The sequence below is a fragment of the Gilliamella sp. B3892 genome (assembly GCF_026536305.1).
In the GTDB taxonomy this organism is placed as follows: Bacteria; Pseudomonadota; Gammaproteobacteria; order Enterobacterales; family Orbaceae; genus Gilliamella.
In genome coordinates, this window is record NZ_JAFNOK010000013.1 from 1 (window position 1) to 55,695 (window position 55,695).

55 protein-coding genes and 2 tRNA genes are annotated in these 55,695 nt (G+C 36.3%); 41 read left to right on the plus strand and 16 right to left on the minus strand.

The annotated features are described in order from the left end of the window. Positions 1 to 75 precede the first annotated feature (75 nt). The 13 genes from J3U74_RS10915 to J3U74_RS10975 are packed head-to-tail and all read left to right on the plus strand — an operon-like array spanning position 76 to position 11,979. On the plus strand, positions 76 to 420 hold the full coding sequence (locus J3U74_RS10915; RefSeq protein WP_267338050.1) for a hypothetical protein: 345 nt from the start codon (positions 76 to 78) through the stop codon (positions 418 to 420). A 1-nt stretch (position 421) separates the two neighbouring features. After that, entirely contained in the window at positions 422 to 790 is a 369-nt protein-coding gene (locus J3U74_RS10920) for a hypothetical protein (RefSeq protein WP_267328546.1), read from the plus strand. Then, positions 787 to 1,158, plus strand: coding sequence for a hypothetical protein (locus tag J3U74_RS10925; protein WP_267338049.1), 372 nt, complete (start codon positions 787 to 789; stop codon positions 1,156 to 1,158). The genes J3U74_RS10920 and J3U74_RS10925 overlap by 4 nt, the downstream gene beginning before the upstream one ends. Positions 1,159 to 1,218: 60 nt before the next feature. After that, positions 1,219 to 1,722 (plus strand): hypothetical protein, encoded by a 504-nt coding sequence (locus J3U74_RS10930; protein ID WP_267338048.1) that lies wholly within the window; start codon positions 1,219 to 1,221, stop codon positions 1,720 to 1,722. Between the two features lie 11 nt (positions 1,723 to 1,733). Beyond that, positions 1,734 to 2,381 carry a DUF6246 family protein gene (locus J3U74_RS10935; RefSeq protein WP_267338047.1) on the plus strand — a complete coding sequence of 216 codons (648 nt, stop codon included), beginning with the start codon at positions 1,734 to 1,736 and terminating at the stop codon, positions 2,379 to 2,381. A gap of 20 nt (positions 2,382 to 2,401) precedes the next feature. Continuing rightward, positions 2,402 to 5,509 (plus strand): tape measure protein, encoded by a 3,108-nt coding sequence (locus tag J3U74_RS10940; RefSeq protein ID WP_267338046.1) that lies wholly within the window; start codon positions 2,402 to 2,404, stop codon positions 5,507 to 5,509. Between the two features lie 53 nt (positions 5,510 to 5,562). Beyond that, positions 5,563 to 6,012 carry a hypothetical protein gene (locus J3U74_RS10945; protein ID WP_267328543.1) on the plus strand — a complete coding sequence of 150 codons (450 nt, stop codon included), beginning with the start codon at positions 5,563 to 5,565 and terminating at the stop codon, positions 6,010 to 6,012. Positions 6,013 to 6,071: 59 nt separating this feature from the next. Further along, a complete protein-coding gene (locus J3U74_RS10950; RefSeq protein ID WP_267338045.1) occupies positions 6,072 to 6,548 on the plus strand; it encodes a hypothetical protein in 477 nt (158 codons plus the stop codon). 2 nt (positions 6,549 to 6,550) lie between these two features. Further along, complete coding sequence (locus J3U74_RS10955) at positions 6,551 to 7,063, plus strand: hypothetical protein (protein WP_267338044.1); 513 nt, start codon at positions 6,551 to 6,553, stop codon at positions 7,061 to 7,063. Then, positions 7,056 to 7,475 carry an NlpC/P60 family protein gene (locus J3U74_RS10960; RefSeq protein WP_267338043.1) on the plus strand — a complete coding sequence of 140 codons (420 nt, stop codon included), beginning with the start codon at positions 7,056 to 7,058 and terminating at the stop codon, positions 7,473 to 7,475. The genes J3U74_RS10955 and J3U74_RS10960 overlap by 8 nt, the downstream gene beginning before the upstream one ends. Further along, positions 7,459 to 10,014: a host specificity factor TipJ family phage tail protein gene (locus J3U74_RS10965; RefSeq protein ID WP_267338042.1), complete on the plus strand. Its 2,556-nt coding sequence runs from the start codon at positions 7,459 to 7,461 to the stop codon at positions 10,012 to 10,014. Before J3U74_RS10960 ends, J3U74_RS10965 begins: the two co-directional genes overlap by 17 nt. After that, a complete protein-coding gene (locus J3U74_RS10970) occupies positions 10,011 to 11,405 on the plus strand; it encodes a hypothetical protein (protein ID WP_267338041.1) in 1,395 nt (464 codons plus the stop codon). The genes J3U74_RS10965 and J3U74_RS10970 overlap by 4 nt, the downstream gene beginning before the upstream one ends. Position 11,406: 1 nt before the next feature. Next, positions 11,407 to 11,979 (plus strand): tail fiber assembly protein, encoded by a 573-nt coding sequence (locus J3U74_RS10975; RefSeq protein WP_267328905.1) that lies wholly within the window; start codon positions 11,407 to 11,409, stop codon positions 11,977 to 11,979. Between the two features lie 147 nt (positions 11,980 to 12,126). Here the strand turns inward: J3U74_RS10975 and J3U74_RS10980 are convergent. Further along, positions 12,127 to 12,203: transfer RNA gene (locus J3U74_RS10980), tRNA-Val, on the minus strand. Positions 12,204 to 12,496: 293 nt separating this feature from the next. Here J3U74_RS10980 and recQ point away from each other — a divergent pair. The 7 genes from recQ to ruvB all read left to right on the plus strand — a co-directional run bounded on the left by recQ (position 12,497) and on the right by ruvB (position 21,820). Further along, complete coding sequence (gene recQ / locus J3U74_RS10985; RefSeq protein WP_267329222.1) at positions 12,497 to 14,326, plus strand: DNA helicase RecQ; 1,830 nt, start codon at positions 12,497 to 12,499, stop codon at positions 14,324 to 14,326. Between the two features lie 112 nt (positions 14,327 to 14,438). Next, positions 14,439 to 15,656: a hypothetical protein gene (locus J3U74_RS10990; RefSeq protein ID WP_366518675.1), complete on the plus strand. Its 1,218-nt coding sequence runs from the start codon at positions 14,439 to 14,441 to the stop codon at positions 15,654 to 15,656. 173 nt (positions 15,657 to 15,829) lie between these two features. Continuing rightward, a complete protein-coding gene (locus J3U74_RS10995; RefSeq protein WP_366518677.1) occupies positions 15,830 to 17,005 on the plus strand; it encodes a M20 family metallopeptidase in 1,176 nt (391 codons plus the stop codon). Between the two features lie 465 nt (positions 17,006 to 17,470). Beyond that, on the plus strand, positions 17,471 to 19,561 hold the full coding sequence (gene dnaX / locus J3U74_RS11000; RefSeq protein ID WP_267329220.1) for a DNA polymerase III subunit gamma/tau: 2,091 nt from the start codon (positions 17,471 to 17,473) through the stop codon (positions 19,559 to 19,561). 33 nt (positions 19,562 to 19,594) lie between these two features. Then, positions 19,595 to 19,933 (plus strand): YbaB/EbfC family nucleoid-associated protein, encoded by a 339-nt coding sequence (locus J3U74_RS11005; RefSeq protein ID WP_220217463.1) that lies wholly within the window; start codon positions 19,595 to 19,597, stop codon positions 19,931 to 19,933. A 260-nt stretch (positions 19,934 to 20,193) separates the two neighbouring features. Continuing rightward, positions 20,194 to 20,802: a Holliday junction branch migration protein RuvA gene (gene ruvA, locus J3U74_RS11010; RefSeq protein WP_220217462.1), complete on the plus strand. Its 609-nt coding sequence runs from the start codon at positions 20,194 to 20,196 to the stop codon at positions 20,800 to 20,802. 13 nt (positions 20,803 to 20,815) lie between these two features. Then, a complete protein-coding gene (ruvB, locus tag J3U74_RS11015; protein WP_220217461.1) occupies positions 20,816 to 21,820 on the plus strand; it encodes a Holliday junction branch migration DNA helicase RuvB in 1,005 nt (334 codons plus the stop codon). A 98-nt stretch (positions 21,821 to 21,918) separates the two neighbouring features. Here the strand turns inward: ruvB and cysK are convergent, their stop codons facing one another. The 3 genes from cysK to yfbV form a co-directional block, all read right to left on the minus strand. Continuing rightward, positions 21,919 to 22,884: a cysteine synthase A gene (cysK, locus tag J3U74_RS11020; protein WP_220217460.1), complete on the minus strand. Its 966-nt coding sequence runs from the start codon at positions 22,882 to 22,884 to the stop codon at positions 21,919 to 21,921. A gap of 191 nt (positions 22,885 to 23,075) precedes the next feature. After that, positions 23,076 to 23,582: a primosomal replication protein PriC gene (priC, locus tag J3U74_RS11025; protein WP_267329219.1), complete on the minus strand. Its 507-nt coding sequence runs from the start codon at positions 23,580 to 23,582 to the stop codon at positions 23,076 to 23,078. Between the two features lie 12 nt (positions 23,583 to 23,594). Then, the gene (gene yfbV / locus J3U74_RS11030; RefSeq protein ID WP_220217458.1) at positions 23,595 to 24,050 is read right to left on the minus strand and encodes a terminus macrodomain insulation protein YfbV; all 456 of its coding nucleotides are present in this window, start codon (positions 24,048 to 24,050) and stop codon (positions 23,595 to 23,597) included. A 194-nt stretch (positions 24,051 to 24,244) separates the two neighbouring features. Here yfbV and J3U74_RS11035 point away from each other — a divergent pair, with 194 nt between their 5' ends. The 4 genes from J3U74_RS11035 (at position 24,245) to J3U74_RS11050 (ending at position 32,026) form a co-directional block, all read left to right on the plus strand. Next, positions 24,245 to 25,450, plus strand: coding sequence for an acetate kinase (locus tag J3U74_RS11035; protein WP_220217457.1), 1,206 nt, complete (start codon positions 24,245 to 24,247; stop codon positions 25,448 to 25,450). Positions 25,451 to 25,519: 69 nt separating this feature from the next. Then, positions 25,520 to 27,670 (plus strand): phosphate acetyltransferase, encoded by a 2,151-nt coding sequence (pta, locus tag J3U74_RS11040; protein ID WP_220217456.1) that lies wholly within the window; start codon positions 25,520 to 25,522, stop codon positions 27,668 to 27,670. A 408-nt stretch (positions 27,671 to 28,078) separates the two neighbouring features. Next, positions 28,079 to 28,555: a toxin-activating lysine-acyltransferase gene (locus J3U74_RS11045; RefSeq protein ID WP_267329218.1), complete on the plus strand. Its 477-nt coding sequence runs from the start codon at positions 28,079 to 28,081 to the stop codon at positions 28,553 to 28,555. 135 nt (positions 28,556 to 28,690) lie between these two features. Then, a complete protein-coding gene (locus J3U74_RS11050; RefSeq protein WP_267329217.1) occupies positions 28,691 to 32,026 on the plus strand; it encodes an autotransporter outer membrane beta-barrel domain-containing protein in 3,336 nt (1,111 codons plus the stop codon). Between the two features lie 332 nt (positions 32,027 to 32,358). On the opposite strand, the gene J3U74_RS11055 is transcribed toward J3U74_RS11050, so the two are convergent. Next, the gene (locus J3U74_RS11055; RefSeq protein ID WP_267329216.1) at positions 32,359 to 32,766 is read right to left on the minus strand and encodes a MarR family winged helix-turn-helix transcriptional regulator; all 408 of its coding nucleotides are present in this window, start codon (positions 32,764 to 32,766) and stop codon (positions 32,359 to 32,361) included. A gap of 69 nt (positions 32,767 to 32,835) precedes the next feature. Continuing rightward, entirely contained in the window at positions 32,836 to 33,267 is a 432-nt protein-coding gene (locus tag J3U74_RS11060) for a hypothetical protein (RefSeq protein WP_267329215.1), read from the minus strand. A gap of 308 nt (positions 33,268 to 33,575) precedes the next feature. On the opposite strand from J3U74_RS11060, the gene guaA reads away from it, so the two are divergent. Continuing rightward, on the plus strand, positions 33,576 to 35,159 hold the full coding sequence (guaA, locus tag J3U74_RS11065; RefSeq protein ID WP_267329214.1) for a glutamine-hydrolyzing GMP synthase: 1,584 nt from the start codon (positions 33,576 to 33,578) through the stop codon (positions 35,157 to 35,159). Between the two features lie 250 nt (positions 35,160 to 35,409). Here guaA and J3U74_RS11070 read toward each other — a convergent pair whose 3' ends face one another. Next, a complete protein-coding gene (locus tag J3U74_RS11070; protein ID WP_267329213.1) occupies positions 35,410 to 35,706 on the minus strand; it encodes a hypothetical protein in 297 nt (98 codons plus the stop codon). A gap of 637 nt (positions 35,707 to 36,343) precedes the next feature. On the opposite strand from J3U74_RS11070, the gene J3U74_RS11075 reads away from it, so the two are divergent. The 10 genes from J3U74_RS11075 (at position 36,344) to J3U74_RS11120 (ending at position 46,299) form a co-directional block, all read left to right on the plus strand. Further along, entirely contained in the window at positions 36,344 to 36,814 is a 471-nt protein-coding gene (locus J3U74_RS11075) for a YhcH/YjgK/YiaL family protein (protein ID WP_267329212.1), read from the plus strand. A gap of 26 nt (positions 36,815 to 36,840) precedes the next feature. Continuing rightward, positions 36,841 to 37,779, plus strand: a complete 939-nt coding sequence (locus J3U74_RS11080) for a sugar kinase (RefSeq protein ID WP_267329211.1) — start codon at positions 36,841 to 36,843, stop codon at positions 37,777 to 37,779. A gap of 314 nt (positions 37,780 to 38,093) precedes the next feature. Further along, positions 38,094 to 40,934 (plus strand): excinuclease ABC subunit UvrA, encoded by a 2,841-nt coding sequence (gene uvrA / locus J3U74_RS11085; RefSeq protein ID WP_366939814.1) that lies wholly within the window; start codon positions 38,094 to 38,096, stop codon positions 40,932 to 40,934. 45 nt (positions 40,935 to 40,979) lie between these two features. Beyond that, positions 40,980 to 41,585, plus strand: a complete 606-nt coding sequence (gene plsY, locus J3U74_RS11090) for a glycerol-3-phosphate 1-O-acyltransferase PlsY (RefSeq protein WP_267329209.1) — start codon at positions 40,980 to 40,982, stop codon at positions 41,583 to 41,585. Positions 41,586 to 41,848: 263 nt separating this feature from the next. After that, on the plus strand, positions 41,849 to 42,454 hold the full coding sequence (gene recR / locus J3U74_RS11095; RefSeq protein WP_255556099.1) for a recombination mediator RecR: 606 nt from the start codon (positions 41,849 to 41,851) through the stop codon (positions 42,452 to 42,454). Positions 42,455 to 42,542: 88 nt separating this feature from the next. Further along, positions 42,543 to 43,361 (plus strand): pyridoxal phosphatase, encoded by an 819-nt coding sequence (locus tag J3U74_RS11100; protein WP_267329208.1) that lies wholly within the window; start codon positions 42,543 to 42,545, stop codon positions 43,359 to 43,361. Between the two features lie 18 nt (positions 43,362 to 43,379). Then, entirely contained in the window at positions 43,380 to 44,096 is a 717-nt protein-coding gene (gene truC / locus J3U74_RS11105; RefSeq protein ID WP_267329207.1) for a tRNA pseudouridine(65) synthase TruC, read from the plus strand. 286 nt (positions 44,097 to 44,382) lie between these two features. Continuing rightward, positions 44,383 to 44,796 carry a DUF4878 domain-containing protein gene (locus tag J3U74_RS11110; RefSeq protein WP_267329206.1) on the plus strand — a complete coding sequence of 138 codons (414 nt, stop codon included), beginning with the start codon at positions 44,383 to 44,385 and terminating at the stop codon, positions 44,794 to 44,796. A 101-nt stretch (positions 44,797 to 44,897) separates the two neighbouring features. After that, positions 44,898 to 45,503, plus strand: a complete 606-nt coding sequence (locus J3U74_RS11115) for a hypothetical protein (RefSeq protein WP_267329205.1) — start codon at positions 44,898 to 44,900, stop codon at positions 45,501 to 45,503. 394 nt (positions 45,504 to 45,897) lie between these two features. Beyond that, entirely contained in the window at positions 45,898 to 46,299 is a 402-nt protein-coding gene (locus tag J3U74_RS11120) for a DUF4878 domain-containing protein (RefSeq protein ID WP_267329204.1), read from the plus strand. Positions 46,300 to 46,644: 345 nt separating this feature from the next. Here the strand turns inward: J3U74_RS11120 and J3U74_RS11125 are convergent, their stop codons facing one another. The 6 genes from J3U74_RS11125 to J3U74_RS11150 form a co-directional block, all read right to left on the minus strand. After that, positions 46,645 to 47,712 carry a tyrosine-protein phosphatase gene (locus J3U74_RS11125; RefSeq protein WP_220217438.1) on the minus strand — a complete coding sequence of 356 codons (1,068 nt, stop codon included), beginning with the start codon at positions 47,710 to 47,712 and terminating at the stop codon, positions 46,645 to 46,647. A 9-nt stretch (positions 47,713 to 47,721) separates the two neighbouring features. Next, entirely contained in the window at positions 47,722 to 48,537 is an 816-nt protein-coding gene (locus tag J3U74_RS11130; protein ID WP_267329203.1) for a PTS system mannose/fructose/sorbose family transporter subunit IID, read from the minus strand. Continuing rightward, positions 48,534 to 49,322: a PTS mannose/fructose/sorbose/N-acetylgalactosamine transporter subunit IIC gene (locus J3U74_RS11135; protein WP_220217436.1), complete on the minus strand. Its 789-nt coding sequence runs from the start codon at positions 49,320 to 49,322 to the stop codon at positions 48,534 to 48,536. The genes J3U74_RS11130 and J3U74_RS11135 overlap by 4 nt, the downstream gene beginning before the upstream one ends. Before the next feature lie 43 nt (positions 49,323 to 49,365). Continuing rightward, entirely contained in the window at positions 49,366 to 49,839 is a 474-nt protein-coding gene (locus J3U74_RS11140; RefSeq protein ID WP_220217435.1) for a PTS system mannose/fructose/N-acetylgalactosamine-transporter subunit IIB, read from the minus strand. Positions 49,840 to 49,849: 10 nt separating this feature from the next. Next, the gene (locus J3U74_RS11145; protein ID WP_267329202.1) at positions 49,850 to 50,281 is read right to left on the minus strand and encodes a PTS sugar transporter subunit IIA; all 432 of its coding nucleotides are present in this window, start codon (positions 50,279 to 50,281) and stop codon (positions 49,850 to 49,852) included. Between the two features lie 269 nt (positions 50,282 to 50,550). Beyond that, positions 50,551 to 51,393, minus strand: coding sequence for a MurR/RpiR family transcriptional regulator (locus tag J3U74_RS11150; RefSeq protein ID WP_220217433.1), 843 nt, complete (start codon positions 51,391 to 51,393; stop codon positions 50,551 to 50,553). A gap of 400 nt (positions 51,394 to 51,793) precedes the next feature. Between J3U74_RS11150 and J3U74_RS11155 the strand changes: the two genes are divergently transcribed. Further along, positions 51,794 to 51,867 (plus strand) — tRNA-Cys (locus J3U74_RS11155). A 184-nt stretch (positions 51,868 to 52,051) separates the two neighbouring features. On the opposite strand, the gene J3U74_RS11160 is transcribed toward J3U74_RS11155, so the two are convergent. From J3U74_RS11160 to J3U74_RS11165, 3 genes are all read right to left on the minus strand, one after another. Continuing rightward, the gene (locus J3U74_RS11160) at positions 52,052 to 52,672 is read right to left on the minus strand and encodes a P63C domain-containing protein (RefSeq protein WP_267329201.1); all 621 of its coding nucleotides are present in this window, start codon (positions 52,670 to 52,672) and stop codon (positions 52,052 to 52,054) included. Positions 52,673 to 52,812: 140 nt separating this feature from the next. Continuing rightward, positions 52,813 to 53,016, minus strand: coding sequence for a membrane protein insertion efficiency factor YidD (yidD, locus tag J3U74_RS12485; protein WP_324099754.1), 204 nt, complete (start codon positions 53,014 to 53,016; stop codon positions 52,813 to 52,815). Continuing rightward, positions 53,003 to 53,248 carry a DUF4177 domain-containing protein gene (locus J3U74_RS11165; RefSeq protein ID WP_220217427.1) on the minus strand — a complete coding sequence of 82 codons (246 nt, stop codon included), beginning with the start codon at positions 53,246 to 53,248 and terminating at the stop codon, positions 53,003 to 53,005. Before J3U74_RS11165 ends, yidD begins: the two co-directional genes overlap by 14 nt. 667 nt (positions 53,249 to 53,915) lie before the next feature. On the opposite strand from J3U74_RS11165, the gene J3U74_RS11170 reads away from it, so the two are divergent. From J3U74_RS11170 to J3U74_RS11190, 5 genes are all read left to right on the plus strand, one after another. Beyond that, positions 53,916 to 54,125 carry a helix-turn-helix transcriptional regulator gene (locus J3U74_RS11170; RefSeq protein ID WP_267329200.1) on the plus strand — a complete coding sequence of 70 codons (210 nt, stop codon included), beginning with the start codon at positions 53,916 to 53,918 and terminating at the stop codon, positions 54,123 to 54,125. A gap of 55 nt (positions 54,126 to 54,180) precedes the next feature. After that, on the plus strand, positions 54,181 to 54,498 hold the full coding sequence (locus J3U74_RS11175; RefSeq protein ID WP_267329199.1) for a phage regulatory CII family protein: 318 nt from the start codon (positions 54,181 to 54,183) through the stop codon (positions 54,496 to 54,498). 5 nt (positions 54,499 to 54,503) lie between these two features. Beyond that, a complete protein-coding gene (locus tag J3U74_RS11180) occupies positions 54,504 to 54,680 on the plus strand; it encodes a hypothetical protein (protein WP_267329198.1) in 177 nt (58 codons plus the stop codon). A gap of 169 nt (positions 54,681 to 54,849) precedes the next feature. Next, on the plus strand, positions 54,850 to 55,308 hold the full coding sequence (locus tag J3U74_RS11185) for a hypothetical protein (RefSeq protein WP_267329197.1): 459 nt from the start codon (positions 54,850 to 54,852) through the stop codon (positions 55,306 to 55,308). 128 nt (positions 55,309 to 55,436) lie between these two features. Beyond that, positions 55,437 to 55,695: hypothetical protein (locus J3U74_RS11190; protein ID WP_267338040.1), on the plus strand; the 259-nt coding region annotated here is incomplete at its 3' end.

Genomic DNA, 55,695 nt, shown 5'->3' on the forward strand with positions numbered 1-55,695 from the left:
ATGTTCACGGCTGTACTGATTGTTTGGGTATTTCTCGTTCGAATAAGCCGTTATTTTTAGTTGTGGGAGGTCACAATGAGTAATATAGCAAACTGGTCGTATACCGCTAAAGCCACGATATGGCGTGTTGCCGGCGAGAATGAATATGGTAAAAAAATATTTCACCCTCCAGAGCTAATTTATTGCGATTATGGGCTTGATTCAGCGTTGAAAACTGGCGATATCGGCAGTGGATTTGTTATCAAAAACACGTTTTGGACCGAATATTCACAAGCCAATCAAGGTGATTTCATTTTAGTTGGCGAGTCGTTAGAGGTAGACCCAATCAAAACTGGAGCGGATGAAATTAAACATATTACTCGATATGCGGATACACTAGAGAGACTTGCGGATGATTATGCATTGATAACAGGAGTTTGATATGGGCATTAAGGTTAGTTGTGTCAGAGATTGTATAAATCGATTGAATACCATAGTTGGTGATGTTCAAGCTAGAAAATCAGTAAGAGCCATACAATCTGCATTATTAATTGGTGGTGTTAGAGCTGCATTGTATACGCCGATTGACACTTCAACGCTACTCGATAGCCAATATCGTGAAATGTTCGTTAGTGGTAATTGCTTAACGGGTCGGGTTGGGTATTCAGCTAATTATGCCTTGTATGTCCATGATCCTAATCATCCAATGAAGTTTAGACGTTCAACAGCTAGAAAAGAGTTTTTATATCAAGGGTTCATAGATGAAAAAGAAACTATTGAGCAAGTCATACGCAAGGAAATGAAATTATGAAGATGTACAAACGCGTAGCCAACTATCTTAAAAACTCAAGTTTAACTAATGATTTCGTTGTCCAATATCTAAAATGGCGTGATACAAAAAATAAAAGCAGCAAGTTTATTGTATTTAGACCTAATGGCGGTTCAATACTGAAAGCTAATTTAGGTAATGACTATTACACGTTAGTCGATCTTGTCGGCGCAGTTAATGATATTGAATCTATTGATAATCACGTCTCAGCAATAGCTGATTACATCAAAAACAATCCTTACACAGATAATACAGGTCTTATTCAAGTTGTCGGCGCAATACCTGCACCAGTAATTACAGATGACGATAGATTAGTTTACAGGATTTTAGTTTCCTGCAAATTAGGTTAGTAATTAAAAACAATTTATAGCCTGCTTTGTGTAGGCTTTTTTATTTTATAGGAGTTAAAAATGGCAGAATGTACAGAACAAAATAATCAATTATTTGGCGCTGCTGTAGTTCTTGAAGTTTGTGACGGATGCCCAGACAAAGCACCAAAGGAAGCCGATTGGAAAGCTTTAATGGCTGGCACATCTAAAGGACTTGATTACAGTCCAAATACGGTGACTAGTGATGCAGATGATCAGGGCGGATTTGTCGAAGCTATCGTCACCAATGCTGATATTGCCTTATCATTTGAGGGTGAAGTCAGAATTAATGACAAGTTAGATCAGTATGGTTTCTTCAAATTAGAGCGTTACTTTACCACTGAGTTAGCCAATAAACGTCAACCTAGTTTATGGGTTCGATTGATGTATGGTGAAAATACTTTTGTCGCCTACATGAATTTAACATCACTGAGTTGGAGTGGAGGGTCAAACGATATTGTATCAGCTTCACTTGAATTTAAAGTGGCTTCATCTAAATCAGTGAAAATTACAGGTAAAGTTCCTGCAACTCAACCAACCAAATAACAAGGCTAAATATGATTAGAACAGATATAGGCGAAATAGTAATTTCAATCAAAAAAAATGGGTCATTGAGCACAAAAAAAATTGATTATGTATTCACTCCCTCATTTGAAAACTTATCAAAACTTGGTGAGCCACATGAGATAGTTAACGCCTATGCTGTTCTGCTTTCTAATGATGCATATAACGCAATAACTAGCTTCAAAGAACCAAATCAATACGTAATTAATTACATTAATGAAAAAATAACACTTCAACTTGAAGTTGCAAGAAAAGTGCTGACCTGTTGTTGCTCAAATGATGTTACCCAGCTAATTGGAAGTAAAACAAAAAAAGGGTTAATAAAAATTCAGAATATTATCATGATAGCCAGAAGTTTGCTTGATTATGGCGTAGTGGGGAAAGTGAAAGTAAGGGTATCTCAGCGCAACGAAAATAAATCATATTCTTCAGAATTTAAAATTACTGACTACATCAACAATGCGAGAATTCATCTAGGGTTATCGCTAGATGAAGCCAAAAACTTAACAATGACCGAATACATTATGTTGATGGCAAATAAATATCCTGATAAAGAAGGATTTACCAGAGAAGAATACGATAAGGTCCTTGCGAATTACGAGAAAAAACGACAAGAAAGGTTAGCTAAAGCGACAGAATGAGTCGCTATTATGGGTGAATTATGGCGCAACATACAGACGGAAATATCACTTACACCGTTTCCCTTGAAATGAAAGAGTTACTTGAAAATTCTAGGCGAGTAATTAAAGAACTTGAAGAATTAAATGGCGGTAGTTCAAGAGCTTCAAGAGGGTTAGATAGATTAGAGACCTCTTCGCAAAATGCAGGAAATTCTCTTGGTAAATTGACAAAAATTGCTAAGACTGTATCTGCTGAGCTAGTATCAAATACAGTTATCGGCTACGCTCAGAGCTGGAACGAGCTAGAAGATAGAATACAAAACACTGGCGCAACAGCATCGCAAACTAAAGATATTCTAGACCAGCTTTTGGCAACTTCTAACCGCAATGGTCGCACTATTGAAGAGTCAGTCGAGCTGTATATCCGTCTTTCTAACTCTATGGGTGAGCTGGGTTATAGCACACAAAGTACATTGTCTTATATTGGCTCAATGTCAGACTTATTTACAATCAATAAAACTAGTGCAATAGGTACTGAATCAGCTATAAATGCACTCACTAAAGCCCAAATGGAAGGTAAGCTCGCTGGTGTTGAGGCAATGACGGTATTTAGTAAAATGCCAAGTGTTTTAGGAATATTGACAAATTACCTTAAGAAAAATGCTAAATCAACTGCTGATGCTGAGAAGATTACTGAACAATATGTTAAACAATTAGCTAGTGACGGCAAATTATCTATACAAACATTTAATGATGCGCTGATAGACTCTAATGTTGAACTAGATGCACTTGCTGATAACATGCGAAAAACTGTCACTGAGGGTCTCAATTCTGTTATTAATAATCTTAAAAAATATTTTGGTGAATTAAATAACTCCACAGGTGCGACTAAATTACTCGTTGATTCGCTATTTTTAATGTCTCAGAACGTTGATATTTTAATGACGGGCGTTGGTGCTTTAGCGGCAATTTATGCAGGGAAATATATTACATCATTAGCTAGTGCGACTAAACAAAGTGCTGAACAAACAATTGCAAATATTCGTCAAGCACAAGCTGAAAAAGTTTTAATTCAAGCTGAAATGGCTAGAATTAGCGAGAACATCAGAGCGTTAGAAGTACAGAAACAAAATATTATTTTAGCTCAAACGCATTGTAATAGCTTACGAGCACAAATGACACTAAATAATCAACTTGCAGTTGTTGAAACTCAATTGACTGCGGCTACAAATCAGCAAACAGCAGCGCAAGCAAGACTTGATGTAGCGATGAAAGCATCATCTTTTGCCGCTAACGGTCTAAGATCAGCTATGGCTTTATTAGGCGGTCCAGCAGGGATATTGTTTTTAGTTGCAGGTGGAATAATGTCGTTTGCCTCTAAAGCAAAAGATGCTACTCCACAAATACGCGAATATACAAAGTCAATAGACCAAATGAAAGAATCTTTAAAAGAACTAAATCAAGTTCAATTAAAAGGTAAGATTGCTGATTTAAAGGATGAAGCTAAAGCTATAAATAAAGAAATTTCTGAATTAAATGTGAAAGTAAGGTGTTTAAAAAAAGCACAGGAAACATTACAAAATCCTGCGTATTACATAGATAACTTTGGGGAATATCTTGCTGCAGCATTTCAGGGAACACCTGAAGAAATTCATAATGAATTAGATAAACTTTATGCAAAAATAGAAGAAAAACAAAATAATCTAAAAAACACTGAAGAGGAGTTAAAGCTAGCAACAGATCAGTACAGTAGCTCAATTTCAGGAGCAACAAAAAGCACGGAAAATCTATTAGATAGCTTGGGCGAAGCAGCCAGAAATAAATTAAATGAAAAAATACGCTCGCTCTCAGCAGAACTAGAAATAGCAAAGTTAAAACAGAAAGGACTAAATAAAGAGGCATATGTTGCACAAGCCCTTTTATCATCCCTCGGTGACAATGCTGGGAAATATCAGTCAGCTATATTAAATGCGGCTAAAAATGGCAAATTATTTAATGATAGCATAAAAGGTTTGCCGGATGAAATCCAACCGCTAATTATGAAATTAGCCGAGCTCTGGGACGTGACGAAACAAGGTGCATCTACAATAAATAATACTGAAGCATCTATTAAAAATTTATCTACAGAGCTACAAATTGCTAAATGTGAAGCACAAGGTCTTATTGATAAAGCAAACGAATTAAAAGCTATTCAAGCACTTGGATTAGATTCTAGTAATAGTGAACAATTGTCATCTAATGAAGCTCAAATTGAGCAAATGAAACTATTAATCGAACAACAAAATCAATTAAATTTAGCAAAAAATGGCATGGATATAGCTAAACAAGAAATTGATAGTAGAGCTGATCCAGTTGAACTTTTAAAAAATGAATTAAAAGAAAAGCAAATCGCAATAAATGAAGCACATGAGCAGGGGTTATTGAGTGAGCAACAATACAATGATGCAATTACAGCTGCAAAACAGAATGCAGCAGATAAACAGAAAAAAATAGAAGATGATTTATTAAAAAACAAACTGGCTAATGTATCTTCTATGCTTTCTGCGTCAAGTGATATGTTTGGGAGAATGGCTGACTTAACCAGAAATTTTGCTGGCGAATCTAGTTCGGCTTATAAAGCCCTGTTTGCTATCAGCAAAGGCTTTGCAATTGCAAATGCAACTTTAAATTTGCAAACCGCTTTATCAAATGCTAGTACCGCACCATACCCAACAAATATTGCAGCATATGCTCAAGCGGCAACGCAGGGCGCTCAAATAATATCAGCAATATCATCAATGAGTTATGGGGGGGCGCGTAAAAATGGCGGTCCAGTAGATGCAAATTCAATGTACCGTGTTGGTGAGGGTGGCAAACCTGAAATATTGATGGCAGGTGGCAAACAGTATTTAATACCAGGCGAAAATGGACGAGTATTAAGCAATCGACAAATAACTTCCAATCAAGGTCAAAATATACAATGGAATTTTATTGTAGAAAACTATGCAAGTGGTGTTGAAGTCAGTAAACCATCAATTGATTACGAAAATAAAATTATCAGAACAGCAGTCAAACAAGCAAAACAGGAAGTCGCTGATGATATTAAAGAACATACTGGGGAAGTTTGGCGAGCTATGTCAAATTCGACTAATATTCAATCTAAATTATAATTGATATTAGATGATAATTTTCATACCATTAACGAAAAATTAAGGAGGATGGTATGAAAAAATTTGTATTGTTTGGATTGATAGGGTTTGTATTAACTGGTTGTGGCGATGATAAAGTTACTAAAGAGTATCTTGTTGGTGAATGGGATTGTAGCTATGAAGAATATGAAAGCAAATACGATTCAAAATTCAAAGAATATAATGCTTATTCTTTAAAAAGTAGTGAGCAATTTAAACAATCTTATAAAATTGTTGATGATGTTTTAATGTCAAAGATTGCTGATAAGGATGCGTTTGAAGTTGATTTAAATAAAGTTTACAGTAATTTATACTTGGAAGGGGAAACAGATAATTGCAATTACTCAATAAAAAGAGTTCTGGTGAAGAAATCAAACAACAAATTTAGTTGGACAGAAGAAACATTTTTTGATTGTACATTTGATAAAGATAGTATAGATAAATTCAAGACAAAAAGAGAAAGGATTTGCACTAGAATAAAATAAATTAAGTACCAACAACCCGCTTAGGCGGGTTTTTTATTATCAAAAAAACAGGAGTAATAATGAATGATTATCCATTAGAACAAAAAACAGTGCAACTGGGTGCATATTCAAGACAACAAAAGGCCCAGTTTTCAACCGTTGAGACACGAAGTGGTAAACTTTATTTCAAACGTATAGCGCAAGAACAGCCAATTTTAAGAAATATTAGTTTTGTTCTATTAGATTATGAAGCGCAAATATTTTTAGATTGGTTTAATAACGTTTTAAAAAGAGGTTTTTTACCGTTCGATATAAAATTGGCGACGGAATGGGATTCGTCACAAACATTAAATTGCCGTTTTTTACCCGATTCACTATTGAACACAACAAGAAATAATCATCTTCAATGGAGCTACAGCGCTAAGATTTTAATTAATAATTATGGACCACCAGATTATATACCTCTTGATATTATCGACCATCAGAATTATTACTCAAATAAAGCACGTAGTCAGTTAGATCAGATTATTAATGTCAATATGAAAAATATAGGTTAGACATGACTATATCACAAGAACAACGTGAATTTTTCACACAGAAGAACCCTGCTGAAGAATTTGACACAATAACCTTTAATCATCCAGAGTTTAAAGCGCCATTGAGATTGGTCCTGAATCAATTTAGGTCTTTAGTGTTTGCTGGTAATGAATTTATTCCCGTAGCTGCAAAAATAAAATTACCAGATCAGGGGTCAGATTTAATGCCAAAGTTAAGTTTACAGTTTTCACGTATTCACGTCGGTGATGAATTCAAAAAAATTATTAATTCAATTACTCCTTTTGGCTGGCAAGAGCCTATATCTATGATTTATGAACAATATAATGAGTTATCAATGAATAAACCTGTTAATCGCTATTCATTATACGTCTCAGAAGACGGGGTTCGATTTAATCGAAGCACTATTCAAGTAACGGCATGCGATGATAATCCAATGGTGTTATCAAAGCCCAGAAACACCGAAAGCAACCCAATTTATACACTTGAAGAATATAGAGGTCTTGCAAATGCTTAAAAAAATGACAGTTAATGAATTTGTTAACAAGGTGATTGGTACGAAATGGGTTGATAGAGCCTGTACTTTTGATGAAATGGATTGTTGGGGGCTGGTGATTCTTTATTATCGGCACGTACTTGGGATTGAACTAAAAAAAATAACAGGTTATCAATCAAAGAATACGACAATCCAGAATGAGGCTATACCGGAATCGATTAGAAACTGGAAACCATGCGAAAAGAGTAATAATGCAGTATTTCTTGCTTATGTTGGTGATCTTCCTTCTCATGTGGGTATTGTGATAGATAACCATATGTTGCACGCTAAAGGAAATGAAATTCAAGGCGGACAAGTTCAATATAACAAGCTGGAAGCACTAGAAAAAGCCTATACAAAAGTGGAGTACTACCAATATGCTGATATATCATAAAGACCCTAACGGACTGACCGAAAAAGAAATATATCAACTCGACACGTCTCTTTCACTTCTTCAAAATATTCGCAATAAATTTCCAAACGGTTTTGACAACACTGTAACAGACATATATGTCAATAATGAGAAAATCGACCCACTAGTCTATGATTTATCAAGAAAAGTCTCTGTTTTTGATCAAGTTGTAATTATTAATCGTCAACAAGCGTCAGTCGTTGTAAGCCTTATCGTTGCAGTTATTGCCGCTGTCGTTGCATACGCATTAACGCCAACCCCCAAAACCCCAAACGCAACGGGGGAGCAAAAAGACAGCTCCAACAACAAACTTACCGGACAAAAAAATATCGCGCGATTATATCAAGCAAAGCCTGATATTTACGGATGTGTGCGCTCATACCCCGATATTGTAAATCCAGCAGGAACAGAATACATTGATAATGTTAAATATGTTGAGCATCTTTTTTGTGTCGGGGTTGGTGAATATCAATTAGAAAACTTCAAATATGATCAATCATTACTTGATAAAATAGCCGGAACGAGTTATACAGCTTATAAGCCCGGCGATATAATTCCGACTGTCCGTTATCAATTCCCAAGCGCTGAAGTTAACGGGCAAGAATTAACCCCGATAAATTTAGCAGATGAGGAGTTGTATACAGTAGATTATGGCAAATTTATTAGTTATTCCCCATCAATAAGTTACCCATCTCAGAATATCGATGCAATTATAACGCTACCTGAGAAAAGCGACATCGCGTATTTTGAAAATTTAATTAAACCTATTTCAATAACGTTCAAAACTTCAGGAGCCATCTATCACGAATTTGGGAACGGAATCAACCGCGTAAATGTAAATATGAAATTAAGCGGTGTATTAAATTCAATAAAATACAATGATAAACAACAACCTATGTTGTGTTTATCGCACGTAAAATTATTAGACTATAATTTAAAACGAAAACCCAAAAAAATTAGTTATTATCAAATTTTTACTAATTCTTTAAAAATTGAACATATGGGGGGGACTTATACTGATGCTTTCCATTTGCCAGAATCTGGCACCGAACTTTGGGTAGATTTGGTTTTTCAACGGGGGCTTCAAGGTAATGTTGACTTAAAGTTTATCTTCTGGCAAGTAGATGATTTTGGTAATGAGATCGCAGGAACACGCGAAGCGCAAAACTATAATATATCCAGAAATACGTACGAACCGCAAAATGTTACCGTTAAACTCACTCCGCAAGGTGGGTTAAGTAAATACGCCATGATTATTGGACGTTTAAATAACGGTAAGGGGGATTTAACCGATCAGGTTAAAGTAGAAAATGTATATATTGTTGATTATGATTATAACTATCAGGTTAAAGATACATTAATTTATGTTAAAACTCGTGCAACATCGCAAGCAACATCATTAAAAGAGCTTAAGTTCAATGTCGAAGCTACCCGCAAAACCATCACATATAACGCTGCCACTAAAGAAATAGATTACAGCCTCAAGCCATCAAGATCGTTTGCTGATGCAGTTTTACATCAATATGTTTTAGTTTACGGGCGCGATCCAGCTGAACTTGATTTAGATTCTTTATATCAAATCGATAAAAATGTTAAAAATACTAACAAACGACTGGGTTATTTTGATTTTTCATTTGATGACATTGATGTTTCACTCGGTCAACGCATTGAAACAATATGCAATGCCGCGCGCGTGTATGTATATAGAGATGGTCAAAAGTGGCGTTTTGCTCGAAATGAAGAAAAATTAAGAGCTGTGGCTATGTTTAATGCTTTGAACACTTTCAGTTCAAGTGATGGTGGGACGATACAGAAAAAGTCAAGTTTACCAACTACTTATGACGGCATTCAAGTTCAATATATAGACTCAAGTAAAGATCAGATTGGTGGAACAGATAAAAAAACTTATATTGATTTAAAAATTAAAAATAATAAGATTGTTAATGGACAAGCCTTTCGTCCGCTAAAAATAGAATTAGCAGGTTGCCGGAATTATGATCAAGCAATGAATCGCGCACAGCTTGAAATTAGACGACTAATCTATGAACGTACCTTTATTGAAGATGAGGTGATTAATGATGCCAATTTTATTGATAAAGGTGATTTAGTTCTATGGTCAGATACATATGATGAAACAATTATAAGTGGTGAAGTTGTTCGCATCAATAATAATACGTTTTATGTAGACCAAGAATTAGAGTTGGATTCTGGCAAAAATTATCGAGTAGCAATTACAGATAAAAGCGGTTACCCCAGCGACTGGATTAACATTAAATCTCACACTCATAATTCATTTACTGCTGATTATTCCACTGCTTATGTCGCTGATAACATCAATATCCAAATGGGGTCAATCTTTATCATCACAGAAACAATCTCATCTGAACCCACTGAATTTCTGTTAACAGAAAAAATATATAATGACAACGGAACATACAAGATAAAGCTTATAAATTACGATAGTAGAATATATGAATATGACCGCGAAAGCGGTTTTTTTTCATCTGGAGAAAATATATGACAGCAAGACAAAATACCCAAAATCCATGTCCTTCAAACGCATTAGCAGACTTAAATGATAACACCATCATTATTGATGAGTTTACAAACAGCAAAAATAGTCACACAAGTGATAGATTCGGAAATAAAATAAAAACAATTCATCATCTTAGCTGTGAACTTGATCAAACTATAAATAACATAAAAAATGGTGAAAGATATATTCCAAATACTGGCGGAACCGTAACTGGCACGATAAAAGCTAAAGCGCCTGTTGTTGATAAAATTCCTGCGGTCGAAAAATGGAAGGAAGGGCTAGGGGATAAATCGATAATATCCTCAGATCAATGGGCAATATTTAATGGTTCAGACTGGCCGTATCTTGGGGGAACCTCAAACATAACGATCGCAAGCTGGTGGGGGGTAGGATTTGCGCCGCTTTATTCGTTGAATAATCAACCACAAAACAACACAGTCTCTATCGACTGTCGTGCAGGAACAGTTAACGCAAGAGGTGGTTTTTTTGAAGATGGCATTAAGTTAGTAAAAGAAGGCGATGTCGTTAAAAAAACTCTCACAATAGAGAGTAATAACGCATTTCGACTAAAGAATACTGCTAAAAATATTTCTGCCGTGGTTCGATTTGAGGGGGAAGTATTTTGGATTTTATTTACTGATAAAAATAATTCTGATGGTGATTTTAATCACCTTCGCCCGTTTAGCATTAGTGCGACGACCGGGCGTGCAAATTTTCAACACGGGGTAAGCTCTGGGGGCGTCCCGGTCTTAAGAATTGGTGACTATGGCATCGGCACAAAAGCAATGACGACGTCAAGCACGAATCGACCGACAGGCAGCGCTTTCATTGCAATTGCATCGACTGATGACGATAAACCAAAGGTTAATGGCGGTGTATGTGGCTTTCAGTCATTTAGTACGAATAACAGCTACGGTATGCAACTTGTTTCAACAAACAACGTGGCTGAACAGATAAGACTTTTTGCGCGAGCAGTTGAAAATGATAAAAAAGTTGGTGACTGGGCAGAATTCATCACAACAGCAAATATAAATCAATACGCGCCTCAATCGGTCGTTTTATATCCCGGTGGTAGCGCGACCAATCTTCCAATTTTGAACAAATCCGTTCGAATTGTGATAGATAATCCGTTCAAAACTAGAAATGCATTAGCAATCTTAGAAATTAATGTGAACGGAGAATGGGCGGCGCTAAACTCTACATATAGCGGTTCTGGCGCAGTAGCAAGCTTGCTTAATGATAATAAAATAGTCATCCAAGCTGGGTCGACCCAGCTTGTCGATAAACTTCCTAGTTACGGATGTACTCCGTGGGATAATAAATCATATATCTACTCAGCCCCGTACAGAGTTCGTGTAATCAAATTAGGAGATTAATATGAAAAAAATAATTTTAGGTAAAGTTGATACTAATGAATGTGAAATTCATTTTATCAATCAGTTTGACGATGTGAAAATTGCAGTGAGAAAACCGATTTATGAAAATAAAGAATCGATAAAAGATGTTGAAAAAGAGATTGATGGTGAGATTGTAATGGCTCAGGAAGCTATCACTGAGCAAGTCCAAGTAGGTGAGGAAGTTTATTATACTTTACCCGACGGAACAATCCCCAGTGAGATTAATACTTGGCAAGCAAGAGAAGATCCGATAGTTTTAGATGGTTGGGTCGTTATGAAACAAGATCGCCCATCGGAAGGTGATTGGATTGCATCTAAAAAAGGTACGTGGGTTAGAGATATCTCGCAGATTATTGCTAAGAATGAAGTATTAAAAACTGAATTAATGCAAGAAGCAGTGAACCAAATATCGCTGCTCCAAGATATTATTGACCTTGATATGCAGGAAAGTAATGAAGATGAACAACTAAAGGCATGGAAAAAATATCGTATTCTATTAACTCGTATTGATGCGTCAGATGTAAATGTTGTATTTCCATCTAAGCCTGAATAATTGATGTCAAATTGTGAGGAGCAGAACGCAAAAAATTGCTAAAAAATGGTGCTAGTTTTACCCCAGTCTTACCCCTATTTTACCCCAGCAAAAAAAATCGAGGTGATGATGAATTCATGCTAAGCCTTTTCGGATAAGACTTTAGAATGGTACGCCCGGGTGGACTCGAACCACTGACCCCCACCATGTCAAGGTGATGCTCTAACCAACTGAGCTACGGGCGTATATTTGAAACACGCAAATATTAGCTGGCAATTGGATTTGTAGCAAGTAAAAAAATTGAAAAATAGTTGAATTTTTAGTCTGTTGAATAAAATTGTATTTAAAATAAGCATTTTACGGTTAACTTTAAGATTAAATCTTAATATTGTCGATTATTTTTGGTGATTGCAGAAAATTTTTCAGTATTATTTTTCAATTTTGGAATGAATAAAGGAATAAATATAAGTTGGCGGTAGTTTGTTATGCTTAAATTGGCTATACTCGCTGCATCAATTTATGCGTTATTTAGGTTAGTATGTCAATAAAAGATCAGATTGAAGATGTTTTACACAATACATTCGGTTATAAATCATTTAGAAATCAACAAAAAGAGATCATCGAGTCGATTATTGACGGTCGAGATATATTGACTATTATTCCTACCGGCGGGGGTAAATCGTTATGTTATCAAATTCCTGCTGTTTTGTTGCCCGGTACTGCATTAGTCATTTCACCGCTAATCTCTTTGATGAAAGATCAAGTCGATCAATTATTAGCTAATGGCATTTCGGCCGCATTTCTCAATGCCAGTCAATCTAATGTCGAGCAAAAACAGGTTATTGAAAAATATCTTAATAACAGTATCAAACTGCTTTATATTTCGCCGGAACGTTTAGCGTTATCCTCCTTTTCTTCTTTGATTGATACCCACCCGCCATCATTAATCGCAATTGATGAAGCGCATTGTATTTCACAGTGGGGGCATGATTTCAGGCCAGATTATCGGCAGTTACACCATTTATCCAATCGTTTTCCGCAAGTGCCGATTATTGCATTAACCGCGACTGCCGACAAAATGACCCAAACAGATATTATTCATCAACTTAATTTAGTTGATCCTTTGGTTGTGGTGCGTAGTTTTGATAGACCTAATATTCGTTATACTGTGGTTGAGAAATTTAATTTGACCGAACAACTTGTCTCGTTTATTGAAACGCAAAACGGTAATAGTGGCATTATCTATTGTTCGAGTCGATCTCGAGTTGAAGATATGACAACAAGACTTATCGCCAAAGGATTTTCGGCTATCGCTTATCACGCCGGATTAACCAATCATGAACGGCAAAATGCTCAAGAAAAATTTATAAAAGATGATGTACAAATTATTGTGGCTACCGTAGCTTTTGGTATGGGAATTAATAAACCCAATGTCCGATTTGTGGTGCATGCTGATTGCCCTCGAACTATTGAAAATTACTATCAAGAAACCGGCCGGGCAGGGCGTGATGGGGTACCGGCTGAAGCGCTTTTAATTTTTAATAATAATGATCTCAATTGGTATTATCGTCAAACAAACGAGAAAATGGATGGGCAACATAAAGACGTTGAACTGCATAAAATTAGTGCTATGGAATCTTTTGCTCAAAGTTTGACTTGTCGGCGAATAGTGTTGCTTAACTATTTTGGCGAAAATCGCAGTGAGCCCTGTAATAACTGTGACATGTGCCTTTATCCACCTGAAATTTATAATGGGCTGGTTGATGCACAAAAAGTATTATCGTGTGTTTACCGTGTAGAGCAACGATTTGGCGCTCAATATATTGTAGATATTTTGCGTGGTTCAAAACGCTCAGCAATCTTAGAAAATGGTCATGAAAAATTGTCGGTTTATGGTATTGGTAGAACTCATCCGGCAGAGTATTGGTTAAGTGTTATTCGGCAACTGATTCATTTAGGGTATTTGCAACAAAATGTCTCAACCTATATCACTCTTCAACTTACCGAAAAAGCACGCCCAATCCTGCGGGGTGAAGTCGCCTTATCGTTAGCAAAACCTCGATTAGAAATTGTTAAAAAGAGCCGTTTGAATCGCTATGCAAGATCAATTAATTTATCGACAATTTTGTCTTATGAAGAGAGGATATTATTTAATAATCTCAAACGATTGCGTAAAAGCATTGCCGATGCTGAAGATATTCCACCCTATATTGTGTTTAGTGATGCTACCTTGCTGGAAATGGTTCAAACCAAACCTGAAAGTAAAAAGCAACTGATTAATGTCACCGGTGTGGGTAATATCAAACTGGAAAAATATGGCAATCTTTTTTTAGATGAAATTAAGGAATTTATAATAAAAAATAGCTAACAATGTAAAAAATTTAAAATATAATACATTTTTTGGTCTAATTGATTAGCTTTATTTGATAGTGAAATAATCTTTAAAGTAAAATGGAGTTTTTATGTCACCGATGATTGACATGCCACAGATGCTGGCACTGGTCTTGTTACTTATCATTTTATATCTGGGCGATGTGGTTTCAACACGCACTAAAGCTTGGATTCCTTCTGTCTTCATTTGTGCAGTCTTATTTTTAATAGGTTACTGGACATTCTTTCCAAAAGATATTGTAGCCCGGGCGGGTATACCGCCAGTTGTTGCTGTCATGTTTATGTACCTGCTCATCGTTAATATGGGAACGCTATTATCAGTCAAAGAGTTATTGTTACAATGGAAAACCATATTAATCTCGTTAGCCGGTATTGCCGGAATCATTATTGTTGCCATTATAGTTGGTTATCTGTTCTTTGATTTTAATACGGTCGTTGTGGCTATTCCGCCGTTAGTTGGTGGGATTGTTTCAGCCATTATAATGGCGCAAGGTGCAACAGATGCCGGATTGGCAGATCTTGCCGTTTTTGCCATTATTATTTACGTCATGCAGGGCTTTGTCGGTTATCCGTTGACATCTATCATGCTTAAAAAAGAGGGACGCAGAGTACTGGAACTCTATCACGCTGGAAAATGGAATTCAAATAACGATCCCAAATCCCCTGTCGAAAAAGAAGAAGCCAATTCATTAGATGAAAACCCGATGCCAAAATTATTTGGCAAAATTCCTGCCAGTTATAACTCATCTTATTTTATCTTTTTACGGATAGCTATTGTCGGGTTCTTAGCTTATTTTGTTGCTGAAATTTTAAAACCATGGGTCAGTGTAAGCCCGTTTGTGTTGTGTTTATTATTTGGCGTCATTGCCTCTTCAATTGGTTTTTTAGAACGTCATCCATTAAAAAAAGCCGGTGGTTTTGGATTGGCAGTAATGGGGTTGATGTTATTTATTTTTGATACATTGAGCCGCGCAACGCCCGAAATGCTTGTTCGCCTTATTACGCCGTTAGTGGTTTTCATTCTTGCTGCGGTGGTAGGCATGTTCATTTTCTCAGTTGTAGTAGGTAAGATTTTAAATGTAAGTCGAGCAATGGCATTTTCTATAGCGCTTACTGCATTATATGGTTTTCCTGCTGACTATATTATTACTAACGAAGTCATTAATAATCTGTGTAAAAACCAAAAAGAAAAAGAGATTTTAACCAGCCATATGTTACCACCAATGTTAATCGGGGGGTTTATCTCGGTGACAATTGTATCAGTGGTTTTAGCAGGCATTATGGTCAATATGATTGTGAAAGCTTAAAGTTGCATCGTTATTTGATGTCATCTTTTTAGATTTATAGTAGGAGATGACGTCTTCGATACGCTTATAAATGCAGATGCTAATGGATTTAAACGCTGTCTGTATCATTTAAATTATCCGCTCTTAAATTGTGGTGATCGGATAAAAATTGGAATATTAAAGGTCGTACTATGATAAATCAAAATATAAAAACATTAGTTAAGCAAAACATTGCTGAGATGATCGCCTTTCGTCGTGATTTGCATCGTCATCCCGAATTACCATGGGAAGAGTTTAGAACTACTGATAAAATTGCTGAAGAGCTGGATAAAATAGGCATCCCTTATCGTCGTACAGAGCCAACCGGTATTATTGCAGAAATTCAAGGTGGAAAACCGGGGAAAAGGATCTTGCTTCGCGCGGATATTGATGCGCTACCGGTGCAAGAATTAAGTCAAAATATCGATTATCAATCAACCATTGCCGGCAAAATGCATGCATGTGGACACGATACCCATGCCGCCATGTTGCTCACTGCGGCAAAAGCTCTTTATGCCATACGTGATCAGTTAAAAGGTCATGTCAGATTGGTTTTCCAGCCCGCTGAAGAGGTTGCACAAGGCGCAAAAGAGATGATAAAACAAGGTGTCCTTGAGAGTGTGGATAGTGCTTTTGGTATGCACATTTGGTCACAAACGCCAGTTGGTAAAGTGTCTTGCGTGGTTGGTTCAAGTTTTGCTTCAGCAGATTTATTAACGGTGCGATTCAAGGGTAAAGGTGGTCATGGTTCAATGCCGCATGATACGGTCGATGCTGTTATGGTGGCATCCGCTTTTGTGATGAATGTACAATCGATTGTATCACGTGAAATTTCACCACTTGAACCTGCGGTGGTAACTATTGGCCGAATGGAAGTGGGTACTCGTTTTAACGTTATTGCTGAAAATGCGGTGTTAGAAGGGACAGTTCGTTGCTTTAATGTTGCCGTTCGTGACAAAATCGAAGCAGCTATTCGACGATATGCTAATCAAGTTGCCGCCATGTATCGAGCAACGGCCGAAGTGGAATATATTTATGGCACTTTGCCGGTTATTAACGATAAAGAGAGCGCTTTGCTAGCGCAAAAAGTTATCGTAGAGTCATTTGGTGAAGAGGCGCTTTATTTTGAGCCGCCTACAACCGGCGGTGAAGATTTCAGTTACTACACTGAAAATATTCCGGGAGCATTTGCCTTAGTTGGCTCAGGTAATCCGGATAAAGATACCCAGTGGCCACATCATCATGGTTGTTTTAATGTTGATGAGGACGGTTTGGCAATTGGTGCAGAGTTTTATGCACAATATGCATGGGCATACCTCAATCAAAACTAATCATAAACAATCCAACCATTTATTGGTGGTTGGATTGTCTATATAAAGGTTAATTCTTTTAGGCTGAAAATAGAAACGCCAGTTATTGCGTAGCAATTTTATCGTTATGGTTTTTACATCAGAAAGGTTTTAATCGGTTATTTGGCGCAATAATGACAGTCGTGACTAGTCAAAGCATGATTGAAATATCGTCATTTAACTTTTGAGCCATATGAGTTTATCTGGATAAAAAAATAAATCTGTTTAGCGGTAGTGTTAACAAAATTTAAAGATTTATTAAGCTATAAAATCCTATTTGATTTAAGTATCAAAGGGTAAAATCCTTGTCAAGAAGTTTCAGAAATACCCTACGTTTCAGTATAAAAATTATCAGATCTACAGCCCACTTAATCGGCAAATTAAAGACTAATTTAACTCTTTATGTTATTATTAGCGCAAATTTATTGGCTATATATAATGGTGATCATGAGTTATCAAGTTCTGGCGCGCAAATGGCGACCAAAATCATTTACTGAAGTGGTAGGACAGCAACATGTCCTTAAAATTTTATCAAATGCCCTTTCGTTAGGACGAGTTCATCATGCTTATCTATTTTCCGGCACACGAGGCGTGGGTAAAACGTCAATTGCACGATTATTAGCTAAAGGATTAAATTGTGAAAAAGGTATCACTGCAACGCCCTGTGGTGTTTGTGATAACTGTCGTGATATTGAACAGGGTCGATTTGTTGATTTACTTGAAATTGATGCCGCATCAAGAACAAAGGTTGAAGATACTCGTGAAATCTTAGATAACATTCAATATCTGCCAACCAAAGGCCGTTTCAAAGTTTATCTTATCGATGAAGTACATATGCTTTCTCGAAGTAGTTTTAACGCACTGTTAAAAACACTTGAAGAGCCGCCTGAACACGTTAAATTCTTATTGGCAACAACCGATCCGCAAAAACTGCCGATCACCATACTGTCTCGGTGTTTGCATTTGCATTTAAATATGCTTGATACTTCTCTTATTGCCCAGCAATTAGCGCATATCTTGCAATTAGAAAAAATTGATAGTGAACCGAAAGCGTTACAGCTATTGGCTAAGGCGGCTAATGGCAGTATGCGTGATGCGTTAAGTTTAACCGACCAAGCAATCGCTTTAGGTAATGGTCAGGTTGATGCTGATTCGGTTGCGGCAATGTTAGGCACATTGGATAAATCTATCCCATTTTCGCTAATTGAAGCGCTTTATCATGGTGACGGCAATGCGATGATGCAACAAATTGAATCTGCGGCTATGCAAGGTGCAGATTGGGATAATTTGTTAGCAGAAAGTATCGCCTTATTACATCAAGTTGCGCTCCTGCAAATAGTGCCAACAGCATTAGGCGAATATACCGATAATGAGGAGCGAATACGATTTTTAGCTCAGTATATGGCACCTAATGATGTACAGCTGTTTTATCAGATTTTATTAATGGGTCGAAAAGAGCTTGCTTATGCGCCCGATAAAAAAATTGGTGCTGAGATGAGCTTTTTGCGCGCGTTAGCTTTTATGCCAAAAGCGGTTGGTGCTACACCAGCGGCAACCAATAACGCTAACTTTAATCAGCCGCAAGTTGCGCCAGCAAAGCAGGCTCAGCCTGTGCACGTTCAACCTAAAATCGATAGCGAGGTTAAAGCCAAATTAGCTGCGCCTATAGCTCCAACGCCCGCTTCTGCAAAACCGGCAACAACTACCGAGGCGCTATCTCAGGCTCAGTCTGGTGTAGCAAATAATAATGTAGAGCCTATGCAAAATGTTATGACAGCAGATCTATCGATTCCCGATGATGCACCGTCTCTTACCAAAAATATTTTAGAGATGCGCAGTAAATTAATAAAAGAGGAACAAACACCAAAAAAGTCTGAATTGGTTGATACTAATCAACCAAAAAACAGGTTGATTAAAAAGGTATCATCATCCGCAACACAATCCGAGCAATCAACCAATGTCAATGTTGATAGGCAAAGCGATAGTATCGAAAATGATGATGAGCCAGAAATCACCGCGGAAAACTATCAATGGCAATCTTGTGGGCTTGTTGAAACCAAAGATGAGTTAGCTATTGATACCAAATCATTTCGGGAATCGCTAAATGGTGATAAAACCCCCGAAATGATAAAAAAATTAATTGATGAAATGGCACAAAAAGATGCATGGTGTGCCGAAATTGAGCAGTTAGATATCGCGCCATTAATTAAACAAATTGCTATCAATTCTTATATTGAACAACTTGATGATGATAATGTTGTGTTACATATGCGCTCTTCGGTTAAACATCTCATTAATACATCAGTAAATACAGCGAAATTAGAAAAAGCTTTAAGTGATAAACGTCAACAAAATTTGAAAGTCAAAGTGATTATTGATGATAATCAAGCGATAAAAACGCCTTTAGAAATGCGTGAAGCGTTGTATCAACAAAAATTAGCGCAAGCGAAGCAAACTATCATCGAAGATCCAAAAGTTGCGATGATTTGTCAATGTTTTGAAGCAAAGATTGATGAAGCGAGTATTCGTCCTGTATAATCTAAGGCTAACTGTTATTAACGAGGAATAATTATGTTTTCAGGTGGAAAAGGTGGCTTGGGCAATTTAATGAAACAAGCCCAACAAATGCAAGCTAAAATGCAACAAGCTCAGGAAGAGATTGCCAAACTTGAAGTGACGGGTGAGTCCGGTGCCGGTATTGTTAAAGTGACTGTTAATGGTGCACATAACTGTAAACGTGTTGAAATCGATCCTTCACTTCTTACCGAAGATGATAAAGAGATGTTAGAAGATTTGATTGCGGCGGCCTTTAATGATGCGACCCGTCGCTTAGAAGAAGCGCAAAAAGAGAGAATGGCGCAAGTTACTGGTGGAATGCAATTACCGCCGGGCTTTAAAATGCCTTTTTAATTAATGCATTAACCTATTTATCCAATCTTATTTTTGCCGACTTATGTCGGCAAAATTGTTTTGGGTTTTCCTGTCTATTTATACAGTTTATCTTTATTAATTTTTTTCTATCAGGTAAACTAATCGATAATCATCAACGGTTAAAATTAAGTGATTAACATTTAAAAATATGCAGTGCAAATGCGTAAAACATTTAGCATATTTAGCAACGAATGTCACATCGCTTATATTATTCAACCCTAAATTATTAAGGATAAATTGTGATAGGTCGTTTACGTGGGATCATAATTGAAAAACAGCCACCCAAAGTGTTAATCGATGTTGGTGGTGTCGGTTACAATGTTTTTATGCCGATGACCTGTTTTTATGAGTTACCAGATAATGGGCAAGAAGTGATTGTTTTAACCCATTTTGTTGTGCGAGAAGATGCGCAATTGTTATATGGATTTAATCATGAACAAGAACGAGAGCTATTTCGTGAACTGATTAAAGTCAATGGTATTGGTCCCAAATTAGCTTTAGCAATTTTATCCGGCATGTCAGCAGCACAATTTATTGCAGCGGTCGAACAAGGTGAAATTAAAACCTTAGTCAAATTACCTGGCGTTGGGACGAAAACAGCAGAACGCTTAATTGTCGAAATGAAAGATCGGGTAAAAAATATTGGCGAAGGGTTATCATCATTAAAAACTGTGATTGAGCAAGGTGATGTTAAAAAATCGGCAAATCAAATTGAAAGCGAGGCTATTTCGGCGCTTATCGCTCTCGGTTATAAGCCTCAAGAAGCAAGCCGTATTATTAGCAAAGTGATCAAACCGGAAATGGATTGTGAAATGCTCATACGTGAAGCTTTAAAATCAGCATTATAGATAGGAAATAATTATGATCGAAGCAGATCGTTTAATTGCTCCACAAGCTCAAAAAGAAGAAGAATCGTTAGATCGTGCTATTCGTCCAAAATATTTAGACGAGTATATCGGACAACCGCAAGTTCGTGAGCAGATGAAAATCTTTATACAAGCGGCTAAGCAGCGTTGTGATGCGCTTGATCATGTTCTGATCTTCGGCCCGCCGGGGCTGGGCAAAACAACGTTAGCCAATATTGTTGCCAATGAAATGAACGTTAATTTACGTACCACTTCCGGACCAGTCTTAGAAAAAGCCGGTGATTTAGCGGCAATGCTGACCAATTTAGAGCCGAATGACGTGCTTTTTATTGATGAAATTCATCGCCTTTCGCCTGTTGTTGAAGAGATTTTATATCCGGCAATGGAAGATTACCAGCTAGATATCATGATAGGTGAAGGGCCGGCGGCTCGTTCGATTAAAATTGATCTGCCACCTTTCACGTTAATTGGTGCCACGACTCGAGCCGGATCGTTAACTTCGCCTTTACGTGATCGTTTTGGCATTGTTCAGCGCCTTGAATTTTATCGTGTTGAAGATTTAGAGTATATCGTTGGTCGCAGTGCTAAATTTTTAGGTATGGACTTATCGAGTGAAGGTGCCCACTTAATTGCTAAACGCTCTCGAGGTACGCCTCGTATTGCCAATCGTTTATTACGCCGTGTTCGTGATTACGCTGATGTTAAATCAAAAGGTATTATCGATGAAAAGATAGCAACCTTAGCATTGGATATGCTTGATGTTGATAATGAAGGATTTGACTATATGGATCGTAAACTTTTACTTGCCATTATTGAAAAATTCATGGGAGGCCCGGTAGGATTGGATAATATTGCTGCGGCAATTGGTGAAGAACGGGAAACGATCGAAGATGTGCTTGAACCGTTTTTAATTCAACAAGGCTATATTCAAAGAACACCACGAGGCCGAATTGCCACACCACACGCTTATCGGCATTTTGGCATTATTTATGAAAGCTAATTGATTATTTTTTAAATTAGGTTAGCAAACCATTATAAAGGCTAGTTAAACCGAAAAGCGCAATAATTGATTCATTGCGCTTTTTTGGTGAATAATAATTAACCTAGCTCTTTTTCAGTAAAAATGCCACTAAATAGGTCTGTACTTAAATAGCGTTCACCGGAAGAAGGCAAAATCACAACAATGGTTTTATTGGCATTTTCAGGTAACTTCGCTAGTCTATCAGCAGCAAATACGGCTGCCCCCGATGAGATGCCGGCTAAAATACCTTCTTTTTCCATTAAGATACGGGCTGTATCAATGGCTTCTTCATTAGATACTTTTTCGACTAAATCAACTAAGCTTAAATCGAGATTCGACGGAATAAATCCGGCACCAATACCTTGGATTTTATGTGGACCCGGTTTTATAGGCTCGCCCGCTAATGCTTGCGAAATAACCGGGGAGTTAGTCGGCTCGACAGCGACGGCTGTAATATTTTTTCCTTGAGTTTTTTTAATAAAACGGCTTACCCCGGTAAATGTACCGCCAGTGCCTACACCGGCAATAAAAATATCTATTTGGCCGTCAGTGTCTAACCAAATTTCAGGTCCGGTGGTTTTTTCGTGGATTTCGGGATTAGCTGGATTGCTAAATTGTTGTAGCATAATATTGCGTTGCGGATTGCTGGCAACGATCTCTTCGGCTTTTTCAATTGCCCCTTTCATGCCTTTCGCAGCTTCGGTTAATACCAGATTAGCACCTAACGCTTTTAACAATTTTCGGCGTTCAATGCTCATACTTTCTGGCATTGTTAAGGTTAATTTATAACCACGAGCAGCGGCTACTGCTGCAAGAGCGATACCGGTATTACCGCTGGTTGGTTCAACTAATTCAACATCGGGAGTTAATAAGCCACGTTTTTCAGCATCCCAAATCATGTTTGATGCAATTCGACATTTAACACTGAAACTCGGGTTACGTGATTCCACTTTGGCTAAAATGTTACCATGACCAAAATGCTTTAATCGCACCAAAGGCGTGTGGCCAATAGTTTGTGAATTATCATCAAATATTTTACTCATATCAGAATCCTTATTAAAAAACATTAAACGGAACAACACCAAAGTATTATCACAAATTATCGTTAGTATTATAAATATAACTCAAAAAGATGATACTAATTAATAATTATAACAATATGCATTTTGGTAATAAGCAGAATAGAAACGCTAGCAATTCGATAAATAAATTGATTAGTATAAAGTGGTAATTACTAGGTATTACCCGCGCTTTCCATTTCTAACTCAATCGCCTCAATGGCTTTTTCGCAACGATAAATACGATTATCCAGTGTTGCGATTTTTACATGGTCAATAGATTCGGCTGATAGTTCCAGTTCATACTTCATCTCTTGTAATCGGCGTAGGTAATCAAGATGCCTTGAGTGTTTTTCATAAAGTGTTTCGTGAAACACCGTATCACTCTTGTTTTGGCGTAATTGGTGAGTGGCTAACTCTCGGGTTAGCGCTGTCATTTGATTGATCAGCTTGTCAGATAAAAAGGTCATCTGTTCAAGCTTATTGGAATGTACACTATCGCACAATGCCTGATAGGTTAGCTTAATTTTTTCTAAGTAATAATCACAGTTAGTGGCGATTTTAGGCTGATTAAACAGTTGTTCATCAAAATAGTGCTCTTGAAAAGGTTGTTGATCTGATAGTTTGATCTGTTGTTCAAGAGCCGTAATTTGCGCATCTAATTGGGCTAGAAATTTTTGCATTGTTTTTTAATCTTAAATATCAAGCTTATTGTCATCATCTTGACCAAAATAGCTGCCAAAATGGGTTTTTGATAGTTTAATTAGCTTCATGAAAGATTCAAATGTTAATTTTTCACGGTTGTTTTTATTTTCTTCGAGTACTTTTTTTTCAATAAGCTGAGCTTTGATGTGATTATAACAGTCCACCAAATTGAGCGGTAACGGGGATTGCGATCGTTTACCCAACCAACAGATACCTTGAATAGGTAAACTCAGTGCAAAAAGAATAGTTATCACTGTTACGGCTAATTGTGCCGGCATAAAATATTGCCAAACAGCAATAAAAACAATGATAGGCGGTAAATATTTTTTTGCGGTTTTTATGTGGTTTATGATTTTTAATTCAGGAAAAGAATAAGAAAGCGCTTTATCCATTGGACAAAGCGCCATATATCTTTGACCTGCCTTAAAATTTTTAATTAAATTCATCTGTTGGGGATTCCTCGACATTCGTATTTTATTGTCTTAAAATAGTGCCATTCAAATTGGGGACTCTCTTTATTCTATCTCAAAACACAAGATATCAGAAGTCACCTTATAAAATCGCATCGATTGTTAAATCATGTGTTGAGTTACCAATTTTGATTGGTATATATCTTTTTATTCAATATATAGGAATTACTATGTCATCAAGTAATAACGCTCTTGTTCTTAACTGTGGAAGTTCATCATTAAAATTTGCCATTATTAACCCTGAAAATGGTGATGAGTTTTTATCTGGGTTAGCTGAATGTTTTAATCTTCCTGATGCTCGTATTAAGTGGAAACTTGATGGTGTTAAGAACGAAGCTTCTTTAGGTGCAGGTGCTGCACACAGTGAAGCAATTAAGTTTATTGTTAATAGCATCTTCCCACAAAAACCAGAATTATTAGATAGTATTAAATCTATTGGTCACCGAATTGTACATGGTGGTGAAAAATACACTCAATCTGTTGTGATTGACGATTCTGTTTTAAAAGGTATTGAAGAAGCCTCTGCCTTTGCACCACTACATAACCCTGCGCACTTAATCGGTATCCGTGAAGCGTTTGCTGCTTTCCCTCATTTAAAAGATAAAAATGTTGCTGTGTTTGATACTGCATTCCACACAACCATGCCGAAAGAAGCATACTTATATGCGATTCCAAACGAGCTTTACACTAAACACGGTGTACGTCGTTACGGTGCACATGGTACTAGCCACTATTATGTTAGCCGTGAAGCTGCTAGATTATTAAATAAACCTGTTGATGAAACTAATGTGATTACTTGTCACTTAGGTAATGGTGCGTCTATTACTGCGGTTAAAAATGGTAAATGTGTTGAAACGTCTATGGGTCTAACGCCATTAGAGGGATTAGTTATGGGGACTCGTAGTGGTGATATCGATCCCGCTATCATGTTCTTCTTACATGACAATTTAAATATGTCTGTTGCAGATATTAATAATCTTTTAAACAAAAAATCAGGTTTATTAGGTTTAACTGGTGTGAGCAGTGATTGCCGCTACGTGACTGATAACTATGACACAGATGAAAATGCTAAAAATGCTTTAGATGTTTTCGTTCATCGCTTAGTGAAATACATTGGTGGATATGCCATGTTATTAGACGGTCGTTTAGATGCAATTATCTTTACCGGTGGTATCGGTGAGAATGCTGAAGAAGTTCGTCGTATGGCACTTCAAAAATTATCTATTCTTGGATTTGAATTAGATCAAGAGCGCAACTTAGCTGCACGTTTTGGTAAAGGTGGTACAATCACTAAAGATGGTTCAGCAATTGCAATGGTAATTCCAACTAATGAAGAATTAGTCATTGCGCAAGATGCAGCGCGTCTAACTGCTTAAAAGACAAATAAAACCGCCTTCATGGCGGTTTGTTTTTATATTTAATAAAGAATTAAGAGGAAATCGATTATGTCTCGTACTATTATGCTCATTCCGACCGGAACCAACGTTGGGTTGACAGGTGTGAGCCTGGGTGTTATTCGAGCTATGGAGCGTCAAGGAATTAACCTAAATGTATTTAAACCGGTTGCTCAACCACGAGCCGGTGGCGATGCGCCAGATAATACCACCACTTTAGTTAGCCACAATACATCAATTCCGGCATTAAAACCGCTTAAAATGAGCCATGTTGAAAACTTGTTAGGTTTAAATCAACAAGATGTGCTAATGGAAGAAATTGTCGCTTTATATGCTGAAAATACGAAAGGCGCTGATGTCGTTTTAGTTGAAGGTATTGTACCAACCAGCGATTATCCTTTCGCAAATGAACTCAATAATAATATTGCTAAAACCCTTGGTGCTGAAATTATTTTTGTTGTTAATATGGGTAAAGATACGCCTGAACAACTTAAAGAACGCATTGAAATTGCTCGTTCAAATTTTGGTGGCATTAAAAATGAAAAAATTGTGGGTGTTATTGTTAATAAAGTCAATGCACCGGTTGAAGAGCAAAGCCTTGCTCGTCCGGATGTAGCCGAAATCTATCATACCCCTAAATTTGATGATAAAAAAATTACCATTAAAGATTTAAGTGAACACAGCCCACTGCCAGTGTTAGGTTGTATTCCGTGGAATATCGATCTTAGCGCTTGCCGTGCTATTGATATTGCTAACCATTTTGATGCTAAAATCATTAATGAAGGAGGCATTAAAAGCCGCCGTATTAAACATGTTTCATTCTGTTCACGTAGCGTGCCTAACATCATCAGTCATTTACAACCAAATGCGCTGTTAGTTACCTCTGCTGACCGCTCAGATGTATTGGTGACTATTTGTTTAGCCGCAATGAATGGCGTTGCTATTGGTGGTGTATTATTAACGGGTGGCTATGAAATCGATGATACAATCTACAAGCTATGCCAACCAGCATTTGATACAGGATTGCCGGTATTTACTGTCCAAACCAATACTTTCCAAACATCAATCAATTTACAACAATTTAATTTAGAAATTCCGGTTGATGACAAAGAGCGTATGGAAAATACCCAAAACTTTGTTGCTGATCATATTGATACAAATTGGATTAAATCACTTAATGAAGTGGTAAATTCTGCACGTCGTTTATCGCCTCCGGCTTTCCGTTATCAATTAACTGAACTGGCACGTAATGCGAAAAAAGTGGTGGTTTTACCTGAAGGTGATGAGCCACGAACTGTTAAAGCAGCGGCAATTTGTGCAGAGCGTCATATTGCTAAATGTGTATTGCTTGGTAATCCTGATGAAGTTCGTAAGGTCGCCGCTCAACAGGGTGTGACTTTAGGTGAAGGTGTTGAAATTGTTGATCCGGAAACTATTCGTGAAAAATATGTTCCACGTTTAGTTGAACTGCGTAAAAACAAAGGTATGACTGAAGTTATCGCACGTGAGCAACTCGCTGATAATGTGGTACTTGGTACTATGATGCTGGAAGCTAACGAAGTTGATGGTTTAGTCTCTGGTGCAGTGCATACTACTGCTAATACCATTCGTCCGCCATTACAATTAATCAAGACAGCGCCGGGTAGTTCATTGGTATCATCTGTGTTCTTTATGTTAATGCCTGATCAAGTTTATATTTATGGTGACTGTGCGATTAATCCTGATCCAAATGCGCAAGAACTTGCTGAAATTGCGATTCAATCAGCCGATACTGCAATTGCCTTTGGCATCGAACCACGTGTTGCGATGATCTCTTATTCTACAGGTAGTTCCGGACAAGGTGCTGATGTTGAAAAAGTGAAAGAAGCGACCAAAATTGCTCAAGAAAAACGTCCTGATTTAATGATCGACGGACCTTTACAATACGATGCAGCGGTAATGCCTGATGTGGCTAAATCTAAAGCGCCTAACTCTCAAGTTGCCGGTAAAGCGACAGTGTTTATTTTCCCTGATCTTAATACTGGTAATACCACTTATAAAGCGGTACAACGTTCTGCCGATCTTGTGTCTATTGGACCAATGTTACAAGGCATGCGTAAACCTGTGAATGATTTATCACGTGGTGCGTTAGTTGATGATATTGTCTATACAATTGCCTTAACTGCAATTCAATCAGCACAAGAACAAAACGTAAATAAATAATCTTAACGAGTCAAATGTTGATAACAATAAGAGGTGAATATTTTCACCTCTTTTTATATCAATCTAATGGAACTTATAACATTTATTTTTGATTCCTACATTTCGTATAAAGATTTACTTCTGGCATTTTATAGCTCTCTCATAATTTTAAATAAATCGAGTTTTCCAGCGAATTGAGCCTAATGTTGCACAAAATGAATTTTTATTCATAAATAAAATATTTGAAAGAAGAGATGCTGTTATGTTTGATCATAATACTGGCTTTTTAAATACTTTAACTACTTATAGCCAAAGTAATCTGAAAAGAACCCACTTAACTTATTGATTATGATCATTATTATTTATTTAATGAAGTTTTGATCATTCTGTAATACAATTGTAAATAAAAGTTAACAATGGTAAAGCTATATGAATAGTGTTGCAAAAGACGTTATTAGAGTTATAGCACCTAGTTTATATCCAGATACCTTAAGTAATGAAGCCGAGGTGTTAGGGGCTATGATTTGGTTATGGAATCAAAATCCTAAATATAAAAATGTCGCTTTAGATTCGGCTTTAAGCGTATTATTACCTATCATCCAATCCAAGAATTATGTTTTAGTTATTAAAAATAATCAGCCATTAGGTTATATTAATTGGGCTTATTTTAATAACGAAGAAGAACAACAATATCTTAATAAAGAAAAGCCTTACATCGATTTTGTAAAATCTTATCATCCGGCGGCGACTAAACGTCTTTGGATTTTATCCTTCTTTTGTCCATTTGGACTCAGGGATGTATTGTTAACGAAATCTATCTGTAAAAAAGTGTTGAAAAACAATCTTTGTTTCTTTGGTTATCACAAGTCAAAAGCTCAAACAGCCGTTAAAAAAGTTCAATGTTAGCATTTTACATTTTAGCTGCTGTCGATATCTATTTTTAATCTTGAATTTAAGATCTATCTAAAATAAATCATTGTCATTGTCGATTGTTACTAAGTGGTCGTACTTATTTTTATCATTAATTTGAAGGAAATTGATATGAACCAAATTTATCTAACAAAATTTAATGTTATCACCGGCACTACTGTAGTTTGTTCTGAATTAGCGCGACGTGCTAGTAAAGCGATGATAACTGTATGCGTTTTAGTTAGTTCTGCTTCAGCTTTTGCTCTAGATTGTACGGCGAGTGCCGATGGATCTTATTTAGTAGGGCAAAATAGCCCTAGCTGTAATAACATCAATGCCGCTACAGCCACCCAGTCAGGCAATGCAGGTTTTTACATCCTTACCAGAAGTAAATTACATGAACCCCTTTATGTGGGAGATACAACCCTGACCGCCAATGTTTTAGGTGATTATACCGCGCTTGGAAATCAATATACTTATGGCGTATCTGGCGGACGAATTGAGGCCGGTAATTTGAATTTCACTCTCAGCAACAACGGTAATATCTTCGGTCTTGCTACTTATCACAATGTTGATATAACGGCCAAAAATGTCGAGATGAATATAAACGACAATTATACACGAGGCCGTAATTCAAGCGGAGGTGTTGCTGCATATGGTATATTAGTTGGTTCTGCTGCAAATTCCGGTGAAAATGGTAATTATAATGGAAAATACAGTACAATTACCGTTGATAATTTGAAAATCAATCAGACCACTCAAGGCGGTAAAACTCAACCAATTTTAAATAACGGTATTCGTGCTATTCAAGGCGCTTATAATAATTCTGGCGAAGGTTCAGCCGGTCAAGTTATCGTTAATAATAATTTGGATATGACACTAACCGGAAACCGCTCAATCGGTATCTATGTTTCAGGCAATCAAACCAACCATGATGCTGCTGATAGTGTCGGTAGCCAAGGTCAATTGACACCTAAAGTGATCTTAAAAGGCGAAAAAAACACAATCACTATTAATAAAGGTAGCGATAATTCAATGCTTAAATGGGATAGCATTGGTGTTAAATTGGGGAAGACACGTAATACTGGTGAAGGTCCAGGAATTATTGAATCTTATGGAGAATTAACCATAGATACGACTAATGCTACAGAGGGTAGTGGTATAAAAATGGTTCGTAATTCTCAATTTAAAGCCGATTATGATAAAAGTTCAACCATTGTTAAAACCAATGGCTATGCGTTAGAAATTGGTACGCATGATGATGCAACGCCAAGTGGGGTGCTTGAACAAGCGGCATCGCATGGATTAAATGCCAGGTTTAAAGATGCCATATTTACTACTACCGGAACAAGTAACGATCCGGTTATCAGCAACTCTCTTGGACGTAAAGATCTGATTTTTGTCGATCAGGGGCAAATTGATACGCTCTTAACTTTTACTGGTGATAAAACCAATCTGACTGCTAACGATAGTGGCTATATTATTAATGTCAGTGGTAATTATTCTGCACCTAATTATGTATTCTACTCTAATACTTATGATTCTAGTGGGGTTGAACAAGGGCTAGATGCTTATCAAGGATCTTCTGTAACTTTTAACGCTTCAGGAAAAGGGAGTATGACTGGGTTGATCTCTAAAGGTGCGGTGAAAGTTGAAGAGGGGGAAGTCATTAATAATAACCTTACCCAAACACTCAATGTTAATTTAGCTGACGGTTTTAGCTGGAATTTGAAAAAGAAGGACAACGAGAACATCGCTAAATTTAATACTGTTATGCTAACAAATGGGGCAACAATTAATGGCGCTTTTGAAGATGCAGGTTCAAATGATTTTATTTTACAAGGTAATGTTATTAGTGATTCCGGTCTGATTGATTTAGATAACACATCACATCATCAATATAATGATGTATTAACTATTGACGGCAACTATAGTGCTTCAAATGATGCTAAATTAAAAGTAAATACACTTTGGAATGAAACCACAACAAGGTCTGCAAATGATTCGCAATCTGATGTTTTAAAAATCACCGGTAATGCTAGTGGTTTGACAAAAGTTATACCAATAAATTCCCAAGGTGTGGAAAATATTATTGATGGTAATATAAAGGAGGTTGCTGAAGTAATTAGCAGTGCAGCCTTCATTTTTGTTGGAACAGCTGGTAGTGGAAATAACTTTATTGGTGAAGCGCATACAAAAGGCGCCACTGAAGTTCAGTTAGCTAAACGACAAACAGCTAATGGCGATGAATATTTCTGGACAATGCAAGCCGCTACACCGCCAACACCACCAACACCGCCAACACCGCCAACACCACCAACACCACCAACACCGCCAACACCACCAACACCGCCAACGCCACCGACACCGCCGACACCGCCGACACCGCCGACGCCGCCAACACCGCCAACACCGCCAACGCCGCCGACACCACCAACGCCGCCGACGCCAGCTAAGCCTATACCTATTTATGCAAGTCCAATAGCAGGTTATGTTGCTATGGCGAGAGTAAATCAGGAACAAGGGCTTTTAAGTATCAGTTCTTTACATGAACGTCGGGGAGAATACACGAATTTTGACTTGTCGAATTGTAACACTTGTGACGGCATCTTAAGCGAAACATGGGGCAGGTTAATCGGTAAACATTTAAAACAAGATGGTAAAAATCGGTTAAATGTCGATTCTGATATTTATGGATTTCAATTTGGGCATGATTTATTAAATAATATCAGTGATGACGGTAGCCATAACTATACTGGTATATATGTAACTTACAGTAAAGGGCATACCGATTTTTCAGATAAATATCGAGCTGAGCATGGTTTAATTGCACACAATAAACGAACCGGTAAAGGGAAATCAGAGTCTGTAAGTTTGGGATTAACCAATACTTATTTCTCAATAAATAATAATTATTTGGATTTGGTCGGGCAGTTTTCATATTTGCGCAATAAATATGAAGCTCGTAACGGTAACAATCCGCATGCTCAAAATGGTTGGGGAGTTGCGCTTTCTGCTGAAACAGGGCATTTATTCAAATTTTCTCAAAACGATAATGATCTAAATTATTGGATCATTGAGCCTCAAGCGCAACTTGTTTATCAACATGTCGATTTAGATAGTTTTACTGATAAATATCGTCGGGTAGATCAAAATAATCAAGATTTACTACGTGGACGAATTGGCGTTCGAATGGGCGATAATAATCAAACCGTAGAACAACAAATTACATCAATATACGCTATTGGTAATATTTGGCACGATTTTGTTAAACCAAGTCATGTCACAATAGGTAAAGATAGTATTAAAGAGAAATATGCTCGTACCTGGGGCGAATTGGGCTTAGGTGCTAAAACCCCAATTGCGCAAAACCTCCATGTATATGGTGATGCTCGTTATGAACACGATCTGGGTAACACAAAGCGTCAAGGGTATCGAGGAAATATAGGTATAGAGCATAAATGGTAAATTGGATAATTCAATTTAGATCGAATTGATCGTTGCCAATTTATTCAATCTGATTATCTCAATATACGCAATGGCTTGTTATGCATTGCGTATATTTTTTAATAAAAAGACAAATGAAATTTGAAAATCAACAATGCTTAATAAGATTTACCAATCAGGTTTGTTGGTCGCATAATGCTTAAATTGTATTAGACATAAAACACTCTTAAAACAGCAATTGTTACTATTTTAACCTTACCTTTTGAATATTTTTGTCATAAAGAACGACGTTGCGTTTTATATTTAATCTCACCATAAAATGGCAAATATCTGTATAAGCATATAATGATTAATTATGCACTTTCTTCATCATGATTTTTTAATAATGTTGAAAGCATTTCCATAAATTTTTGTTTCTCATCTTTTAACGCGGCAAAAAATTCCTTATCAATTTGTTCAACTAAAGGGACTGTTTCATTAGCCTTATCAAGGCCTTTTTGAGTTAATTGTATCGATTTTGCTCGACTATCCTTGATTGAGCAAGAGCGTTTTATATAATCCTTTTTTTCTAACTTCTCTAATATTTGAGAAATGGTCATCACATCGATATTTGTTTTATTAGACAAAATAACTTGCGTAATTTCATCAGGATATTGAGACAGATAAGCAAGAGTGGCAAGCACAATAAATTGAGGATGCGTAATAAGCTGTTTTTTTAAACATTTTTTTATATTCGTGTGCCAGGAAGAATAAGTTTTCATAAATATAAAACCAATTGATTCAGCGTCATTTTGGAATTGCGTTAAAAACTTATTGTCCTTCGTCATAATTTACCTTTCTACTAAACTGTTTAGTTTGTAAGTTTTATCAATAATATCATCTGAAATCTGTTTAATAAAATCATACGAGGCCTTAGTATCCAATTGAGGGTCGGGTTTTAGCGAAATTTCAGCTTTAAGTGCATATTGATTTTCAGCTATTTGAATTATTTGATGTGAGAAAAAAAGTAATCCAATATCCGGCATATCAAATTGCTCAGTAAATTCCTGTTCGTTAATCACTTTTGATAAAGTCACTTCCATTTCGGGCATGTTTTGTAATTTAAAAATACCTTTAGCCCCGGTTTTTAGTTCACCGATTATACGAAAGTCTTCAAGATCAGTTTCCCATAATTTTCTTAAATTAAGTTCGATAAAGTATTGCCAAATTTGTGCTGGATTGGACTGAGTAGGTAAGATGAAAGAGATTGAAATAGCGTTCATTGTTTTGCTCCTTTTTAATAAGTGTTTTTATTATAAGTATACTTATTAATTAAGTAAAGCGATATAGATACCATTAAAAACGTAATCAATCAAACAGTTAAATTTAGTTGTGAATAAAGTTTAAGTGAATCATTACCAATAAAGTCAATCGTATTAACGCTGATATTGAATGATATATTCGATAGGTTTAAAATTTAACAAATTAAATTTTTTACAATTGTTTTTTCATTTAATCAATTCAATTGAATCAGTAAATGATACAATAGCATCCCAATTTTGTAATAGTTCATAGTTTAGGAATAAATTTGATGAAAAATGATATCCACCAGCAACGTATTTTAATCCTTGATTTTGGTTCTCAAGTTACCCAGTTAATTGCTCGTCGTGTCCGCGAAATTGGTGTTTATTGTGAACTTTGGCCATGGGACGTATCGGAAGAAAAAATCAAACAATTTAATCCTAAAGGTATCATTTTATCTGGCAGCCCTGAAAGTACGACAGAACAAAATAGCCCAAGAGCTCCTCAATACGTCTTTAATGCAGGCGTGCCTGTCTTAGGTATCTGCTATGGAATGCAAACAATGGCTGTTCAAATTGGTAATGGCGGACAAGTTACTGGTTCCAATCAACGTGAATTTGGATACGCCAAAGTCGATATTGTTGGTCGCTCAAAATTAACTGACGGCATCTTCGATAGCAAAAACGAAGCAGGCTTAGAGCAGCTCGATGTCTGGATGAGTCATGGGGATAAAGTAACAGCTTTACCTGAAAGTTTTACCGTTATTGGTCGCACTGAAACATGTCCTTTTGCAATCATGGCAAATGATGAAAAACAATTTTATGGCGTTCAGTTTCATCCGGAAGTTACCCATACGGTTAAAGGTTATGAATTACTTCAACGATTTGTCATTGATATTTGCCATTGTCAAAAACTATGGACACCTTCTTCAATCATCACAGATGCTGTTGCCCGAATAAAAGAAAAGGTCGGAAATGACAAAGTTTTATTAGGTTTATCCGGGGGGGTGGATTCCTCGGTAACTGCACTATTGTTACATCAAGCTATCGGCGATCAGTTAACCTGTGTGTTTGTTGATCATGGACTATTACGCTTGAACGAAGCAAAACAAGTTATGGACATGTTTGGCAATAAATTTGGTTTAAATATTATAGCGGTTAATGCTGAAGATCGTTTTTTAGCCGCCTTAAAAGGCGAAACCGATCCCGAAGCGAAGCGTAAAATAATTGGCCGTGAATTTGTTGCTGTATTTGATGAAGAGGCTGCAAAACTCAAAGATGTTAAATGGTTAGCTCAAGGTACGATCTACCCCGATGTAATCGAATCGGCAGCAGCTGATACCGGCAAAGCGCATGTGATTAAATCGCATCATAATGTTGGTGGTTTACCGGAAGATATGAAAATGGGATTAGTAGAGCCACTTCGTGAACTATTTAAAGACGAAGTACGTAAAGTGGGCTTAGAACTTGGATTACCTTACGATATGTTATACCGCCACCCATTCCCGGGTCCCGGTTTAGGGGTAAGGATTCTTGGCGAAGTGAAAAAAGAGTATTGCGACTTACTGCGCAAAGCTGACGCCATTTTTATTGAAGAACTCTACAATGCCGACCTATACCACAAAGTCAGTCAGGCCTTTACCGTATTCTTACCGGTACGCTCTGTTGGGGTAATGGGTGACGGACGCAAATATGATTGGGTTGTCTCATTGCGTGCGGTAGAAACTATCGACTTTATGACTGCACACTGGGCGCATTTGCCTTACGACTTCTTAGGGCGAGTATCAAATCGTATTATCAACGAAGTCAATGGCATCTCACGAGTTGTCTACGATATCAGCGGCAAACCGCCAGCGACGATTGAGTGGGAGTAACCGCAATCAACATCATATAATCTCATATCATTCATTCTAATTTTAAGCCTTGTTTTTCAAGGCTTTTTAGTCTCACCTAATATCCTCAAAGTACCTTTTTTAACGGTAGCTATGACGGTCTTACGAATTTAATCTGAAACTTTTTACTAAAATTATCGATTCAAATAATATAGGGATTTTTTAATCCACTCGAAATTAACAAAACATCGCTTCAAGCAAAAAATTGCATTAAAGTAATTGAGATTAGCTATTAGTGATTAATGCCTGGAAAACTAGATACATATTGGATAGTAAAATCAGGGAATGAGTCGACGATTTGTATTTTGTAGTCAGGAAAACTATCGACTATTTGCCATTTACCCACGCTATTTGCAAACGCATTGACTTTCTGAACTTTTAAATCAGGAAAAGAATTCACAACTTTAACTTTATAATCTGAAAAGGAATTAACAATCTTAATTCTTCCATAAATTTTAGACACATCAACTTTGGCAAGCGATACAAATGAAAGACAAATCATAAACACAATAAGCATTATTTTTTTCATAGTATCACCTTTAAGTAAATATTATCTTACTATTTTATCACACCTTACACTAAGGAAGCTTTTTTTAATAATTGTAGACTGGGACAATAAATAGCCTGTTTGCTAAAACGTATCAAATGATATTAACGATGCATTTAAACGCATAGAAGTAAAAAGAATTTACGTAGTTAAAAACAATGGTGCAATGCTTTATTTCATCGAATTAAAATAGAAAAAATCAGTATGACAACAGGGGAAAGAACGGATAGGGCGCTAAATGAAGTTGCTCAATGTTTAATTAAAGCTACAGAACACTAGTTTGGTGGTTAAGTAACATTAGGGAGTGTAGTGCCAAAAGTTGTAAGGCTAGCTGATTATATTGGTAATCATACGTTATCGACGGTATTTTGACCGTTTGTGAGACAAGTTTAGTAGAAAGCCAGTTGTCAATTTTTCTTTCATTTTCAAACCTTTTAGCAATGTTTGCATATTGTTTAAAACATAAAAACCTTTAAAAACTTATTATTAATTGATCTACAAAAATGACTGACTTAAGTATATACTTCTTTTTTAAGCAAAGGTTTCTTCGCTATTTAGTGATAGCGGATAAAGCTAATTTAACTTATTGCCTCATTTAAGAAATTAAGGATCATTGAGTATGATTTTAGGTAACATTCATCATTTGGATTTAGTCCCTTATTTGCCCGCCAAAATAAAGCAATCGATTGAGTATATTAAAGACAATGTTAATCAAAATACACCTGTTGGGCGTTATGATATCGACGGAGATAATCTTTTTTTTATGCTGTCTGATAATACTTTACGCTTAATTAATGAGGCTAATCCTGAATATCATCATAAGTATATCGATGTTCAAATCGTGTTAGAAGGACAAGAGGGCATGGCGATTTGCACTTTGCCACCACATACCAAGATGCTGGAAGATAAATTAGCCGATAATGATATTGCGTTTATTCAAACCCCTAAAGAAGAAACCATGCTGGTTTTGCAACCCAACGATTTTATCGTATTTTTCCCAAACGAAGTGCATAAGCCGCTTTGTGCGATTGACAATAAAATTACGACAGTTCGCAAAATTGTGATAAAAATTGCTTTGGACTATTTATAATTAGAGTAAGGACAATAGGTAACACTATGACGACAAAAATTGCTGTTATTGGCGAATGTATGATTGAATTGTCGATTAAACAAGATTCGACGACCCGCAGTTTTGGTGGAGACACTTTAAACACTTCAGTTTATTTATCCCGCCTTTTAAAAGATAAAGATTTTTCCATTCATTATGTTACAGGGCTCGGTACTGATCCCTTTAGCCAAGAAATGTTAGAAAGCTGGCAAAAAGAGCATATACAGACTGATTTAGTGCAAAAAATGGCAGATAAAATGCCCGGGCTTTACTCTATAGTTACCGATGAGCATGGTGAACGCTCTTTCTATTATTGGCGTAATGATGCCGCTGCTAAGTTTTGGCTAAAAACTTCGCAAAGTGAAGAGATTATTAAAAAAATTGCCCAGTTTGATTATGTGTATTTAAGTGGTATTAGTATTGCAATTTTAGATGCTGAAAGTATTCTTAAATTGTTAGACCTGTTAAAACAGGTGAAAGCAAATGGTGGAAAAGTCATTTTTGATAATAACTTCCGCCCGCGCTTATGGAGCAGTTTAGATTTAGCCCGAAGCGTGTATGCAGATATCTTATCTTATACTGATATCGCATTTTTAACACTGGATGATGAAGATTTGTTATGGGGAGCGCTTCCTTATGAGAAAGTTATCGAAAGAACGCAAAACTTTGGCGTGAGTGAAATTGTCATCAAGCGGGGTAGTGATAGCTGCATTATTCAATCAGCCGAAGGACGTTTTGATGTCCCTGCTAACAAGATTGCCAAAGATAAAGTTATCGATACCACTGCTGCTGGCGATTCATTCAGTGCCGGGTATCTCGGTGCTCGTTTAACGGGAAGAAGTCCGGCACAATCTGCCGTACAAGGACATTTAGTTGCAGGTACGATCATTCAATACCGTGGAGCTATTATTCCTTTAGAGGTGACACCAAAATTAATTGAAGATTAATTAGCTTATAAAAACGGTCATTTATGACCGTTTTTTTATTGAATTTTGTAACAATGAGTACTTGTCTATTAGTGGTAAAACTTCATTATAGTTGATATTTTTTGTCAAAATCTTTCAGATTTTATATACGTTTCAGTATAAAATAGTAAATTGTGCTATATTCATGGGAAATTATCCGTGCATCATTGAAATTGTCCTAACCGACCATATTCAGTTATATAATAGTATATTTACTTCAAAAACACTGGTATAATATACAGTTAATTTTTTATCTAATCTGCTTAAAAAACACACAAAAGAAGAGATATATGTCAATTAAAGATATCGATATTCGTGGTGCGAGAACGCACAATCTAAAAAATATTAATGTTGTAATACCTCGAGATAAGCTTGTTGTCATTACTGGTCTATCCGGATCAGGGAAGTCTTCGCTAGCATTTGATACCCTTTATGCCGAAGGGCAACGACGTTATGTTGAGTCGTTATCGGCTTATGCTCGTCAATTCTTATCTTTAATGGAAAAACCGGATGTGGATCATATCGAAGGTCTGTCGCCAGCTATTTCGATTGAACAAAAGTCGACTTCGCACAATCCGCGCTCAACGGTTGGAACAATTACTGAAATCTACGATTATTTACGTCTATTGTTTGCCCGTATTGGTGAGCCACGTTGTCCTAATCATAATTTACCTTTGGCTGCTCAAACTGTTTCGCAAATGGTTGACAGCATTATGGCGTTACCGGCTGAAAATCGCTATATGTTACTGGCACCGGTAGTCACTGAGCGTAAAGGTGAGTTTGTTAAACTTTTTGAGCAACTGGCTGCAAGTGGATATATTCGGGTAAGGGTTGATGGTGATGTTTACGATCTTTCTGATCCACCTGAGCTTGAGCTTCAAAAGAAACATACCATTGAAGTAGTGGTTGATCGTTTTCGTATTCGTGATGATCTAAAATTGCGATTGGCTGAATCCATTGAAACCGTTCTGTCAATTACTAACGGAATTGTTAAAGTTGCCAACTTAGATGATCCCAAAGCGCCGGAGCAGTTGTTTTCGGCTAATTTTGCCTGCCCAATATGTGGCTATAGTATATCTGAACTTGAACCAAGACTATTTTCATTTAACAACCCTGCCGGGGCTTGCCCTGAGTGTGATGGTTTAGGTGTGCAGCAGTATTTCGATCCAAAACGCATAGTCCAAATGCCTGAAGTCTCTTTAGCTGCTGGTGCAATAAAGGGTTGGGATCGTCGCAATTTTTACTATTTTCAGATGCTCAAATCGTTAGCTGAACATTATAAATTCGATATTGATACACCTTATGAAAAATTACCGGAAAAAGTAAAAGATATCTTATTAAATGGCTCCGGTAATACTGAAATTACTTTCGTTTATACAAATGATCGTGGTGATGTGGTTAAACGTAAACATAGCTTTGAGGGAATTATTAATAATTTAACTCGACGATATAAAGAAACCGATTCACCAACAATTCGTGAAGAGTTGGCTAAATATATAAGTCATCGTCCTTGTCCGTGCTGTGAAGGATCTCGTTTATGTAGAACGGCAAGACATGTCTTTATTAACGATACCAATTTACCAACGATTAGTAATTTAAGCACTCAACAAGCAAAAGCTTTCTTTGATAAGTTATCCCTAACCGGACAACGAGCGCAAATTGCTGAAAAAATTCTAAAAGAGATCAACGACCGTTTACAATTTTTGATTAATGTTGGATTAAATTATTTAACACTTTCACGATCAGCGGAAACGCTATCGGGAGGGGAGGCACAGCGTATACGACTAGCCAGTCAAATCGGTGCCGGATTAGTTGGGGTGATGTATGTACTTGATGAGCCTTCAATTGGTTTACATCAACGTGACAATACTCGATTGATCGATACCTTAACGCATTTACGTGATTTGGGTAACACCGTTATTGTGGTAGAACATGATGAAGAGGCCATTATGGCTGCTGATTATGTGATTGATATTGGGCCGGGAGCAGGCGTGCATGGTGGTGAAGTGGTTGCTCAAGGAACGCCGAAACAGATCATGGCAAATCCTTCATCGTTAACCGGAAAATATCTATCCGGTAAAGAAAAAATAGCGATACCAGCCACACGAACGAAAGTTGATAAGAAAAAGATGTTATCGCTAATTGGCGCCACCGGTAATAATTTAAAAGATGTGACTCTTAATATTCCGGTTGGACTATTTACCTGTATTACAGGGGTATCTGGATCAGGTAAATCAACGTTAATTAATGATACTTTATATCCTTTAGCGCAAAACGAGTTAAATGGTGCTGAAAAAAGTGATATTGCGCCTTATAAATCAATTAAAGGACTTAACTTTTTTGATAAAGTCATTGCGATAGATCAAAGTCCTATCGGGCGAACACCACGCTCAAACCCGGCAACGTATACCGGATTTTTCACCTCAATTCGTGAGCTATATGCTGGCGTGCCAGAGTCTCGTGCTCGAGGTTACACGCCGGGTCGATTTAGTTTCAATGTAAAAGGTGGACGCTGTGAAGCTTGTCAAGGTGATGGACTGATCAAAGTCGAGATGCACTTTTTACCAGATATTTATGTCCCATGCGACCAGTGTCATGGGGCACGTTATAATCGTGAAACGTTAGAAATTAAATATAAAGGCAAATCAATCAATGAAATCTTAAATATGACGGTTGAAGAGGGGCGTGAATTTTTTGATGCTGTCCCGATGATTGCTCGTAAATTACAAACATTGATCGATGTCGGGCTTTCTTATATTACAATTGGGCAGTCGGCAACCACCTTATCCGGCGGTGAAGCGCAACGAGTAAAACTTGCAAAAGAGTTATCAAAGCGTGATACTGGTAGCACATTGTATATTTTAGATGAGCCAACAACGGGTTTACACTTTGCTGATGTAAAACAGTTGCTTGCGCAGCTACACTCATTAAGAGACAAAGGCAATACCATTGTTGTTATTGAGCATAATTTAGATGTGGTTAAAACAGCAGATTGGATTGTCGATTTAGGACCGGAAGGGGGGAATGGTGGTGGTGAAATCATTGCCGAAGGAACACCTGAAGATGTAGCTAAATCAAAAATTTCTTACACCGGACAATATTTAAAACCGTTACTTGAAAAAGACAAGGCGAAGTAATATAAGTTAGTACGGATAATTTAAGTTAACCAAAGGAGAAGCAATTTGGCATTTGAAATTATAATGATGATCATTATTGCTTATCTTTGTGGTTCGCTTTCCGGAGCAATCATTATTTGCCAGCTAATGAAATTACAAGACCCGGTACAACATGGCTCTCACAATCCCGGAGCCACAAATGTACTACGCATTAGCGGCAAATTACCTGCTTTACTGGTATTACTTTTCGATATGTTAAAAGGTGCAATACCGGTCTATATTGCTTATCGACTGGGTATTTCACCTTTCTTTTTAGGCATTATTGGCATATCAGCGTGCCTTGGTCACATCTTTCCCTGCTTTTTTCATTTTCGAGGCGGAAAAGGTGTCGCAACTGCGTTAGGTATGATGATGCCAATCGGTCTAGACTTTACCGGCTGTTTTGTCCTAACTTGGTTAACCACGCTACTGCTTACCGGTTACTCTTCGGTGGCGGCTATTGTGGGTTTTTTATTAGCGCCATTTTATGTATGGCTATTTAAACCTGAGTTGACCTTGCCGGTAACCATGCTTTCGTGCCTTATCATTATTCGTCATAATAGTAATATTATGCGTCTATTTAAGGGGGAAGAGCCTAAGAGTTTTATACGAAAACGACATAAATTATACTGAAACGCATATACTTTCTGAAAGTTCTTGTCAAAAATTAATCGTAATTCGTTATAATAGTAATATTATGCGTTTATTTAAAGGGAAAGAGCCTAAGAGTTTTATACGAAAACGACATAAATTATACTGAAACGTATATATTTTCTGAAAAGTTCTTGTCAAAAATTAATCGTATTGACTTAATCGTGTAATTCTTGTTTTATCGATTTTTGAAACAAGGTATTATAAATAACATAATCTTTAATATGTGGTAACAAAATTAATTCATGCAAATAAGCCCATTACTTGAAACTCTTATGGAAGCATTGCGATGTCTTCCCGGTGTTGGTCCCAAATCTGCACAACGTATGGCTTTTCACCTATTACAGCGCAATCGACAAGGTGGTATTAAGCTAGCTCATGTTTTACATGAAGCGATGATCAATATCGATCATTGCAAAGAATGCCGAACCTTTACTGAACAAGAAATCTGCACTATCTGTGCCAATAGGCATCGTCAACAAAGTGGACAATTATGTGTTGTTGAAACACCCGCTGATATTGTTGCTATCGAACAAACCGGCCAGTATAGTGGTCGTTACTTTGTGTTGCTTGGACATTTGTCACCGCTTGACGGAATAGGGCCGAGTGATATTGGTCTGGATTTATTGAAATCAAGATTGGCAACCGAATCGATTAACGAAGTGATTTTAGCCACCAATCCAACCGTTGAGGGCGATGCAACCGCTAATTATATTGCTCAAATGTGTGCTGAGTTTGATGTTATCGCAACTCGCATAGCGCATGGTGTTCCTGTCGGTGGAGAGCTTGAAATGGTTGACGGCACAACATTGTCGCATTCATTTGTTGGGCGGCAAAAAATAGATTTTTAGAGATTTTAATGTTGGCAACGGCAAAATTAAGTCTGTTAACTTTTATGTTGCTAGCAAAATTTATGAAAGTAAAAGGAAGAGGATTGGTATGAAATATAAAGCAGTTGCCTTTGATATGGATGGTACTTTACTTAATAGTAATCGTTTAATTTTGCCCGAAACCGTGAATATTCTTGAAAAGATCAGCGCCAAAGGCGTAAAAGTTATTTTGGTATCCGGTCGACATCATTCAGTAATTTACCCTTATTATTATCAACTTAAACTCTCAACTCCCGCTATTTGTTGTAACGGATCTTATTTATACGATTTTGAAAAACAACAAGCATTTGCCGCTAAACCGATGAGCAAACAGCAGGCCAAAACGCTATTAGATTTAGTTAATCAGTTTGGTATTCATACTTTAATTTATACTGATAAAATGATGACTTACGAAGTGTTAGACGACCATTTAGCCGGCTTTTTTAAATGGGTTGATTCACTACCGGAATTTTTACAACCCGAAATTAAAAAAGTGGATAGTTTTGAGAAAGTTATTGAGCAAGCCGGAGCGATCTATAAATTTGCTACCAGTAGCCATAACATTCCGGCTTTACAGCAATTTTCAGATGCAGTTGATGCGTTGGGTGAATTTTCATGTGAATGGTCTTGGTCGAATCGAGCTGATATCGCAATTAAAGGTAATACTAAAGGTAATGGTTTAACCCATTGGGCTGAACATGAAAACATTGACCTAAGTGAAATTGTTGCTTTTGGTGACAGTTATAATGATATTAGTATGTTAACCATTGCCGGTTTGGGTATTGCTATGGGCAATGCTGATGATGAGGTGAAAGCGAAAGCGAGTTATGCTATTGGTGATAATAATAGCACTAGCATTGCCACTGAACTTGAAAAACTTTTTTTATAATGGATTTAAAAAATAGCTGTGTTTGAAATCCTTTATCAAGATAATGAATTAATTGCGATAAACAAGCCATCCGGTTGGCTTGTTCATCGTAGCTGGTTAGATAAAAATGAAACTGTCGTTGTGATGCAGACACTGCGTGATCAGATCGGGCAGCATGTGTATCCGGTGCATCGACTCGATCGCCCAACTTCTGGCGTATTACTGTTTGCGCTTTCAAGTGAAATTGCCCGTTTGATGTCACAGCAATTTACCACAAAACAGATTGAAAAAACTTATCATGCTATTGTTCGTGGCTATCTATTTGATGAAGCGATAATTGATTATCCGCTAATTGAACAACTTGATAAAATAGCTGACAAATTTGCCGATAAAAATAAACCAGCGCAAGAGGCAGTCACTTTTTATCGCGGTTTAAGTCATATCGAAGTGCCGATCAAAGTAGGCAAGCATGAAACAGCCAGATATAGTTTGGTTGAATTAAAACCGCAGACAGGACGCAAACATCAACTACGTAGGCATATGAAGCATATTTTTCATCCCATTTTAGGTGACAGTAAACATGGGGATCTTCATCAAAATCGTGCTTTTAGTCAGTATTTTGGTATTAAACGACTAATGTTACATGCCTCAACCTTAAATATTGTTCATCCAACCAGTTTGAAACCAATTAAAATTGAAGCAAAATTAGATCAGCATTGGCTAGAAATCTTATCTCATTTTCAGTCCAATGATTAGGGTTGCTATTTTCAATAATAGCTAACTCATTAAGCGTACATGACTGCCGTATGTAAAAATTTTGTTATTACCATTCACTGTTTCAATTCCAAGCTGTACATGCCATAAATATAACTACTTATGATAATTAAATGAATAACAAGGAAAAATATAAAGATAAAAATCAATGTTGCTTTGCAATTTAGCAATTGCATAGTATTATTTTTGTACCTTTCCTCGTTGCGGAGTTTTTTTGAGGAAAGTGTTTAAATAACGTTTATATAAATTAATCGAAATGGAAATGAAAATGAAATTAATAATGAAATTTTGTAGTATTTTTCTAATTGCTGTTTTCCTCAGTGCTTGTTCATCAGACGACTCCCCTGAAAAAGTAGCCGAAACCTTCATGAAAGCTGGTTACAATAAAGATATCGATACAGTCATCGATCTTATGTATATTCCAAAAGAAGATGTTCCTGAAGGAATCGACATGAAGGCCATGCTTAAGTCTAAATTGGGTGCAGCACTCGAAGCCTCATTAGAATCAGCAGAACGCAATGGTGGGCTTGATAAAATTGAAACCGCGCCTATTCAATATACCAATGATGACAAAACTAAGGGCACCGTAGATGTTACCGTTGTTTTCAAAGATAAAACTAAGCTTAATAAAACGTTAATATTAATCAAAGATAATGGCAAATGGTTTATCGAAATGGATTAATATTAGATTAATTAAATTTAATATTGAATTTATTAATGAGTAAAAGGGTAAATTATATTTACCCTCATTTATGTAACATTTCACCTTTTGAAAATACTATTATGAGATCTTTTCGCTATTTTTTAATTATATGGCTACTATTTGTCAATGTTTCGGTGGTCAATGCCCAAGAATCTAGAAATGACTCGATTTCTCAAATTAGCAGTACTTTAAAAATTGGGGATTGGATTTTTAGACAAGGAACAGCCATCGATAGTTTATTAGTTAAACAATTAGGTGGTGGTGAATTTTCACATATTGGCATGGTAATATCAGTAGCGCCTGAAGTTAAAATTATCCATGCTACAACCGATGATTTTGAAAATCGGCCTAGCCAAGTGTTGATATCAACATTAGATGAATTTATATCGCCAGATCTCGCCCAAACCTATGCTATTGCAAGACCTATTTTTTTGACGGATGAACAAAAGCAACAAGTAGCTGATATATTACAGACAAAATTAGGTGAAAAATTTGTATTAGCATCCCGTGAAAAGCCTCATCTATATTGTACAACGTTGCTTTATGATGCCATTATTCAAGTCATGCCTGATTTTAATGTTGAGTGGCAACACTCTGATTTTGCGCTTTTTTATGGGAATTACCTTTATCCCAACGCATTTGCTAAATATAAAGATTTGATCTGGATCTATAAATATCCGAATTAGTAGAGGTATCAATAATCCTGATTCATCAAGGTAAATTTGATCATTATTTTTGTGATAAAGTTTGATTTTGGATTATCTGAACAAAATGAATTAACTTAGTCTTTACTAAGTGGTAATAAAATTCATTCATACAAATAAGTCATTGCTTGAAACGCTTATAGAAGCATTGGGATCGACTCCCGGCATTGCTCTTAAACCTGCACAAGGTAGGGCATTTCACCTGGCACAATGTAATCGATAAGGTAAAAAAATCAAAGTTGCTTTGCAATTTAGCGATTGCATAGTATTATTTTTATACCTTTCCTCATTTGACCTTTTGCGGTTGTTTTGAGGAATGTGTTTAAATAACGTTTATATAAATTAACTGGAAATGGAAATAAAAATGAAATTAATAATGAAATTTTGCAGTATCTTTCTACTTGCGTTTTTCCTCAATGCTTGTTCATCAGGCGATTCCCCTGAAAAAGTAGCCGAAACCTTCATAACAGCTGGTTACAATAAGGATGTCGATACGGTGGTTGATCTTATTTATCTTCCTAAAGAAGATGCACCTGAAGGAGTCGACGTGAAAGCTATGATTAAGAGTAAATTAGCAAAATCAATGGAAACTTCTTATGAAGAGACTCAAAGTCATGGTGGACTGGATAAAGTGGAATGTGCACCTATCCAATATACCAATGATGACAAAACTAAGGGCATCGTAGATATTACCGTTGTTTTCAAAGATAATACTAAGCTTGATCAAAAGCTAACGTTAATCAAAGATAATGGTAAATGGCTTATCTCGATGAAATAGTAGAGTCGATTGGTTGAGTTTAAAATTGATTCTATCAATGAGTAATAGGGCAAATTATATTTGCCCTTTTTTATATGCCATTTTACCTTTTAAACTGCCAGTATCAGCGCTTTTCACTCCTTATTATTATATGACTACTACTTATCACTGTTTTGGCGGTCAAGGCTTAAGAATATCGAAATGACGCTATTTAGAAAATTAATAGTACTTTAAAAATCGAGGATTGGTTTTTTAGATAAAAAAAAGCAATCGCTAGTTTGAATGTTTTAAGACAGAATAAAAATCTAAATCAAATATAACGAAAATTTAAAGCGCAATATCATTGCGCTTTAATATAATGGTAGGTTAATCAGATTCTAAATAGATAGATTGCATTAATCGGAAATCTTCATCAGTAAATCCTAAAGCCTGTTTAATATAATTACTTGGTGTACCGGAAACTTCTTTCATGGTATTGAGGATTTCAACAACAAAACTTTCACGGGTATCGATTAAGCTAAGTAAATAGCCTAATACATCTTCGTTATCCGTAATCTTACGATAAGCAGCCATTTTGATTTTATTGCGCTCTAAGCGATTATCGTGAGTTAGCATGTAATCGGCAATAATATCTTTTTCAGATACACCGAGCATAATCATAATTAATAATACGCCATAACCCGTTCTGTCTTTTCCGCCTCGACAGTGTTGTAAACTCGGGCTATTGTTGGCATCTAATAAGACTTTAAGCATTTGTCGATAAGCATTTTTCGATTTTTCGCTTAAGACAAAATTACGATATTGCTCAAGCACTTGAATGCCATCACCATTAACTAACTCTTTCGGTATATCACGTAGCACACTTTCAATCAAAGCACGATCTTCATCACTAGGATCAGCGGCAAATTGTGCTGCTAACTCTGCGGTTTGGGCTGATGCATCTAAATGAAAAGTTTGCTTTTCGCCGACAAACGTATTGGGACTGGTTTTGATTTCATTAGTACTGCGGTAATCGATAATTGTTTTTATTCCTAACGCTTTGATATACTCTTGTGCATCCGGTTTTAAACCATACAGATGATTAGAACGATACAACTGTCCCCATTTGACCCGTTTACCTTCATGCCCCAGATAGCCGCCGAAATCACGAAAATTATTTAATCCGGTGATCGGTAAAGTACGTTCGGCAAATAAAAAATTGGGTTGTCCTTCAATCTCTAAAATAAGATAAATTCGTTGTTTACCATTTAAAGGATCATCAAAAATAAAAGGGCTTTGAATTTGCTTACCTATAAGTGTTTTGTCATTGGTATTGGCATTAGCATAGCTTGTCCAGTATAGGCTAGCTGCTTTGCCTTCAATGTTATCAAAAGTGACCTCTAATTGGCCGGCTTTATTACGCATTACTGAAGCTGTTTGAATTGTCGTTGTCATGTTTCATTCCTACTTTAAAATACCTAACATTGAAAAGATCACACCGATTACCATTACCGCCAGTATTAACGCAACGGTATATTTACCTTGAAACTTCTTAACCAAAAAGAATGTGCCTAGAGCAAAAATTAAGGTCAGAAAATTTGGCATGACTTTATCAAACATCTCTTGAACTTGAATCGATTGATCGCCAACATTTATCTGTAGCGGGGTGGCCACTTTTACCGTAGTGGCAATGAGTGATCCAAGTACCATTACCCCAACAACATTAGCCAGATTACTAATTCTTTGAATGATGTTGGAATTTTTTGACTGTTCAATCAGATCGACACCTTTGTTATAGCCATAATGAATAAAAAAGTATTTAGAAAGCACATTAACCAGATTGTAGATCAAAAACATTAAAATCGGACCTATGATATTTCCTTGTAGCGCAAAGGCAGCGCCAATACTGCCGCATATCGGCATCCAGGTAAATTTGAGCAAGCTATCGCCAAGTCCGGCAAATGGTCCCATTAATCCCGCTTTTACAGAGACTACGGCTTCTTTTTCAGCTTCGGTCGTTTTCTCTTCCATGGCGGCAGTGACGCCTAAAATCAGTGCACCTGCATTTACTTGCGTATTAAAAAATTCTAAATGGCGTTGCATGGCAGTAACACGGGTTTGCTTGTCTGCATCTTTATAAAGACGATCTAAGACAGGCGTCATACAATGCGCAAAGCCAATCATCTGCATTTTTTCATAGTTGTAAGAAAAAGACATAGTTTGTAAATTCCAAAAGATGCGATTAAGATCTTTTTTGGTGATTTTGTTTTGATTGGTCATAGATCATATTCCTCTTCGGTATTATTTGATGTTTGATTATTATCTGATTGTTCTTGATGATTTTTACTACCACTTGATGCCATGTCATAAAGCACGGCAAACGCCAAAGCGATAAAGGTAATTGGAATAATAGGCAGTTTTAGATAAGTGGTTAGCATAAAACCGAGCAGGAAGAAAAACCACATACGTCCTTTTAATAACATTAACAGTAAAATACAAATACCTACCGCAGGAATTAATTTCGAGGCTACCCCCATGCCATCAATGATGCTTTGTGGGATAGCATCAAGAATGGTTTTAACCAGATCGCTACCAAAATAGATAGCAATAAAACAAGGTACTGCTCGAATTAAAAACCAAAGAGGTGTTGAAAAGAAGTGAACTCGCGCTAATCCTTTATAGTCACCGTTTAAAATAGAGCGTTCAGCCCAAGGATTAAGAAAGCAAGCAAAAGAACGCCATATAATTAACAATTGTTGACATAATAAAGATACAGGAACGCCAAGCGCAATACCGGTTGCAATGCCTCCACCGGTGGTGATACCGAGTGACACGCCAATGATCGCACCAGCAACAATATCGGGTGCTGAGTAGGCGCCTACGTTTCCGATACCCATCCACATCAATTCCAACGTTGCACTAATTGCCAAGCCTTGAACCATATCACCCATTATGATGCCTGCTATGGTACCGGTTAATAATGGCCTACGTAACATTTGTGGTCCGACGTCATCCATCGAACAGATTCCCGCCCAAATGGCGACAAGAATAGCCTGTGTTAACATAAGTTAACCTCCAAATTTTTAGATAAAACTTTAAATAATTAGATTAGTTAAGTAGGGTTTTCAGATCGACAACAGGATCTTTGGGTACCATCTGAACTTCAACTTCGACATTATTGGCTATAATATTTTTAAATGCTTGTTCTTCCTCAGCTGTCACCGATACCGCCCTTGATAATTGATGTCGACCATCTTGCATTCGCATCCCACCGACATTGAGCTTGTCAATTTTCAGACCACCTTCGATCAATTTGTTAACATCAATACTATTTGTAAAAAGTAACATCGTACGTTTTTTAATTTCGGTTTTTTTCAATATGTCGATAAATTGTGAAACGCCAAAGACCAATACTTTTAAATCTGGTGGGGCAGACATGGTAAGTACCGATTGCTGAACTTTATCAGCGGCAACTTTATCATTAATAATCAATACTTGTTCAATATCAAAATTTTTTACCCAAGTTGTGATAACTTGTCCATGAATCAAACGATCATCAATTCTTGCTACATTAATTGGCATGGTGTTCTCCTTACAAATCTATAGATGTTTCACGCTGAGAATCTAGTACTTGTCGTACGTCAATACAGCTTTGTGGAAAGACTTCTTCAATGGCTGATTTAACATCATTAAGCGTACCTTCTCGATTATTTAAAACTTCAAGCAAAACCGGAATATTAAAACCACAAAATAACAGGACATCATCATGATTTAACAACAGTTCGCCAGCCAAATTACACGGCGTTCCCCCTAAGATGTCGACCAAGATAATTACACCTTTACCGCTATTAAGCTGCTGATAACTGTCATGCATTTGTTGCCTTAAATTGTCAATATTACTATCGATCAAAACCGATATAACGTCGATATTTTGCTGTTCCCCCATAAGCATCTGCGCACATTCAAGCGCTCCTTGAGCAAATGGTCCATGGCTAGCTAAAATAATGGGAATTTGTGTTTGCATTTTTATTTCCTTTTTTTAACTACATTTGAAATGGTTGTAACAATGTTACTTTAAATATTATTTTATTTAGTAATAAAATTACATCTAAGCAAAATATAAGTCATCTCTTTTTTGTGAGATTTTTAGAAATTTGTGAAGTTGATCATGTTTATTGAAATTTTTTAATCGATTTTATCAGCGCTAAAAATTAGCTAATTTGGTGAGCAAGCAGAAGATGAGTTAATGTGATTTCTATAGCAAAGACAGAAGGGCACTTATCACGTTTAAATTTAGCGATGAGGATATTTACGCTCTTCACGATTTTGGGTTTGTAACAACAAGCGTTCATCATATTTTCGGATAAATAGATTGGTAACCAGCATATTGATGACTGAAAGTTGAGAAATTTTTGAACGAATCGGAATTAAACGGGAAGCATGTTCCGTTGATGTAGTATGTAAAATCACTTCCGCTAATAAAGAGACCTGACTTTGTCCCATTTTGGTAATTGCAATCGAAGGAACACTATTTTTTCTGGCCAATTTCAATAAATCGATACATTCCGGTGTTTCGCCCGAATGTGAAATAATGATAACAAGATCATTTTTATCTAATGTATTCGCGATACTTTTTTGAATATGCGAATCGAAATGACAGCTAACATCTTTTTTAATTTTAATTAATTGATATTCCAGTTCTTTTCCAACCAATCCACTGCTACTGGTGCCATAAATAATAATCTTATTACTTTTAATAATAAGATCGATTGCTTTATTTAGCGATTCGATATTCACCATAGAGTAGGTTTCATCAATTGAGGATTTTTCCATAGCTTGCACTTTGCTATTAACGTCTTGTAAGGAGTCATTAAGATTGATGTCGTCTTGAAGTATTTCAGCATTGATTTTTCGAGGAATTGAAGAGATCAGATCAACTTTAAAATCACTAAATCCGTTATAACCCAATTTATTGCAAAGGCGTAGAATTGTTGTGGTGCTGACATGATTTAATTTGGCTAATGACTGTATGCTCATATTTTTAAGCGCTTGTGTATTCGCTTGAATATATTGAGCGACGGCAAGCTCTTTTTCTGAAAGATCTTTTTTCACCTCTCTAAGTTTTAAATCAATCATGGCTTACCTCAAATTTAAATATGGCTATGTGGAGTATACAAAATTAGCGAGTAAATTGTAAAAAATTATAAGATAAAAAAGTTGTCTGTAATATCTAAATTTAAATTAAGTCCCTTTTGCTCAATATGGCAATGCTTAAGTTAACAGTCGTGTTGGGGTAAAATAATACCTAAAACAATCAGGACAAATTATTTATTTAGATGAATTTAAACGATATGCATGCCATGCAATGTGTGTTTTTATACTAAAACGTATATAAAATCTGAAACTTCTTGACAAAAAAGCCTAGATTGTAAAATTTATTGCGAAAAACGATGACTGCTGTAATTATAAGCTATTTAAACTTGACGTCTAAACAAGGCGATGCTAATATTTGCCACCTATTCAGATAGACCTTAACGGCGCGTTGGCAGAGTGGCCATGCTGCGGATTGCAAATCCGTCTACCTCGGTTCGACTCCGGGACGCGCCTCCATTAAAATATCAAATAAATCAATAAATTAAAAAAGTAACCGACCAGAAAATTAAAACACTTGGAATATACTTAGAATATGAAGTTAGAAAAAATCTTCTTTTTGGAGTGAGTTTAGCGTCGGTGTAACTTCAACGATTTGTTTTCTCAAGTGCTCCCGTCCAACATCAGAAGTTAAAGATTGATGTCATCTATATTTCCAGTTCCCATTTTCTGTTTTTCCAATATTCTCTTTTACTTTTTCAATTACACCTCTAGGCATTTGGTCATATATGTATTTAATGGTCAATTTGCCGATAAATGAAGGTTTATTTTTAATATATTTAGGTATAAATGGTAAATCCCACAATCTAAAAATTTCTTTATAGAAATCATCCCTAAATGTCAGTTGCCATTTCAATATTTCTTCTGAGACATAAGCAGTTAGAATTTTTTGTAATTCAAATCTTTCTCTTTCATATTGATAGCCGGTAGCCTCGTCTATTAAGGCTACAATCCCAACTCTAGCAAAACCCCTAATCAATATTTCACATTGATCAGCAATGATTTTCTGTCTCGTGGATAAATTGATATTATTTCTAGCCTCGAGAAATGCCTCACAAATATCAGCGAGTATTGTTGCCTCATAACCATTAATTTTTTGATTCCCTTTATAACACTCAATTGGGTTGTAGTGGTCAAGGCTTTTGTCCTTATAAATAAAGGTTTCGAGCGTTTTTTGATTCAAATATCTGGCCAACCTTGTCCCTGATTTCGTTTCATGCTCTTCTTGCAACTTCAATGCATTTTGCATCGCGTTACCAGACAAAACCCTAGTTCCATTCGTTAAAACATAACATGGTATTATTGTTTCACCCAAAACAATTTCACGTTCATGGATTATATTTCTTTTTTCCTTTAAACTATTCCTTCTGCTCTTTTTATTTAAAAAAACCGCCGAAGCGGTTGTTACGGATAATCTTTGCCGCCATTTGGTGGTTTACATCTCATTAATCTACCTAATGTCATTTTCCACCCTTTTAATACGCCATATTTTTCAATTGCTAATAAGGCATATTCTGAGCAAGACGGTTCGAATCTACATGCTGAGCGAATGCGATTGGGGGCTATCGCTCTATATAGATATATTAATTTAAAATTAAGCCACTTCACGTCTAAAGATAATCACATAATAAATAGAATATTCTTCTTTCTTTCCTAAAAGAGCAGCAAGACACCCTGGAGATGTTCTTACTCCAACGCTCTCAACGCTTACAAATTCCCAATTATCGTTGGCTTTGTTATTTATTATTTCACGCAAATAAGCTCCAGCTTCATTGCCTTTATCCTTTTTTCCTACATTAATATTTGGTGGGATTTGAACTGTTTCATAAATATAACTCACTGTTTTCTCCTTAAATTATTATTTAATATATATCTAATCATGATTATAGTTTTGTTAAACAAAAACAATCGAAGTGGTTAGCCGTGTTTTCTCAATAATATTGATTGACTTAGCATTACTTTACCATTTATATAAAGTTGGTCAATTCATCTTCGCTTATATCCCATTCTTTGTATTTTTTATTATTTGTAATCGCTTAACATACATAATTTTACAAAATGTAAATACATATATTCCATCTTCGTTAAATTCTTTTTTTGGAACATCTATATAGATCGAGTCGCCACTTAAAACGTGCCTTGCATTGAATCGCCCGATATATTTATAACTTTTAAATTTTCAGTATTCACTCCATTAAATAGGTCTTTTGCTTGCTCTGAATCATATTCTATTAATTTAATCACTTCCTTTATATCCGAATTTAGGTAGGCCGCTCCTACGCTAGCTTTAATATCTAAACCCTCAATTTTTCGGCAAGGCTTTCTTGTGTTTCGCCAATATCTTGCATTCTTTTTTTAATTATATTTTTACAAGTATTCACAAGCTCCTCCAGCTTTAATTATTACGGAATGTATTAAATTAACAACCAACAAAATGTAATTATCACTGAAATAATAAATTACATAATGTAATACTTATGCTCATAACAATAATTAAGGTATCTGTTATGGACAAAATTAAGGAATTTAGAGAGCAGTTGGGTATCACTCAAGAAGAGCTAGCCAAAGCAATAAACACGTCTCAAGGTGCGATTTTTTATTATGAAAATAGTCGTCGAAATATTGACTTAAAAACATGCCGAAATATTACTGGCTTTTTTATCATCTTAGGATTGAACATTTCTTTGGATGATGTTTTTCCACCCGACGCCGCCTAATTAATACTATATGTAATATCTATTTTAAAAGTAATCCAACGGAAAAGGTAAAAAGATGGGAAACCAAAGAGAACTTGTAATTGAAATGCTTAAGTATGTTAAGGGGGGGCAAGCTGTTGCTGCATCTTACCTAGGAATTTCGCTTCCTGTTTTTAAAGATCGTCTATATGAAAACAAAGGGACACGATTTTTTACTTGTGATGAACTTTTAGCATTACAAGAGTTAAGTGAAACAACGTTGGTTGCAGATTATTTTGCAAGAGCAGTGGGCTGCATAGTTATAAAAAAAACTAATGTTGCTAAAGCAGGAAGTTATGACCTTTTTGAATCAATGTTAAGTATTGGAATAGCAAGAGGTGAGTATGGAGCATAAATTCAATGTACCGAGTCGGTGAAGGTGGCAAACAGTATTTAATACCAGGCGAAAACGGACGAGTATTAAGCAATCGACAAATCATTTCCAATCAAGGTCAAAACATACAATGGAATTTTATTGTAGAAAATCATGTAAGTGGTGTTGAAGTTAGTAAGCCATCAATTGATTATGAAAATTAAATTATCAGAACCGCAGTAACACAAGCAAAACGAGAGATCGTTAATGATATTAAAGAGCATACAGGCGTAGTTTGGCAAGCCATATCGAGCACAACAAATGTCCAATCTAAATTATAATTGATATTAAATAATAAATTTCATACCATTACCTAAAATTTAAGGAGATGATATGAAAAAAATTTCATTGCTTGGATTAATCGGGTTTGTTTTAACTGGCTGTGGAGATGATAAGGTTACTAAAGAGTATCTTGTTGGTAAATGGAAGTGTGATCTTACAAGTTATAGGATAAAATTTCAGAATGAAAAATTTGTCGACTATGTAAAAGACGGCCTTAATGTTTCACTTACTGAAGAATATAAAATTGAAAATGAGAAATTATATATATTTGATGAGGAAAATAATAACTGGATAGAAAGTGATGTAATTGATGAATATTCAGGGAAACTTAAATCACATGAACAAGAAGATGTTAATCACAGCTTTACACACACAATCAAAAAAGAATCACAAAATAAATTTACTAAAACAGAAGAACATATAGCAACCCATAAAGATAATGAATTGAACCAAGATAATAAAAAAAATTACAAGATAAATGCAGTAGCAACTTGCAATAGAATAGAATAATTGACTGCCCAAAAAAAGTTTACCGCCGAGTAGGTGGGTTAGAAAAGTTATTAGAAATAATTAGTTAATTACAATTTATATCAACCCGCTTCGGCGGGTTTTTTATTATCTAAAAAACAGGAGTGATAATGAATGATTATCCATTAGAGCAAAAAACAGTGCAGCTAAGCACTTATTCAAGACAACAAAAGGCTCAGTTTTCAACAATAGAAACACGAAGCGGTAAACTCTATTTTAAACGTATAGCGCAAGAACAGCCGATTTTAAGAGATATTAGTTTTGTTTTATTGGATTATGAAGCACAAATTTTTTTACATTGGTTTAATAACGTTTTAAAAAAAGGGTTTTTACCATTTGATATAAAATTGGCGACGGAATGGGATTCGT

Coding starts and splice junctions, on each gene's coding strand:
- J3U74_RS11055 (WP_267329216.1), bottom strand. CDS start 32,766: ATGAAAACTTATTCTTCCTGGCACACGAATATAAAAAAATGTTTAAAA.
- guaA (WP_267329214.1), top strand. CDS start 33,576: ATGAAAAATGATATCCACCAGCAACGTATTTTAATCCTTGATTTTGGT.
- J3U74_RS10920 (WP_267328546.1), top strand. CDS start 422: ATGGGCATTAAGGTTAGTTGTGTCAGAGATTGTATAAATCGATTGAAT.
- yfbV (WP_220217458.1), bottom strand. CDS start 24,050: ATGAATTTAATTAAAAATTTTAAGGCAGGTCAAAGATATATGGCGCTT.
- J3U74_RS11045 (WP_267329218.1), top strand. CDS start 28,079: ATGAATAGTGTTGCAAAAGACGTTATTAGAGTTATAGCACCTAGTTTA.
- dnaX (WP_267329220.1), top strand. CDS start 17,471: ATGAGTTATCAAGTTCTGGCGCGCAAATGGCGACCAAAATCATTTACT.
- J3U74_RS11070 (WP_267329213.1), bottom strand. CDS start 35,706: ATGAAAAAAATAATGCTTATTGTGTTTATGATTTGTCTTTCATTTGTA.
- J3U74_RS11150 (WP_220217433.1), bottom strand. CDS start 51,393: ATGATTGATTTAAAACTTAGAGAGGTGAAAAAAGATCTTTCAGAAAAA.
- recR (WP_255556099.1), top strand. CDS start 41,849: ATGCAAATAAGCCCATTACTTGAAACTCTTATGGAAGCATTGCGATGT.
- J3U74_RS11185 (WP_267329197.1), top strand. CDS start 54,850: ATGAAAAAAATTTCATTGCTTGGATTAATCGGGTTTGTTTTAACTGGC.
- J3U74_RS11135 (WP_220217436.1), bottom strand. CDS start 49,322: ATGTTAACACAGGCTATTCTTGTCGCCATTTGGGCGGGAATCTGTTCG.
- J3U74_RS11120 (WP_267329204.1), top strand. CDS start 45,898: ATGAAATTTTGCAGTATCTTTCTACTTGCGTTTTTCCTCAATGCTTGT.
- J3U74_RS10965 (WP_267338042.1), top strand. CDS start 7,459: ATGCTGATATATCATAAAGACCCTAACGGACTGACCGAAAAAGAAATA.
- J3U74_RS10945 (WP_267328543.1), top strand. CDS start 5,563: ATGAAAAAATTTGTATTGTTTGGATTGATAGGGTTTGTATTAACTGGT.
- ruvB (WP_220217461.1), top strand. CDS start 20,816: ATGATCGAAGCAGATCGTTTAATTGCTCCACAAGCTCAAAAAGAAGAA.
- J3U74_RS10915 (WP_267338050.1), top strand. CDS start 76: ATGAGTAATATAGCAAACTGGTCGTATACCGCTAAAGCCACGATATGG.
- J3U74_RS11100 (WP_267329208.1), top strand. CDS start 42,543: ATGAAATATAAAGCAGTTGCCTTTGATATGGATGGTACTTTACTTAAT.
- J3U74_RS11115 (WP_267329205.1), top strand. CDS start 44,898: ATGAGATCTTTTCGCTATTTTTTAATTATATGGCTACTATTTGTCAAT.
- J3U74_RS11050 (WP_267329217.1), top strand. CDS start 28,691: ATGAACCAAATTTATCTAACAAAATTTAATGTTATCACCGGCACTACT.
- J3U74_RS11170 (WP_267329200.1), top strand. CDS start 53,916: ATGGACAAAATTAAGGAATTTAGAGAGCAGTTGGGTATCACTCAAGAA.
- J3U74_RS11180 (WP_267329198.1), top strand. CDS start 54,504: ATGTACCGAGTCGGTGAAGGTGGCAAACAGTATTTAATACCAGGCGAA.
- priC (WP_267329219.1), bottom strand. CDS start 23,582: ATGCAAAAATTTCTAGCCCAATTAGATGCGCAAATTACGGCTCTTGAA.
- J3U74_RS11075 (WP_267329212.1), top strand. CDS start 36,344: ATGATTTTAGGTAACATTCATCATTTGGATTTAGTCCCTTATTTGCCC.
- J3U74_RS11110 (WP_267329206.1), top strand. CDS start 44,383: ATGAAATTAATAATGAAATTTTGTAGTATTTTTCTAATTGCTGTTTTC.
- J3U74_RS11125 (WP_220217438.1), bottom strand. CDS start 47,712: ATGACAACGACAATTCAAACAGCTTCAGTAATGCGTAATAAAGCCGGC.
- J3U74_RS11130 (WP_267329203.1), bottom strand. CDS start 48,537: ATGACCAATCAAAACAAAATCACCAAAAAAGATCTTAATCGCATCTTT.
- J3U74_RS10940 (WP_267338046.1), top strand. CDS start 2,402: ATGGCGCAACATACAGACGGAAATATCACTTACACCGTTTCCCTTGAA.
- J3U74_RS11175 (WP_267329199.1), top strand. CDS start 54,181: ATGGGAAACCAAAGAGAACTTGTAATTGAAATGCTTAAGTATGTTAAG.
- J3U74_RS10990 (WP_366518675.1), top strand. CDS start 14,439: ATGCCACAGATGCTGGCACTGGTCTTGTTACTTATCATTTTATATCTG.
- pta (WP_220217456.1), top strand. CDS start 25,520: ATGTCTCGTACTATTATGCTCATTCCGACCGGAACCAACGTTGGGTTG.
- J3U74_RS10955 (WP_267338044.1), top strand. CDS start 6,551: ATGACTATATCACAAGAACAACGTGAATTTTTCACACAGAAGAACCCT.
- recQ (WP_267329222.1), top strand. CDS start 12,497: ATGTCAATAAAAGATCAGATTGAAGATGTTTTACACAATACATTCGGT.
- J3U74_RS10925 (WP_267338049.1), top strand. CDS start 787: ATGAAGATGTACAAACGCGTAGCCAACTATCTTAAAAACTCAAGTTTA.
- J3U74_RS10930 (WP_267338048.1), top strand. CDS start 1,219: ATGGCAGAATGTACAGAACAAAATAATCAATTATTTGGCGCTGCTGTA.
- J3U74_RS11005 (WP_220217463.1), top strand. CDS start 19,595: ATGTTTTCAGGTGGAAAAGGTGGCTTGGGCAATTTAATGAAACAAGCC.
- J3U74_RS10960 (WP_267338043.1), top strand. CDS start 7,056: ATGCTTAAAAAAATGACAGTTAATGAATTTGTTAACAAGGTGATTGGT.
- J3U74_RS11060 (WP_267329215.1), bottom strand. CDS start 33,267: ATGAACGCTATTTCAATCTCTTTCATCTTACCTACTCAGTCCAATCCA.
- J3U74_RS11080 (WP_267329211.1), top strand. CDS start 36,841: ATGACGACAAAAATTGCTGTTATTGGCGAATGTATGATTGAATTGTCG.
- J3U74_RS11140 (WP_220217435.1), bottom strand. CDS start 49,839: ATGCCAATTAATGTAGCAAGAATTGATGATCGTTTGATTCATGGACAA.
- J3U74_RS10975 (WP_267328905.1), top strand. CDS start 11,407: ATGAAAAAAATAATTTTAGGTAAAGTTGATACTAATGAATGTGAAATT.
- J3U74_RS10935 (WP_267338047.1), top strand. CDS start 1,734: ATGATTAGAACAGATATAGGCGAAATAGTAATTTCAATCAAAAAAAAT.
- J3U74_RS11145 (WP_267329202.1), bottom strand. CDS start 50,281: ATGCAAACACAAATTCCCATTATTTTAGCTAGCCATGGACCATTTGCT.
- J3U74_RS10950 (WP_267338045.1), top strand. CDS start 6,072: ATGAATGATTATCCATTAGAACAAAAAACAGTGCAACTGGGTGCATAT.
- cysK (WP_220217460.1), bottom strand. CDS start 22,884: ATGAGTAAAATATTTGATGATAATTCACAAACTATTGGCCACACGCCT.
- J3U74_RS10970 (WP_267338041.1), top strand. CDS start 10,011: ATGACAGCAAGACAAAATACCCAAAATCCATGTCCTTCAAACGCATTA.
- J3U74_RS11035 (WP_220217457.1), top strand. CDS start 24,245: ATGTCATCAAGTAATAACGCTCTTGTTCTTAACTGTGGAAGTTCATCA.